Below are 55855 nucleotides of genomic sequence, written 5' to 3' on the forward strand. Positions count from 1 at the left end.
GGACCTCTGTTTGCTTTGCATAATATAATGACAAATTTTCCGGAAGTAGAGTGGTTTTTCGTAATAGCTAGTGATATGCCTTTTATTAATGCAGAATTTGTCCAAACTATGCTTACATTTATCGATGATCGTTATGATGCGATTGTTCCTAAACAAGCTTTAAGAATACAACCTCTTGCTGCTTTATATCGACGCAGCGCTTTACCAAAAGCACAGCAATTAGTCCAACAAAACAAGCGAAGTATGAAAGTCTTGTTGGAGCAACTTCAAGTATGTTATGTCCCATTTGAAGAAGAAAGCTCAACATTTATCAATATCAATTCTCAACAAGATTGGCTACAAACATTTGAAAGGAAGTCTAATAATGAGTAATTTTACACACTGGAATGAAGAAGGTCGTCCCAAAATGGTCGACATTTCAGATAAAACAATCACAAACCGTACAGCGATCGCGCGTAGTACAATCACGTTATCCGATGAAGTCTATCAAGCTATCCAACAGGGAGGCATAAAAAAAGGCGACCCTACGCAAGTGGCACAAATTGCCGGGATTATGGGCGCTAAAAAAACGGCTGATATTATCCCAATGTGCCATCCGATTATGTTACAAGGAACAGATCTGCAATTTGAATATACTAAAGCAGAGGATGGTTACGAACTACACATTCAAGCTACAGTAAAATGTAATGGTAAAACAGGCGTCGAAATGGAAGCATTAACTGCTGCATCCATAGCTGCACTGACTTTTTATGATATGTGTAAAGCCGTCGACAAATCTATGGTGATTAAAGAAACATACCTCGTTCAAAAAACAGGCGGAAAAAGTGGCGACTTTATGCATAAATAAACAGAAAAAATTCGGCATTATTTTGCCGATTTTTTTCTGTTTTTTAACAAAAGTCACCAGCATTAACTAATACCACTCTATTTCGTCTATCCACCGATATGTGACATTTCAATTTTTGAGTTTTTCCTTTTTTCCATTGTCTGTTCATTTCGTTCATCGGAATAGCGATCTTTTCTATTTTCCCAAACATTCGAAATGTGTTGGGTGATGGTTTCATCATCTTCCCCAGACCTTAACAAATCTCGTAGATTCGTTCCCTCTGTTGCAAATAAACAAGTATATAATGTTCCTTCTGCCGAAATACGGGCACGCGAACAAGTGGAGCAGAAAGAATCTGTTACAGATGATATCACGCCAACTTCGCCCTGAGTATCCTCATATTGATAACGTGTAGCCACTTCCCCTTTATAGTTAGGGTCAACAGGATGCAAAGGGGAAAATTGGTTGACCTGGTCAATGATTTCTTTCTTCGACACAACTTCATCCAGCTGCCAACCATTTGAATTACCGACATCCATATATTCAATAAAGCGAAGAATATGCTGTTTCTCTTTAAAATATTCTGCCATCGAAATGATATCTTGCTCATTTTTTCCTTTTTGAACGACCATATTGATCTTCACTTGTAAACCCGCTTCTGCCGCTTTTTCTATACCTTCTAATACCGTTTTCACTTTTCCTCGATGGCCATTCATCTCGAAAAAACGTTCTTCATTTAGAGAATCTAGGCTAACTGCTACTCGTGATAAACCTGCTCTCGCCAATTCATCGGCATATTTTTTCAACAATGTGCCATTAGTCGTTAAGGCAATATCTTCTACTCCGACTATGCGATGTATACGTTCAATTAATTTGGGCAGATCACGACGTAGTAAAGGCTCACCACCAGTAATGCGTACTTTTTTCACACCTAATGAAACGAAAATCTTTACTAATCTTTCGATTTCTTCAAAGCTCAATATTTTTTCGGACGGTAAAAAAGCATAATCTGGACCAAATACTTCTGCAGGCATGCAATATTGACAACGAAAATTACAACGATCTGTCACTGATATCCTTAAATCTCTTAATGGTCTGTGTAGTTGGTCTTGTAGACTAGTAATTTTAATCTCTTCCTTTCATTTTATTGGTAGGTAAGTGAATACGTTCTTTGTGTGTATAAATATTAAGTGTATTTTGACGAATAAAGCCTACCGTCGTAATACCGAGTTGCTCTGCTAATTGCAATGCTAATTCTGTTGGAGCCGATTTGGACAGCACAATTTCACAGCCAATTTTCGATACTTTAAGTAAAATTTCAGATGAAATTCTTCCGCTAAATACGATAATTTTGTCCTGAATGCTAATTTTGTTTTTTAGGCAATAACCATAAATTTTATCTAAGGCATTATGGCGCCCAATATCCATTCTACTTAATAAAACACCATTCGCATCACATAGCGCGGCATTATGAACACCACCAGTTTGTTTGAATGTTTCTGCCAAATCTTGCATATCGCGCATTAAACGAAAACAATCATCTGTTGTAATACGCACATGAATGCCTTCCATTTTTTTAGCTACTAATGCATCATTAGCAAAAACAAACCCTTGGCGACTCATGCCACAACAAGAAGTAATGTAACGTTTATTTTGAATTTGTTGAAAATAAGGATTCACACGCTTTGTTTTAACATGTACAAAACCTTCTTTTTCTTGGTGCCAAATGGCTTCAATATCTTCGTAATCGCGAATAATCCGTTCAGAAGCCAAATAACCAATAACCATATCTTCTACATACTCGGGTGTGCAAACCATCGTCACAAATTCTTGCTCATTAATCTTCACTGTGACCGCGTATTCTGTGACAACGGTATCTTCTATTTCTTTGATTTGATTACCTTCAACACGTATTATTTCTCTAGTTACAGCGCGTTCCATATGGCATCCCCTTTATTCACTAATATTATCTTCAAAAACAAAGACAGAAATAGCAAAATCTTCTTCAATTTTGATATCTGAAAATAAATGGAGTAACTTAGTGCCCATCAATTCTTCCATACCTTCTGGAGGTGATTTTGTATACAAATCTTGAATCATTCTTGTACGTGCAGCATGAACCATTTTTAACCCTTCAGGCGTACTCGCAATAAATTTTTCTGTCGGTGTGATATTACCATATAAAGTTGAGACAGCCATGTTCTCTACGAAAACAGTATGAATACGCTCTGGTCCTTTTCCAAATATATCTTTGCGTAGTTTTCGAATAATGTCGTTGAACTCATGCACTTTTTTTGACATTTTAACGATTCTCCCAACGTAATTAATCTTTTTATCCTATGTTTATGGGGGTCACCCTTACAGTTTGTTAATAATATAGCAACTTAAATAAAAATTAAAGAGAAAATATCCAATGATAATTATTCTCAATAGATAATTTTTATTATTATTATTGTCCATTTTAGCCGAAAAGGCTATAATAATTGGTATTACATATGGAATAAAAGTATTTTGATTCCTATGTCATGGTTTCATACAAATGAGTTTGAACTATAGGCATGGTGGTTTTAATATTTAAATTCTATAGTTATATTGAATAAAAAATAAAAGTTGATTGAATTTTTAGCAAGGCCTGTTAAGAATTTTATCCACCATGAATAAATAGCATGATAATACATGCCTTTTCATGGTGGATTTTTTTATTTTTGAGCAATATCAACATCGACAACTTGTAATAAGTGTTTCTTCATCAAGTTGGTGTAGAAATTGGACAAATTGGGAAATGGCATTATAACAAGACAATTTTTTAAAAATAACAAGACAATCAAAATAAAACTCGTAACTCTATTCCCGATTTATCCTAAGTATTAACCTGTTGTCAAATAAGTCTCAAAGAGCAAAAGGAGGAAAATACCTTGACTACAATTAAAATTAATGGCCAACCGTATGATGTAGCAGAGGGAGCTACAATACTTGATACCATTAATCAAAACGGCATCGCCCACCCACAAATTTGTCATGTACCATCTGTTGATCCTATCGAAACTTGTGATACATGTATCGTCGAAGTGAATGGACAATTAGTTCGCTCTTGTTCAACAAAAGCAGTAAACGGCATGGATATCCAACTTACTTCTGATAAAGCGGAAGCTGCACAAACAGAAGCGATGGATCGTTTACTAGAAAATCATTTACTGTACTGTACAGTTTGTGATAATAACAACGGAAATTGTACATTACACAACACTGCAGAATTAATGGAAATCGAACATCAAAAATATCCTTATCAACCAAAAGTTGAACCACACGAAGTAGACATGTCGCACCCGTTTTATCGATATGATCCAAACCAATGTATCGCATGTGGACAATGTGTAGAGGTTTGTCAAAACCTACAAGTTAATGAAACATTATCTCTTGACTGGGAAGCTGAAAGACCAAAAGTAGTTTGGGATGAAGGCGTTGCCATTAACGATTCTTCATGTGTAGGCTGTGGACAATGTGTTACCGTTTGTCCATGTAACGCATTAATGGAAAAATCAATGCTTGGTGAAGCTGGTTTTATGACTGGACTTAAACAAGAAACATTAGATCCGATGATTAGTTTAATTAAGGAAGTCGAGCCTGGCTATAGCGGTATCTTCGCTGTTTCTGAAGTCGAGGCTGCTATGCGTAGTAAACGTACGAAGAAAACAAAAACAGTTTGTACTTTCTGTGGAGTAGGTTGTTCGTTCGAAGTTTGGACAAAAGACCGCAAAATTTTAAAAGTGCAACCTTCAGACGGTCCTGTAAATGCTATTTCTACTTGTGTAAAAGGAAAATTCGGTTGGGACTTCATCAACTCTGAAGAACGAATTACAAAACCATTAATTCGTAAAAATGATGCATTTGTTGAATCTTCATGGGATGAAGCTCTTGACTTAATTGCTACTAAACTAGGTGGCATTCAAAAAGAACACGGTTCTGGTTCTGTCGGCTTTATTTCTTCTTCAAAAATTACAAACGAAGAAAACTACTTAATTCAAAAAATGGCACGTCAATTATTCGAAACAAACGACGTTGATAACTGCTCACGCTATTGTCAATCTCCAGCTACAGATGGCCTACTACGCACAGTTGGTATAGGTGGCGACGCTGGAACGATCAAAGATATCGCAAAAGCTGGCCTTGTTATTATTGTTGGGGCAAACCCTGCAGAAGGTCACCCTGTTTTAGCTACTCGTGTAAAACGTGCCCATAAGTTACACGGTCAAAAATTAATTGTTGCCGACGTTCGTAAACATGAAATGGCTGAGCGTTCTGATATTTTCATGCGCCCAAAACAAGGAACAGACCAAGTATGGTTAATGGCCGTTACAAAATATATGATCGATCAAGGTTGGCATGATGAAGCCTTCATTAAAGAGAACGTGCACTTCTTTGATGATTTTAAAGATGTACTTGAAACATACACACTAGAATATGCAGAAAAAGAAACGGGCATTTCAAAAGAAACGTTGATAAATGTTGCTGAAATGATTCGTGATGCTGACGGTACATGTGTACTTTGGGGTATGGGTGTTACACAAAATACAGGTGGCTCATATACATCAGCTGCAATTTCTAACCTACTTCTAGCTACTGGTAACTATCGTCGTCCAGGTGCAGGCGCCTACCCTCTTCGTGGTCACAACAATGTTCAAGGTGCTTGTGATATGGGTACACTACCAAATCTATTACCAGGTAATCAAAAAGTAATAGACGACGAAGCACGTAAGAAATTTGAAGATGCATATGGTGTGAAAATCAAACCTGAACCAGGTCGTACGAATATGGCAATGTTAGATGCGATTATGGAAGGTAAAATGAAAGCAATGTATTTAGTTGGGGAAGATATGGCACTTGTAGATTGCGATGCTAACCATGTAGATAAAGTACTTTCACAATTAGACTTCTTTGTTGTACAAGATTGCTTCCTTTCACGTACAGCACAATATGCGGATGTTATTTTACCAGCAGCACCTTCTCTTGAAAAAGAAGGTACTTTCACGAATACAGAGCGTCGTGTACAACGACTATATCAAGTATTACCAACACTTGGTGAATCAAAAGCCGATTGGGAAATCCTTCAATTAGTAGCACGTCGCCTAGGTGCTGACTGGAATTACAGTCACCCAAGTGAAATCTTTGCTGAAATGGCTAGTCTTGCTCCATTCTTCTCGCAAGCGAACTATGATGTATTAGAAAATTGGGGTAGCTTCTGTTGGGGTAGCCATGATGGTAAAGACACACCTTTACTATATGAGGATGGCTTTAACTTCCCTGACAAAAAAGCTCGTTTTGCTTTAAATGATTGGATCAGACCGGTTGAATATGAAGCGCAATATGATTGCCATATTAACAACGGTCGTATGCTTGAACACTTCCATGAAGGTAATATGACAAATAAATCAAAAGGTATTCAATCGAAAGTACCTGAAATTTTTGTTGAAGTATCACCAGAACTAGCAAAAGAACGTGGCATTGAAGATGGAGCTCTTCTTCGTTTAGTGTCTCCTCAGGGCGCATTAAAATTAAATGCCCTAGTGACAGATCGTGTACAAGGAAATGAACTTTTCTTACCAATGAACTCTGTTAGCAAAGACTCAGCGATTAATTTCTTAACGGGCCAGGCTGGAGACATTAATACATCGACACCGGCGTACAAACAAACAAAAGTACGCGTAGAAGTATTGAAACAAAAAGGAAAATCTCCACTTCCTAGAACAAACCCGCGTTATAAAAAACGTCATCCACAAAATGGTGTTGAGGTACAACGTAAATGGAATCGTCCTGGTTACGTTCACTTAACAACTAACGAAAGGGAGTGATTTCATGGCTGCACCAATTACGACAATTCAAAAAGCGCAAGTAACAGAAGAACAACTAAAGGAAGAAAAGTTAGAGAATTTAAAGCAACTTCTTTCTGAGAATGAAGAAATGGTGAATCAGGTCTTTACGATCATGGCAGAATTAAATGATATTGGAGCGCTAGAGGCAGCTACGAAACTACTTGAAGCAAAAGAGGATGTTGCACATATCGCTCTTGGTCAATTAACGCGTAAGCCTGTTACGAATATCATCAATAACTTAATGGGTGTTGCAGGAGCATTAACCGAATTGAATCCAGAAACAACAACAAAGCTTATTGAAGGCTTAAATACCGGCTTAGATGAAGCGAACAAAGCCGTTGAATCGGATGAAAAAGTTAGCGCCTTTAAGTTGTTCAAAATGTTAAACGATCCTGATGTTAATCGTGCTGTAAACTTTGGCGCTCACTTCTTAAAAGGGCTTGGCAAAGGCCTAAAATAGGAAGGTGGTTTCTAACATGCTAACGAACGAACACATTTTAAAAACTTTGCAGAAAATCGATGACCCAGAGCTTCATAAAAGCATCGTTGACTTGAATATGGTACGCAATATTCAAGTCAACGGTACGGATATCTCACTTGATATTATCTTGACTATTCAAGGATGTCCTATGAAAGCCAAAATCCAACAAGATGTTGAAGAAGCGTTGAAAGCAATCGGCGCAACAAATGTCTCCATTACATTTGGTTCTATGACAGATGACGAACGTCGTAGTTTAACAGCTTCTTTAAAATCAGAAAAAGTTACGGATAAAGGTATGCCTAAAATGCTTCTACCCGATTCTGGTGTCAAATTTATAGCAATTACTAGCGGTAAAGGTGGCGTCGGTAAATCTACCGTGACGATTAACTTAGCAGTAGCTCTTGCCCGTCTTGGAAAACGTGTAGGTATTTTAGATGCCGACATATATGGATTCAGTATTCCTGCCATGATGAAGATTCAACAAAAGCCAACAATGATAGACCAAACAGCTATACCAGTAATAAGTCATGGTGTAAAAATCATGTCGATGGGCTTTTTCACAAACGAAAACCAACCTGTCATGTGGCGTGGCCCAATGCTTAACAAATGGATTCGTAATTTCCTTGTTAATACACATTGGGGTGACTTAGATTATCTCCTTATAGATTTACCACCTGGTACAGGAGATGTAGCCATTGATATGGCAGCAATGATTCCACAAGCACAGGAAATTATTGTAACAACACCACACCTTGCAGCTTCACATGTTGCCTCTCGTGCAGGTCTGATGGCTCAACATACGAACCACACGATTCTTGGTGTTGTTGAAAACATGGCTTACTTTGAAAACTCAAATGGCGAAAAGAACTATTTATTCGGTCAAGGTGGCGCAGAAAAATTAGCAGATGAGCTTCAGACAAGTATCATCGCTCAAATTCCATTTGCGCAACCTGAGGAAAATACAGGTTCCTCCGTTTATGACGAAGACTCCATTATCGGTGAGGTATTTACCCACCTTGCAGAAGATATGATGTATCAATAAAGTGAAACTTTCATCAGTGGGGTTTTCTTCATCCCCTACTGATGATTAGTCTTCACCAATCAGGCTTTTACAAGCAGTTATTCTCCTGCCTAAGAGCATGTGAAACACAAAAATCCTTGTCTCGCTTTTACACGAGACAAGGATTTTTTAATGGAGCAATGTTCAAATTTGAAACACTCCCCTACTGTTTAATAGCCAGCCTTTTTTAAAACTTGCATAAAATAAAAGCGGTATGTATTTTTAACGAAAGTATCTAAAGGCAGACCAACATTTAATTGATACTTTGTAAAAATAAAATAAAAACGCTTATCCCATTTTAACCGTAATAACTCCCCAGCATCTTCACCGTATTTCTCCGTAAATTCCTCAATTAAAGGGTCAATCATATAGTAGCAATAGTCTTTTAAGTTTGCGAGGGCCTCTATATCTTTCTCCTTTTGAAAACGTGAAATCCACTCTTCTAATTGTTCATTCATTTTAAAATCCATCTCTCTTTATTGAGTTTCTTCCTATTATATTATAACTTTTTTTATAGGTTTTCGCTTCTTTCGTTTCTTAGATATTTTGTTTTGGGTTGATAAAATAATGAGCTTCAAATCTATTCAACATGTAAGATTCTCACCTAATGAATAGTAACTTGTTGATTAGATTGTATCCCCTTTTTAATCGATCAAATAGTTCTATAAAAAAAGGTAAAGCGCCTCACCCCCTTTATACTAAAGGATTTGAAGCATTTTTCAGTTGGTTTCAACCAGCGTTCCCAACTAAAATCAAGCAGTTATTTTTTGCGGATTTTTTTTACCCATTTTACTTAACCAAATAAATAAAAACACAATGATTAATATAACCGGGGCTAACTCTTTAGGGAAAAATAGCATTAGAGCAATTCCTACTAGTAAAGGTGTCTTTAAAATAGCGATTGAAGCACTACCACCTATAACAGCTACGATAAAGAGCATATCTAGTTGTGGAAAAAAAGTCGCGATCGCGTAACCCTGTAATATAGAAGCGAATATAACTGGTAAAACATTTCCACCAACCCAACCTGACTTAAAACAAAACTCCATAAAAATCAGTTTTAAAACAGAAGCTAAAATTAAAGTAGCCATCGAAAGTGTCGGTACTAAACTAGGTAAAGCTTGCATAGAAAGTTGGCCGGAAAAAAGTAAATTAGGAGCGATTATTGATATTAAACCAATACCAATACCACCGATAACAGCACTTAAAATAATTTTATTGTTAATTTTAGAAAAGAATTTTTTCATTGCTCTTTCCATTAGTTCATAAAGTTTACTAAACAAAATACCAAACAACACAAAAGGAATAAATAGAAACAATTCATCTAATCCCCAATTAGTTTCCCCTAACTTTGTCACAAAAGGAGGTTGATCTGATATTTTAATAAAGAACATAAAGGTTACTATTCCATTAACGATAAATAATATATATAAGGATTTCTTCAATAAAAGCAGTTTTTTCTCTTTAGGAGCCCGATCAGGATTATATGGAATAAGGTAGTTATGAGGTAAAGTTAATTTTTTTAGTTTAATTATCCAAGAATCCTGTTTCCATTCGTTGTAGGAAAAATAAAAGTAACGCATTTTATCTCCCTGCCATACCGATAACGCAATAACAGAACTTAGTATGGCTGCTGCGGGACCAACACTTGCACCAAAAACTAAAATTAAAAAAGCAATTAAAAAATTGAGACCTACATTCGAATAGTCAATTTTTTGAGTTGTTTTTAATTCAACAATAGCTTCATTAGCCGTTTTAGGCAGGCCACCCCACTTGTACTTGCTAACACCTACTAAAATGCCACCAAAAATACATAAAATTAATGTATAAATAGCGGGTATTTTTAAATCATTGGTTACATCATTCCACAAAAAATCTGCCAAGCCATTAACTAAAATTAAAAAAACAGAAGAAATAAAACCGATTATCCCACTTAAAATTAAGCCATAAACAAGTAATCCGCTTATTTTAAAATACTTCTCAGTCAAAATAAAATTCACCAACTTTTTATACGTATATTAAGATTATTCTCTTGTTACATTAAATATAATACCTATATAACTATACTAGACTTTATTCTGAAAGGGCTAGTAATTTCCTATCTAAATCCAATCTAAACATACTAATAAATAGATTGCCTAGTTCATTTTTTTAATGATTATCATCCTTCCCGTTTCTTTGCTACTCATATTCCATAACTAAAATAAACACCTTCGATGCACTTTTACTATTTCACTACCAATCAATAATCAGTAGTGTTACATTTTCTGTATAAAAAATTTTCAATAGTTAAGCAAATAAAACGAGGGAATAATTTGAAAAAAATCTATAAAATTTTTTAGGTGTATTAATCCTATTGATTATTATTTTTGGCTATATTCAATTTAAATTTAATTACGAATAAGGCAGTAATTGATTATTTAATAGGTAGCGAGGGAATTTCAAAGGATTCTCTTAAACATTCATAGTAAATTTAAGAGGTTCAAAAAATGGGATGGTTTCCGTTAAAATCGAAGGTGATTCAAAAACGTATTACTATTACTTAAATCGTGAAAATAAAGTTGTTTTAGAATCTTATATTGAAAATGGTGTAGAAAAATAATGGATCAATATTTTTGAGGACTATTCTCGACTTTTCAACTATAAAAAAATAACCATCATACATCAATCTAAAGGCTTGCGCGTAAAATTCACACAAGTCCTTTTGTTATGCTTCCTCAATCAATCCTGTTGCTCCAGAAGTGGTTAACTTGCTAGTTTTGTTCCAGGTAACTTTTCAATAATGCCTAATTCAACTAATTTTGAAACTAAAGGGATTAAATTTATGAAACAGCTCAATCATTAATGTAATAAATTCTTTTAACTAGTGGATGTTAAAAATGGACATTCAGTTAATTTATGAGCCTTTGGTTATATTCAATCCACTTTTCCATTTCTCTCTCCACGGCTCGATTTTGCCATTCAAACCAAATACCTGAACATTCACTACAATGACTATCTACCCCACTTTTATTATGCATATCTTTACGTGTAAATACAGTTTTTTTACGACAGCTGTAACAGTAAACTTCATTCTCTTTATCAAATTCCATAATTATCAACTCCAACATTTTTACACATATTTCTTTCCGTTTTTTATATAAATTATTCTAATTTACAAAAGAATCTTTACGGAGGGAGAATGAGTTTAGTGAGAACATCATTAATTGTATGTGAATAACCCACTGAGACTAAGTGGTGAAACAAAATACATTTTTCAAAGAGTTGATCTGACCACATTAAGAATGAACAACATGAAAAAAGAAAAGCGCCTCAAATCCTTGATAACAAAGGATTTAAAGCACTTTTCAGTTGATTTTAACTTGGTTCTTTTTGATCCTCACAAAGAGGTCTTTTTATGGTTTATTAAAGCTAATCATTAACTTAATCCTGTTTACAGTATTCAGTCGCGACCTGCCTCGTAAAACTTCTGTGCCACCATAGCTGGCCTTGTACGCGTGTCCGTAAAGTGATCACCGTCGCCTACAATCAGGCGGAACTGTCCAAGCCTGCTAGACATATTCGGATGCCAGCCGTAATTCTCACCTCGTGGCAATGCATTGTCTTGGTAGAAATAGACATAGCTTTTGGGCGTAGATAGCGAGTAGAACTTTTTAAGATCCAGTTTCTCGAAAAGCGGCTTAGCCGGTTCCGGAGTAACGCTTTCATACATCCGTTTAGCTTCCTCTAAAGTTGCCGTATTGACGAACGAATCCCGAAACAGGGAAAACGGCATAAAGATCGTATCGTCATTCGAGCTGGCTCTGAGCTGTTCAAAACCTTGTAACATTTGGGGCGAGAATTCGTCAGCAACTGATTCTCCGTCTTTCAGTACGAACGCGTCCCAGAAGACAAGTCGCTTTATGCGATCCGGAACCTGTTCTGCAACCTTTTGAATGACTGATCCTCCGAAACTGTGCCCGACGAGAACAACATTACGTAGATTCCATTTTATAATAAAATCAACAACGGACTTCGTGATCATCGCATGCGTGACATTTTTATTCGGATCATCGCCATGACCTGCGTATTCAGGTGTATAGACGTCATGCCCTCGACTGCGCAACTCTGCCGCTACTCCATCCCAGAAATGAGCATCAGCCCAAGCACCGTGCACTAGCACGAAAGTAAGCTGTTGCTGTGAAGGTACACGGTGTCTTTCATCAAATTCAAGGGCACCATTGCTCCAGGGCGACCAATAAGGGGCGTAATAAAAACTGTTGGACATAGATCTATAATCGCGATAGGGAAATTGAGGATAAGAAAACATGAACAAGACACCCTTTCAATTCGACATATATTATCAGCTTATGCCCAGTGTATTTGAGAGGTTCCCTCATTTAAATCACTTAAGGGTTGTACAGCTACATTCATGGCAGCTATCATTGCCACTCGATTGCTGTATGTCCTATTCTGGATTTGAACTTTTTTAGCTCTTTATCAATTTCTAGATATTCGATGTACTATAGAATTTGGATAGAAACTTTTCTTTTTCTACCCTTTTCTAACGTATTCCTAAAAAAGAAAAAGCGCTTCATATCCTTAATGTTAAAGGATTTGAAGCGCTTTTTCAGTTGGTTCAAACTTACTCTATCTGAACCTTTAGACGTCCCAGGAGGACATACTATAACGCTGATATATCAGCCATTTACACCTTAAATGTTTACCTTTTGTTTACCATGATTTATTTCGACATATAACTAATACGAAGCTCTCTCCATTATCTACGTACAATATTCACCCTTACATGAGACCCTATATACTTCTTTTTATCAACAGCTCTATTAACATCTGTGGAGGGCAATCGGTCCACATTTAGCTTATGGTCCGATTCCTGGACCGAAAGAAAATCAAATATATTTAACTGCCCCTGTTGCTGCATGTATTCAAAATGAGTCAATTGTATTTCCTCCTTACGTATAAAATAATAATTTTGGAACAACATAAAGCATGTATTCTCCCTCAACCGTTATAAATTGCTCATCGACTAAACCTCACATAACTCCGAGCAATTTATAGCGGTTATTTTTTACCATTCAAGCCAGTTCTCTAACGATGGTTCACCATGCACCATTAATTGTGGATGGCTATCACGTTCATTTAACCAGTTATAGAAAGGCACAGGACGTTCTCTGTGTGCCTTGTCCTCCACAGATGATGATTTAGTAGGCTTATTACTTAATCGCTCTACAGCCTTGCTATATGCCCCTACAAATACGGCCCTTAACGTACTAGCAATTGTTAATGTACCGTTCGCAATATCACGGATGATATTAGCTAAAACGTCTTTAGCGTTCACAAAATCACGTATATTGTTCATTTCTGTTGCTAAGATGCACTTATGCAATTGATTTTTTAAATCATCACGTACAGGTAGCGAGTGCATGAAATCGAACAGCATCACCTGGTACTCATTCATGTATTCCTTACAAGCTTCTTTTTCAGCGTGAGCGTTATTATATATAGATTCTAAATTGCTTGTTTTTAAAAGATTAAAAGAGTTTAAAGATAGGTTTTCTGATTGTTGCACTTCATCATTACTCTCACAAGGCTTTTCAGCATTTCCACGCTCGGACATTGACGCTGGGACATTGTAAGGCAAAATGATATAAATGCTTGCACCTTGTCCACCTTTGTTTTTTACAGTCGTTTCTTTCTTGATGATTCCTAGTGATTCAAGTTTAATTATCGCGCGGTAAACAGTCTTTGTGCTGATCTCTAAAGATGCAGCAATCGTACTTGCTTTAAGGTGACACACTCCTGGATGCTCCAATGAATGAGAAGCGAGTTTAAAAACGATAGCTCGTTCTGATTCTGTTAGTTCGTAGTAATGAACCGCCATATGGTCCTCCACACTCTTATCCATATCTGCTACTGAATTAAATGTTGTGTATTGTGCTAGGTATTCAAATGCCATCGTTTTCTCACATCCTTCTTCAGTTCCTATACCAATTTCTTATACTCTTCTTCTACAGCTGCTAATCCTTCATCGATGATACCCAATAGTTTAGTTGCAAACTCTACAACCTCACTGGATTCGTTGTACTTGATAGTGCCTTTCAAATGTCCTTTTACTGTAGATAACACAAGTGTTTGCTCTAATAAATATCTAGAACGTTCTTGCTCGAGTTTGAAATAATTGTTCATTCCAATTCCGCCTTTCGTTATTTTATTTACTAATAGAATAACCAAATTACTTTACAAATAACTTTGTTACCCAAATAGTAAATTACTTTATTCGTAATGTCAATTACTAATTGCGTAATTTTATTTATTGATTTATAATTTAGTTATGGAATATGAAACGAAAGAAGGTGTATTGCGTGTATTTGAAATCGAGGTTAAAAATATTGCTTGCGGAACGAGACATGAACCAAAAGGATTTAGCGGAGAAAACAGGGCTTACTACACGCTTGATTAGTGAGATCACCAATAACAAAGTCAAGATGTATCCGAAGGAAGCATTGGAGAAAATCATGGTCGCTTTAGAAGTAAATAATGTCGGAGAATTATTCCAAACAGTAGATGAAGCAGATAACTAAATTAGGTTGTCTGTTTTTTTATATGTACTTTCGATACCAAATTTCCTAAAATGGAAATATAGAGGGAGGAATTTTGAAATGAAAAAATTATTCTACATAGGAGCCATGTCTGTATTATTACTTACTGCTTGTGGCGTAGAAAAAGCTGAAGAACCAGATAAGACTCAGGAAGAATCAGATAAAGCAAAAGAGAAAGAGGCTGAACAAGCTAAAAAAGAAGCAGAGAAAGAAGCTAAGCTAAAGGCTAAGGAAGAAGAAAAAAAGGCTAAAGAAGAAGAGAAAAAAGCCAAACAAGAAGCTAAAGAAGCCGAAAAAGAGGAAAAACACAAAGCTAAAGAAGAAGAAAAAAATATTAAAAAGGTAACAACAATTACACCAGAAGAATTTAAAAAGTTAAAAAAAGGTATGAGTTTAGAAGAAGTAAAGAAAACAGTAGGCGGTAAAGCTAAATCTGATAGCACTAATCAGGTCAATGAAAAATTAGTTACTTATGAATACGACGGAGAAAATGGCATAGACAAAGATTCAAAAATAACACTACTATTCAACAATGGAAAATTAGATACAATTATGGAATTTGGTTTATTAGAACAACAAGTTACTAAGCCTAAATCAGAAGTTGTAGAAACAGATAAAAAAGAAGATATAAAGAAAATAGTTGAAAAAATAGTCTCTACAGATATAAAGAAAACAAAAATTAACGAACTATCAGTGAACAACTATAAAACTGAGGAAAAACAGTATATTGTGTTACCGCATTTAACTTGGGAAGTAAAGAATAGCGAAAAGACAACAGTTGAAATGCTTGAAATGTACAGTGATAATATTGCAGCTAAACTTGCAGAAGAAAAAGGTATACAGGAAATAACAGTATTTTGGGAAGTACCTTATCACTTAGAAGGCGAAAATATTGCTAAATTTAATTATACGCGTGCAGCAAATGGTATGGCTAAAACCGATAAATGGTTAGCGCCTGTCTTACAATAAGAAATCTTAGTCACTCAAACTGAGTGGCTTTTTTCCATTGCATAAAAAATAGGCACTATACTAATTAGCGCCTTTGTTTGTATGGCTTAAAAGTAGTTTCTCTACCTGAGTTTTCAATGCCATATTAGCATACGTCAATACTAAGTCTTCGCCAGCTGTGGCAATAGTCAAATCACTAAAGTATTCATCTACTTTTTCCCACTTCACGACTCTAATTTTATCTTTGGCCAACAGCCTTTTTGAGTTGTAACACTCTTGAGATATATCGTCTAAAAGCTTATCAAGTATCGGCAAATAGACTTTGCTCATTTTAAGGTTTTCAATAACCTTATAATCACGCTGCAATGATTGGACAGCCATATCATATACCACATATTTGTGCATTAGTCGCCTTTGCTCAAAACTTATCATACAACCTCTCGCTCCTTGTGGAAGACTGGAACAACCGCCAATGCACTATCAATCATAAATGTACGTTTTGCCTGTCTATTGAAGCAATAGGCTTGAAATGAATCACCGACAATTTTAATGACTTTGATACGTCTTTTTGATACTTGACCGTCTTTAGCCATATACATCATATTCACCAATTGATTACGTTGCATTGCTTTAACTAATTGATCTCGCATCTCGATTTCCTCCCATTACTACACGTAATTTTTGTAATTGATTAATCACCACGTCTAAACTTTCAACTTGATTAAAAATAAATGTTACTGGAGCATCATCCATTTTCACCTTTTCGTCAGTGTTAATTTCTATGGTTGTGTTAATTGGTAATGGGTCTACTTCCACAAATTGAACAATACCTGGACTTTTAAATTTGTCATATCCAATTTGAATTGAAATATCCCCTACTCCAAATATTAGTTGTGTATTATCGTTAATTATTATTGGCATGATGAGCTCCTTTTTTTCTCCATAAGCAAGAACGTCTGTTTGTATACATATTAGAACAGATGTTTGTATTTTGGCAAGAAAAAATTTTTGGCAATAAAAAAATGCCCAGGCTCAAAATTAATTGAGTACCTGGGCATTTGTGTTAGTTACTACGCTGTGCAATGATAAGCTTCAAACCTTCATAATCACCAGTTGTCATAGTTCCATTGTCGAATTTATCTAACCATGACTTATCTATCAGCCCTTTATTTACTACTTGTTTAATGTGGTCACGTACTGCTTCTTTTATAGTTTCGTTTGTAAATTGCATTTTATCATCATCCTTTTCAGTTTCTTTCGACTTATTGTCTTCCACAATTAATTGCACTTTTATTGCGCTACTAATTGGAACGATTACTTGTCCTTCAAGCTTGTAACCTTTAGGGATAACCCAATTTGGTTTAACCTCAAAATGAGGTCGGTCAATACTTCCTATCCAATCACCGCCCCATGTAATGCCTAGCTTACGTGCAATCGCACCAATTCGACTAAGTGTTGCTACATCATATAAAGATTGTGGAGGGCCAACAGCAACGTCCCACGCTAGTCGTGATTTGTGATTGCTGTCTAGTGTCCAAGTAACAATTTGTCCTGGTCTAGTACGACCCTGTTCATATAGATATTTCTGCCGTTCTTGCGAGCGATATGTTTCGGTGATGAAGATATTTCTAATACCTGCCTTGTAGCATTCTTGAAATAATAGTTGCACAGCTAATCTAGCTGGCGGTAATAGTTCAGAAATATCTCGGCATGTTGTAGTTACACTTGTGCTCATTTCGCTTCACCCTCTCCTGATTTATCCTTTACAATCGATAAAATATTTTTAATAAAGTCAGGCATTGGTAAGCCCATCTTTGTACCGTTTTCTGTGATAGAAATAAATTCGAGTACGCAAAATGCAATAGCCGCCCCATCCCCTGCGTACTCTATACCAGGTATCACTAATGAAAGCATGTACACTGAACCAACTAGCAATAAGTAATAAATTTTTCGCATAGCGCCGTTGAAACCTACTCGGCTATTTAAGTTTTGATTAACGATTCCACTCATAATTCCTGTTATATAATCAATTGCCATAAAACCGATTAAAACAGTCACAGCCATTCCTAAGCCATCCACAGCATAGGACACTATAGCGCCAATTAATCCGCTAATTGCCCCTATCCATTTCTCCATTACAACACTTCCTTTTCTGCATAATAAAAGCCCTCCACAAGGATCTGTGGAAGGCATAAAAAATAACGCTAGCTTATGCTGCGTTTACTTGTTTTCGATATCTTTTATTAAATGCTCGGATTTTTTCTTTTGTAGTGATACATCTATACCTTCTTTCAAGTCAGGACGTTTTATAACTGCATACTCATAATCTAGAGCTCCTGAAATGATTCGATATGCTAAGAAGTCAATAAATACTTGATTATCCATATTACATCATACCCTCTTTCTCTAAGATAAGTGTTTGTAGCATTGTTTCTAGTTGGGTAATGCGTTCCGTATCGGATTGTAGTGGACGACTAGCTTCAATCTCCGCTTTGAATGCGTCGTATTCCTCTTTTGTTACGATTGTAATATTTGGGTCGTTTGGAATGGCGAAGTCAGTAATATTATAAATCATATAGCAAACCTTTACATCTCCAGCATTATATAATGGCGAGCCTGGAATCACACTACCATAAGTCGAGATATCTAATCCATGATAATCCATATCTCCGTATTCGTTTCTAATATTATCAATTCGTAAATAAACTGCTTCAAATTCTTTTGTCATTTTATATCTTCCTCCCTAAAGTCATTAACATCGCTAATGCAGTACTTAATCTTGCAGATGCGTCATATGCCGTTGAGAAAGTTATTGGTTTTATTGTCTGCCAATCTCGTCCGTTAATCATCAGACATACAGACGCTCCTTGACCACTTATAAGCATTGCGTTATCAGCCAATTGTCTACTCATTCCTGACCCATTATCCACATACTCCATCAAACTTATTGAATTAAGTAATGTTGCATTTAGATCGTATACCCCAACGTAATTATGATTATTGCCGACACCCACTATCCATCGGTTGTTTGTATCTACAGGTGTTTTGAATGTTACGTATGGAATGCCCATATTGGCGACTCTCGTTTGATTAGTTAACGCACCAGTATTCCAATCGTATGCGTTGATGTATTCGGATTGCCGCGCAAGTTGTACTTCCCCGTTTTTAACGATTTCCCACCAGTGTGACTCCCATGGGAAGTTTGCTAGCTTAACAGTTTGAACGACTACTCCAGCGGCATTATACTTATTAACAGTATGATCAGTTCCCCAAGATGTAAGTTCGTATTTCTCCCCATCATCTACTGGGAATATTTTCTTATTGTGTCGGTTATTAACGTACTCATAATGTGTACCAGCTAACCTAGCATCTGCCTCATTATTTATTCGACCATGTGCCTTATCAATGCCGCCAGACACACCATCAATCGTAATACCCCGTAATAGATTCTCTGGTTTAAGGTTGCTTAAATCCAAAGTACCAGTCTTCAACCCATCGACAGTTCCAAATATTTTCCCTTTTCTTACATCGTTAGTTGCTACATCTCCATATTCGCCCCCTTCATCAGTTAGTGTAAAAACCGAACCATCATATGAAATGTTGTAGATGCCCCCGGCTTTAATTCCACCTACTGGTAGTGGTAAATTACCATTTCTACGTAGATTTTTAACACCTAAGCCGTCGATGTTAACTGTCATAGTCCCACTAGTGTTTGTAGTGGTGTTTTTGAACTTGTATGACATACCCTCGGCATATGCTGTAATAGGTTTGGAGTTACCAGCAGATGTGATAATTAACGCGTTAGTTCCTGTAGCTCGTCCGTAGTTATTATGACGAATTGCGTCTTTATTGTGATTGCCGAAGTCCACCTCAAGCTGAGCGATACGAGCCGCTAAGTTACCAGCGACATCTCCATTAAGAATGTCTTTAATGCTATCGAACCATATGTTGAAATCATCTTCCGTATGCTGTTTCCATATATCTAAGTCAGTAGCTACGCTATTAGTAGTTTGAGTAAACCAAGCTTGATATTGATTAAATATTGTAGTTGTATCTACTTGATCCACTGTCCCATGTACGATACCACACACCGTTTTGTTTAGTCGTTGGTCAGTAATATTCGATTGAGTAATTTGAGTAGCACCATTGTTAATCAGTACATCAGCAAGGGCTAGTTCTACATAATCCGTATCACGTTGCAACATTGGTGCTACTGGACTGCTTGCAAATGTTCCCTTTTTAACAACCAAATCAATTTTTCTAGTTAAATGATTTAGGCGCATAACAATACGGTCAATGCGCTTTAATACGCCATCAGCAACATCTAATTGAAGTACATGGTCACCATCGCTATATAAAAAATAGCCGTCAATCCATCCGCTACCTGGTTTGACGACTACCTTCATATTTTGATATGCAGTTACTTGAAGATTTGTGGATGGATTCGGAAATACGCCATTACCGATAAATGTTGCAAAATACTTAGCGAACCACCAAGCATTATATTTACGGTCACCGTTGACGCTGTTAAAAATACCACTATATATAGTCATTACTTATTCACCTTCTTTATTATCTTTTCGAGGATTGTTGGTATGTTGCTACCAAAATTAATACCAAGCGTTACTCCTTCTTTGTTGCTTGTTAAAGTGGCTGAAATAACACGTGGATGCATAATGCGTTGAATCTCATCATTCCGAACACTTACACGATCACCGAGTTTGTAATCAATGCCGTAAGTGAATTGACTATACATATCTACTTCGCTTTCAAACGTTTCGATAATTTGATAGTCTGACAATTTTTCATCGCCTCGTATTTTAAGTGCATCTTCATATTCAGCTGGAGTCATCGTTTTTTTGTTATCATCATCATCCGAGTACTCACTTTGGAGGTCACGTGCATCTACATATAATTCGCGTCGATTAAATCCACTTAGGTGGTCATTAGTAACCACTTGTTTACGTTCAATTCCCTCGCCTTCTCCTGCGACGATTGCCGTATTCCTATAATCAACTTTGTTATGAATGTACTTTTGGTTAATGATGTTGTCGTACTCTTTACTGAAAATAACGTGTGGATTGATTGTTTGTTGAGTGCAACGATCAACACCTTGCCAAGTATAAACATCAAATTTTTTATCCTTATGATTTAGCAAAATATCAATACTCATCTCGTGTTTATTACATATCTCGAAGACATGTCCAATCACTTCACCGCCTGTTTTTGTCGACTCATCCTCAATGTTAATTCCACTGTTTGCAGCAAGCCTTAAATTTGGAAGAATACGATTAGGGTTATCAGGAGTGATTACATTCATCAAGATGAAGTATTTGATAAGGTCCTCCACATTACCGCTATATCGTCGTTGTATATCAATCGATCTCCAAGACAACATGTAATTAAGTGAATAAGCATGTATTTCTATTTCTGTTTCATCCTCATCTGTATAATCAAAGTGCTCAATTATATAGCCATAATTCGGGTTATCTTGCGTCGTTAAAATATTGTCATGTTTCAACAATTCATTCACTTCTGATGAGCTTGCAATACGTAAAATTAACTTGCTTACCTTGTCATAATTACGTTCAATCTCAAGGGACTTATATGCACTTATTTCACCAACAGGTTCGAACTGCAAATTAAAAACATATAATTCTATCATCATTAAACTCCTATTCTTTTTGGTGTAAATTCAATTGATACTTCCAAAAAATCTAAGCCACTCTTTGCATCATATCGCAATAAATTGTCACCTGGCTCCAACTGTAAGAATGTGGAGGTATCGAAATCTAGAGCATTAAAAATACTTGATACCACGTTATTTCGAATAAGCAAAATTGATCGTTTTCCTCGATAAGTTGATACTTCGATAACATCACCTGGGAGCATCCTATAATTAAGATTAAATGCTTCATAGGTGTTTACATTTAGAAGCTTTGGATTGACCACTTCAGATAATGCCGAGAAGCGAATTTTCATCCCTGATGATTCGCTACCTTCATTCAGCACATTCACAATAAGAGATGGACTTCGATAGCCAACCTCGATACCTTCCTCCACAACTTCTAGAGGAAATTCAAGATTTGATACCCACAATGCGATATCTACTTTTATTGACTTTGCTTCATAGATAAATGGATCAGTAGCGATAAATTGTATTAGACCTGTAGACCATCTGTTATTGTCGTTTTCAAAGCCTTTCGGAAAAAATGGTGCTGCTGTTAAATTCGCTGTAACATAAAGTGCCTCGTCAGATTTGGTTACAAAATCAATCCTCATCGGGTTGTATTTCGGGTTACATACCCTATAGGCTTCTTGTCTCTTTTCTTCAATCCACCATGGTTCAGTGTTAGATTTTAAAATATAAAACGGTACTTCAATATCACGTGTAGACAGCGTTGTCGATTGGTAATGAGCACCGTCCGAAGTCGATTCAGACATATTGACATTTGCTTCTAATCCACTTATCTCAAAATCCTCTTTAATAAAAAAGTGACGACCGAAAACTATCGATTCGCCACGATTATTAGTAATAGTCATGTCTTTAATTATCAAGTCGTCACCTCCTAAAATCCGAATTGCATACGGCGTAATTCGCGTTTCATAACCTGTTCTGGGCTTTCTGTTGTATATACATTAACTATTGGTGCAAAGCTCTTTTGATTATTATGATTTATTGTATTAGGAGCATTAAGCGCATTTGCAGTAGCAGTGGTTGGACTGAATTGCATACTGCCTTCCACAGATGATGCTAGACGGCTAGAAGCTGCCGCAACTTTATTAATCATTTCATCCATGCCGACAATTAGGCCTTGACCAATATTGACCCCAAATCCTCGCATAACACGTGAAGGACTGTGGATGTCTAAGGCTTGTTGTATTGTAGATGAAATAGCATTTGCGATTTGTCGAGCTTTTGAAATTAAAGGTCCTTCCATGCTTGCTAAACCATTAAGTAGCCCTTGTCCAGCATCCACACCAATCTGTTGAAGTGAAGATAACTCGTCAGCTGTAGTCGTTGTGAGCTCCTTAATTTTCGAACTCCATTCGTTTTTCAAAGCATTGAGTTGTTTTGTAGCAACTTTACGAAGTTCTATGATTTGATTATCTGTGTTTTCACGCATGAGAACCAATTCTTTTTCGGTTTGTTCACGCGCTAATTGCGATTTCTCGCGATACAACTCGCTGTATTGAGTTAATTGTTCATCAGTCATACTATTAAGTGCGGCTAACTCTGGTAAGGCTTTAACACCTAAATCAGATAGCTCTTTTAATAAACCATCATCGATATTGCGCCCAGAAAGCTTTGCAAATTCCTCTTGCCACTTTTTAAAACCATCAACCTGACCTTGCAAATTATCCAATAATTCCTGCCCTGTACGATTGAGCTCAACTTTAAATGCATCAAACGTGCCAGCGTATGACATAAGTGTTTTTACGCGATTGTCAAATACAGTTTGGTACTCTTTATTTAATCTTTCTTCTTCCTTTAGTAGATCATCATTTATTTTTTGCATCTGCTGTTGGTAGTCTTTATTAATTGCTAGGACTTCTTTGTTTACAGTATCGACTGCTTTTTTATATTCTTTTTGCGCTAGGATACGTTCTTTTGAGCCTTCCTTAAAGAGTTCAATCGATTGCTCCCATATCGCGACTTCTTCTATTAAAGACAATTCGTCTAAAGACTTTTTATCAGCAATAAAATTCTTGATAACTTCCAGATATTCTTTTTCAGATTTTTCTACGAGTGCTTTGTATTTCTTTTGAAATTCTTTTTCTGATTTCAGCTTTTGATCTTTATATTGGGCTTCTAATAATGCAATGTCCTGTAATTCTTTTTGTGTTAACTTTCGTTTTTTCTTTGCTGCGTTATTTTGGATTTTATAAATCTTCTCTAAGGTCTTATCGTTTTTGTCCTCATTCTTATTATTAAATTCATCGACCAGATTGGAATATTCTTTTTGGAATTCTTCAGAAACGGACAAGATACCATCACCGATATCTGACATCGCCTTGTTAACCCGTGGACTTGATTGATCTAAACCAATGGCCATACCTTCACCTGTCCATAAACCAATCTGTTTGAACACTCTCGAAGGCGATTTAATACCTAATAGATTTTTTGCTTTACTAATAACGCCATCCACAACACCAGTAATCGCCTCTATAGCATCACTTGCCATACCTGTTATACCTTTGATCAAACCGCTCACTAAATCTTTACCAACGTTAATCATATCAGTGGCCTTACTGAGTACACCATCTATTAAATTACCTACTAGATCTTTACCAGCTGATAATATGTTACTTACAAAACTTAAAATTTTATCAATGAGGCCAGTGATAAGTTTTGCTCCAGCACCTATAACATTACCTATTAAAGATGATATTCCGGACACTAACTTTCCTATTAGAGTGCCACCGGCGGATAATAATTGACCAGCAAAACTTAGAATTTTACCTAATAAGCCAAGTATTAATTGGCCACCTGCTGATAACAGTTGTCCTAAAACTGATAACACACCTTTTGTTAAAGCGACAATCAGTTGTACACCTGCACTTAATAGTTGAGGTAATAAACCAATAATAGCTTTTAATAAGGCTGTGATTAATGTGATACCAGCTTGTATTAATTGCGGTAAAACTTGTATTAGTCCATTTATAAGTGCCATAAGGATTTGAATTCCTGCATCGATTAATTGAGGCAACAATGATATTATAGCTCCTACTAAAGCTGTGATTAATGTTAACACTGCTTCTAAAATAGCTGGTAGTGCTGTTATTAAACCGTCAACTAGTGCTGTGATAATTTGTATACCTGCCTCGATGATTTGAGGTAAAAGTAAAATTAATGCTCCTACCAGAGCAGCGATAATAGTTAATGCTGCCTCGATTATCGTTGGTAATGCTCCAACTATTCCTTCAAGTAACGTAGTAAGAACTGATATTCCTACTTCAATTAGTTGTGGTAAGGCTGTTGTTATGCCGTCCACAAGTGACATGATTATACCTAGTGAACTTTCTATGATTAATGGTAATGCTGTTACAATTCCATTTAACAAAGTCTGTATAATCAAAAGACCTGATTCTATTAATAAAGGTAGTGTTGTAATCAAAGTACTTATTAAAGTATCTATTAATTGAACAACCACTTCTATAATCACTGGTAAAGCTGTGACGATGCCCTCTATAAGAGTTGATAATACAGATACTCCTACCTCTATAAGTTGAGGAATTAAAGTTGTGAATGTTGTTGTAATTGACTCCATCAAACTAGTAATCGTTTTTACTATAAGTGGTAAATTGGTTGTTATACCATTAGCTAAATTTGTTATAATGTCTGCCGCCAAAAGTATGATTTGAGGGAGTATCATAACAAGTGTGTTAATGATAGTAGGCACAATCTCTGCAAATGTAGTAGATAAATTCCCAATATTATTGCTTACACCATTGATTAAATTAACAATCATCTCAGCACCTAACGGAATAAAACGCGTTGCTAGTTCGGCTATATTACTGATGATATCGCTAATTGAAGTAGCAAAGTTGCTAGCTACCTCATCAAATGACATCTCACCTTTGAGCATTGCAAAAATATCTTGCAGTAACGTCGTATGGTTGTAAGCTTTAATAAATAAACTTATAAGTAGTCCCCATGGACCTAATAACATTAGTACCACAGATGCAATTGACTCTAGTGCTAATTTCAATGCATCCATTGCGTTACCTATATTTAATACTTCAGTAACAAACGACAATTTTTCTTTTAGATTTCCGAGTAATCCTGTAATCGCACCTAAAGCTCCAGACCAAGCTGACATCATCATACTAGGTATTTCGCCAATTTTTTCTGCGAACTTAGATATTGTTGTTTTTATATCGTCGAACGTTTTAGATATTGATGTACCTAATTCTTTAAATAAACCAACAAAATCATTCGTGAATACTTGCCATTTAGATAAAATCTCTCCTGATGACCAATCTATTTCATTTACGTGGTCTTTAGCTTGTGCTTTAGCTTCTTTAATGACGTTTTGATGCATATCTTCCGCATGCTTAACTGATTCATCACGTTGACGCTTTGCATCTTTTATTAATCTGTCAGCTTGATCTGCAGTAATTGTCCCCATTTCATCTCGTTGCTTGATGATTTCTCCAACTGATTCATTGTATTGTCCATTAGCTTCCTTAACTACAGCATCACGTTGTTTAATAGAGTTTTTAACTACTTCAGCAGCCTGAATAGCTGTTATGTTCGATGCATCATTTTTTAAGGTTTCAAGAATTACCTTTTGTTCGCGTTCATTCTTAGTAAGATTTTGAATAGCATTATCTGTCATTGTTTGTTGAATCTTATTGATTTCTTGCTGTTCAGCTTGAGTGATAGAACGTTTTTCATTTTTAGCTTTCTCAAGTATTGCAGTTATTCTTTCTTGTCCTTTTGTTATAACTGCCTGTTGTTCAGCTTGTTTAACTTGCATGTTCTTTATAATATCTGCTTCTTCTTTAGCAGTTAAAGCTGATGAACTTTTAAAGAATGATTGCATAGTTGCTAATTGATTTTCATGATTATTTTTCATTGCTGATAATACTTGTTCACCCATTTGATTGTACATATCAGTCATCTTGGTAGCCATTTCGCTAGTTACGACTTCTCCTGACCAAGCCAATTTATTGAGTGCAACTGTCGCTTCATCTGATAATTTTAAGAATCCGTCAACGGCTTTCGATGTAGATTCAGAAACCTTATTTCCGAATCCTTCAACTTCTAAAGATGATTTACTCATTTTTCCCGCAACTACAGCAGTACCTATTCCGATTGCCGCTATAGCTGCTACCGCAATTCCTATCGGACCTGTTAAAGCTGCGAATACACTTGCTAATGCTCCGATTGCTGGCGTCGCAGCAGTTGCACCTGTCGTAACTACAGCGATAGCACTAGAAACAGTACCGAATGCTGTAAAAATTGTACCTAACGATGAAACTAAGACGCCGCTAATAACTAATAAAGGACCAATAGCTGCAACAATTCCACCAATAATAACAATCGTGCGCATCATTTCAGGAGATAAGGTGTTAAACCAATCGGCAAGTTTTTGAATCATAGCTACTAACGATTCTAAAGCCGGTTGCAAAGCTTTGAAAATAGATATAGCTGCTTCTTCAAGTGCTGATTTCATTGCTTTTAATCGACCTTGTAGATTGTCATTCATAACTTTAGCCATGTTCTCAGCTGATCCTGCTGAGTTGTCGATAGCTCCAGCAAGTTTGTTATAATCTGCTTCTGACGCATTGATAATAGCTAAAGCACCTGCCATCGCTTCTTTCCCGAATATAGTTGAAGCATAAGCCGCTTGAGTATCTGCATCTAGTCCTGTTAAAGATGTACGCATTTCGTCCAGTACTTGCTTAAGTGGCTTCATCTGACCTTCATTATCAGTAAGAGATAATCCTAAATCATTCATAGCGTCGTTCATTGCCTTAGTGGGAGCTGCCATATTAGTCAAGATTGAACGTAATGCTGTACCAGAGTTAGAAGCTTTAATGCCTGCGTTAGCCATAAGACCTAATGCTAAAGCTGTATCGTCAGCTGAGTATCCTAATGCCCCTGCAACTGGAGCTACATACTTAAATGATTCACCGAGCATAGCGACGTTAGTGTTGGCATTGGATGACGCCGCCGCTATAACGTCAACAAATTTTCCTGTGTCACTTGCCTTCATTCCAAACGCTGTTAAAGCGTCAGTTACAATGTCTGAAACTAATCCTAAATTCTCACCAGATGCTGCTGCTAAGTTCATGACACCACCGATACCAGCCAACATATCATTGGTTTTCCATCCGGCCATAGCCATGTATCCTAACGCATCAGCAGCCTCAGATGCGCTGAATTGAGTAGTCGCACCCATTTCACGAGCCTTCGCTTCAAGTGATGCTAAATCGCCTCCTGTTGCTCCTGAAATAGCTGCGACCTTGCTCATACCAGCTTCAAAGTCAGAACCTACCTTTGCGGCTATAGCTCCTACTCCAACTAGCGGCGCTGTAACTTTCATCGATAACTCTTGACCGATACTTTTCATCTTATCGCCAACAGCTTTTAACTTTTCGCCAGCTTGCATAGCAGCTTCACCGAACTTATTCCAACTTGATTGGGATTTTGCTAGTTCAGCTTCTGCCTTTTTTAATTCGGCTGAAATTGCTTTTAGTTCAGTTTCGGTACGGGTCATTTCAGCTGTTGCACGATTATATTGCTCTGCTAATTTTTGCGTCTTGTCAGCATGTTCGCCTTGTTCCGCCTTTGCTTTTTGATATTCTTCAGCAAGCTTTTTAACTTTGGTTTGTTGTCCCTCTAATAGTCGACTATAAGCATCTTGCTTTTGCTTTAGACCATCAATCGAGGAACCCCATTCCTTACCTTTGTTTTGAAGCCCTCGTATCTCTTGACCCATCGCTTTTAGAGTTGTATTCATACTTTTAACCGAGCGGTCAAACTGTGCATTATCCAAGGATAACTTGACTTTTAAATCACCGATTTCTGACATATTCTCACCATCTTTCTACCACTGGACTTGATCTGCATAAGCACGTGGTACTTGCTCTTGCTCTCCTTTTTCTTTCCAACCTTTGAAGATGCAGTGTCTATCCCATAGAGCTAGTAACTTCCGTGGTGATGTCCTCCACACTCTCTCTTCATCCATGTTCAAATGAACAGTTCCGATGTATATAAAAAAATCCGCTGGCAACTCTTTGTCGCCTTGCGGATCGCTTACTTTCCCTCACCATCTGTGGACGGCATTGCATTGTTAAATGCTGTAGTTAATGCATCTACAATTTGATGAATATTTTTCAAATCAATCAATGCACCAACTTCTTTTTCTGTAATGTCTTCGTTCTCACCATTCGCTAAAGCGATATGCAACAATGTACGGATTTTTTTCAAATCTTGCATATCGATGCTATCAAATGCTTTTGTTAAATCACCGAACTTATCTTGTAATTCGCATAGTGCATTTAAATCAAATTTTGCTTCAAACTTGCGACCTTTTAACTCAACTTTTACGCCTTCATCTTTCATTACCTGTGCTGTTTTTGTCATATAGAACTCTCCTTTTTTTTTAGAAAATTGCATTTAAAAAGAGAGCGAAAGTATCGCCCTCTTAAACTTTTTTGTATTAAGGTGTAGGTGTTGTTGAACCTGTGTAAACTTTTTTAAACCAATTTTCAATAACGGATGCATCTACACCCTTGTCGTCTTCATCCACAAACATACGTTTAATGCCTTCGCCTTTAGAGTTTTTAACGACGTCAGAGTTTACAAACACACCCTTTACAGAAGGTGTATTATACTCAACACTTTCACCCTTAGTTTTATAGTTTTCCTCTGGTAATTGGAAGTTGCCTTTGTAGTACCAGAAATAACGGTACTTACCGTTTGATTTCAGGCTTCGGAATGCCAGTGCAATGTTAGGTGCTACATCACCAGATGCGTCAATAACAACGCCATCCTCATTGATTTCTTTACCTAAAATATCTGCGTAGACTGCATTAGCGAGCGCATCAATTTTAAATTCCATTTCTGTTTCGCCTTCTGCTGAAGTGGACTCTGCCGCACCATCATCAGCGTATAAAACAGCATTTGAAGTTTTTGGCGTAACTTTAGCCTCGATTGCTTTAGCTAATTTTTGAATTGGATTAGCAAATGCTGTTTTAGTATCTGTGGCACCAGCTGCGATCTTTGTATAATGAATATCCGATAAACCGATTAATACTCCTGCCATAATTAAATAGCCTCCTTATTTTTTAATATTAGTTGCGAGCAATTGATGCATTAGCCCACATAACAGCGTTCTCTAAATATTTCATAGCATCTGATTTTTCACCGCTGTTAGGACATATTCCGTCAATTAGATATGCTAGTTCTTTCGCCTTTTCGCGAATTGCTTCATATTTTTGTGGTTGTCCTTCTTTTGGTGAATGGTATTTGAAATTGTTTTCGATGGTCGGATTTAATTTAGGTTTATATACACCTCCATTCATCAAGCAATCTGGACAAAATTCAGTTTCTGGTTCGTTTGGACAACCGATAGCAAAACATTTGTTTTTCAATTTACAACCTCCTTATTTGTCATAATAAAAACGATAGGCTTTGTGATATATCTTGGTATCCTTCTCGTAATCTTCGAAAAAGGAATTCCTCACAAATCCTATCGCTTGTAATTGGTCTTTTACGCTTTCTGTGAGCGCTTCTATATCTCCCTTACCCCAAATATCAACTTGAACTGAATGGCGTGTCATTTGCTCTGTATCATCAGCCTGTAACGCTCCTCGTTCGTTGTATCTAAAGAAGGTAATATAAGTTGTTTCAGTACCTGTATAAGTCATATACATAACAGGCACACCTAAAGGCAACAAGGCATCACGTATAATTTTATTAATACTCATAGCCTCATCCTCATTTTTAATTCTTTTTTCATAATCTCGATAATACGATTCATTTCACGTTCAAAAGTTGGTCGTAACCAAGGTCTAGCTCGCATTTTGCTCGTTCCCCATTCGTGGAAGTAGAGGTAGAAGGCATCAGTTGATTGGTTACTAACACCAATATCTATAGTTCCATCCACTTTTTTCTCAGCGATAATCATAGAATCTTGTGACCTACCAGTACGTCTTTTAAATCCGAAATTATAAACAGTTTCTTCTAATTGATCACGTAAATGTTCAGCACCTTTTTGTAATGCTGGTTCAACAATGTTTTCTGGATTTAAACGACTTGCTAATTCACGTTGTAATTCTTCGAACCCTAGCATTTCAATATTCATGGCTCCACCTTCTCACCAGTTGAAGTAGCCACAATCGTATAAGTTACCTCTTCTTCATCGTCTTCTAATATCGCTTGAATATCGTAGATAATTCCTTTGTGGATGATACGTTGTTTTTCGTGTAACCCATCAGTTGGACGGATGATAAAACGTTTAACTTTCGTATTTACTTCTGCAGCTCCAGAAATAGTTTCATAGCCTTTTACTGTTTTAATCTTGGCCCATGGTTTTTTCACTGTTTTCCATTCTGGAACTGGATAACCATTTTCATTTACTGCATCAGGATCAAATTCTTCGATTATTATTTGATTACGCATATCACCTGTATTTGACCTTTTTGCTCCATGCATTGGCTTTGGAATACGCTTCATTCGTCTTTTCCCTCCAATGCTTTAGCGAGTGATAATTTCAAAATTTGTGATAAAAAATTTTCATCGAAATACTCTAATACATCATTGTAAGCATATCGCGAGCGTTCAAATACAAGCTCTTTAAAGCGTTCGCTAGTGTTTATATCATAATCACCGCAATCATCTTGTAAAGCCTCTACAGACGCTTTTAAGATACGAGTTAAATTGTCGTCCTCATCATCACCAAGTTTCATGCGTCCTTTAAATTCAGATAAAAGTACTGGTGTGATTTCATTCATTTAACTCACCTACTTTTCTTTTGGTGCTTCATTTTTCTTAATAAAAATCTGGCCATACGAATTATTTGTGGACGACAAAACTTTAAGGCGTGTAGCTGTTTGTTTTCTCGCGTCAGGTGCAGGGAAAACGTCACCCTCGCGATAAAATCGACCATCTTTATCCTTGAAATCTCGGACTACTTTATACACTGTTATCCCTCCTAAAAGTGGAAACCCCTTAAGATTAAGGAGTTACCGGTAATGTGTAAATCGCTGCTACTTTGTTATCGCGCGGCTTACCAAAGGCGAATGTTTTAGCGATGTGTAAATTGCAATCTTCCATAGCTAACGTTTCTTTGTATTCTGTAACCTCGATGCCGCCACCACGGTACGCGTCGTACCGATCGCTTACAAATGCAACTAACTCACCTTTTGTAGCAAATTCTGATTCGATAAGAATGAAATTGTAAGGAAGTTTTGTAATGTAATCACCTAGTGAGTTTTGGATAGTAAAGTCACCTTTTAAATCCCAAGCGTCAGCAGGGTTAATCACTAGTGCGACCTTTCCGCTAACGTTTAAAGGCTTACCATTTTCTTTCTCAGATAATTCTTTACCGATTCCCGAAAATTCTTTGATGATTGTTTTTGGATCAGCTAATGTCAATGCACCTACTGCAGCCTTTTTAGTATGACCTTTTGTTGGGTCTACCGCTGCTGCTAAATCACGAATTAAACCAATCGGTTCTTCTTTTGTAGGACCAGCACCGTTGATAATCGCATTTTCCAATGCTACTGCATACGTTTCTGTGATTTGAGTTTGTACATAAGCCGCTACCCATTTAGGACCGAATTTTGCTAAATCTTTCGGTAGTACAACAAACGCTGTTAATTTAGATTGTGCGATTTTTTCTTGCTTGAATGCCGCGTTCAATTGACCTTTGATGTCTCCAAAAATTGGACCCCATACAGCCGCGCCTTCGTATTCCGATGTAATTGTTGTTAATGTAATCGTTCCTAAGTTGCGGAAGTTGATTACAGATAACAGCGGATGGTCGCTTGTTAGGTCATCGTAAATACGTTCTTCAATCGTATATGGGAGAACAATTTCATCATGGAACCCGTCAGATACAACAACATTGAAGAATTTTGTTTCTTCTGCAGTCATTACATCTGCTCCACGATTCGATAGAATCACTTGATCCATCGTGTTGTTAGCTACTTCATTTGTAATTTGAGTCGTTAAAGAATTCACTAATGCATCTTGCATATTCACCCAAGCTTCTTCAACTTGCTCTGGTGTGGATTCTTCATTTTTTACAACAGCAGCATAATTTAATTTTGCTTCCTCGTAATTTTCAGTGTGCTTGTTTAATTTAATAACCATATATGATTACCTCCAAATTTTTGTATTAAAAAAGGAACCCTTTACGCTTGTTAGTCGGTTGTACCGGCTCTGGCGTTGGTTCCTGTTTTTGTTGATTTGTTAAATTTTCAATTTGATTCTTCATGTCTTGCATTTGATTTTTTAAGTTAGCGATTTCCTCGTCTTTGTTGTCCTCCACAGATGATGAGGAAGCAGTGGCAAAACCGATTTCAACTGCTTTACTTGCACTAAACCATGTTTCAGCATCGACTTTCGTACGAATCTCTTCGCGGTCAACATTCGCTTTAGTCATATAAATATCAATGATGCCATCTTCCAATTCTTCTAGTACATCTGCCTCTTTTCGGAAGGCTCCTTTTGTCCCCCACACGATGTTGCTAGCCTCATGTATCATAAACATGGAACCTAGACCCATAATTAATTCATCAGCAGCCATAGCGATTACAGATGCCGCTGAACATGCCCATCCATCAACGTAAATCGTGATTTTGGCACGGTGTTCCTTCTTGTAGCTCATTAAACGGTTATAAATTGCTATACCATCAAACGCTGAGCCACCAGGCGAATTCAAGCGAATGGTAACATTATTGCCATTAGCTTCTTGTAGTGCATTATCTACATCAACAGCTGATGTGTATTTATCGCTCCAATAACTTTCTCCGATGATTCCATAAATCGTCATTTCTGTGACTGAATTATTTTCATTATGTTTTACAGAGAAATTATGCGGAATTGACATTAATTGTTCATCATATTGCGTATTTTTGTAGTTAAACAGTCGTTTCACTTTCATTATTGTTCTCACCTCCCTTCGAATGCTTTGCTTCAGCGTAGTTCTTAGTAATGTAATGTTTGTCCATTGCTGGGTCGTCAGATGGCTCTAAATTCAAGAACTCTACTCGCCCTTCGTTTGGTGTAATAGCTCCGCTTGCGATACCTTTATCAACTTTATCAAGTCGTTCTAACGGATCATCGATAACGATTCCGCGCACTTTAATTTTGCGGCCATTTTGATAATCTTTTTTCTTGATTGTCTTGTTGTTCAATTCATCAGAAATTTTCTTAAGAAAGGGACCATAACAAAACTTGTCATACGCTTTTAAAGCTGTTTCGTATTCAGACATATCACCACGAACTAAAGCGACTGGTATACCTAAAAGCTGAGCTACATGTTCAACCGCTTTGTCAGATATTTTTGTAATATCTTCGATGGAACGACCACCGTTTGTACCGTCTGTTAACTCTTCATAATCGAAACCTTTTAATTTCGGCACAATCGCAAACACTTTCGTTTTAAAAGCGTTAAACATTTTGTTGATAAAGTTTTCTAAGTCAGTTAAATTTTCATCATCAAGACTTTGGTTTGCATCGATACTAGCTGTTGCACGAATTTGATTCGAAAACATCGATGTTTGAATCATACGGCTGAATAATTCGGTGTAATCCGCAAATAGACCCTTCATGAATTTTGTTAATTTTTCATTGTTATAAGTAATATAAATAACTTCATCCATTTTAAAGGTGCGTTGGAACGTAAATTCCTTTACCGTTACATTAGAAAACGTATCAGGCAATACAGCGTACTCTTTACGAGTGAATGAATCAGCAATTAACAAATCCCCATTATCACTCACTACCACCAACACTTCATTATTGTGAATTGCACGATAAGCAAAGTCTTGCCAGAATTCTGCTGCCGATTGGTCTGTATTTGGTCTAACGTTGAGTGAATAATCCCAATTATCATAAACGCGTTTGTTATTCTGGGAAATACGAAATGTAGCCATTGCAACTGTGCGAGCGATAAAGCCGATGCAAACCTCTAAAGCCATAGTTTTCAGGTAAGCACGTTGTTCAACTTCCAAGCCCTCAAAATTAAATTCATACGACGACTTTAAGTTTTGATTACGTTGAAAGATGTTTGATAAAAACCCCATTTTAAATATCTCACCTCCTTTTGTACGCCTTCCGCAGTTGAGAATATAGACGTTAGAAATTAATCGAATTCAATGCTTTCAATGTTGTTCCGACATCCATTTCTGTTACTTCATCTGCTCGATAGATAGCATGCACAAATGCCTGGAAGCCGTCTGTTTTTCTTCGTATAGGCTCTTTTTTCTGATACTCTTTGTTACCATCCTTTTTGATAACAACTAGCACATTATTGGTGTACCAACGCATTAGAGGATTGTCACCGAATATTATTTGACGGTTGGCAAAAGCAAGCTCAATTCGTGGAGCTAATAAACTGTGGATGGCCCTTGGATTTCGAATAATCTCAACTTCAAATCCTTCTGCTTCAAATAAAGGCTTTAAAACTTCCATACGGAAATTATCACCGATAATTTTTTTAATCACGTAGTAATTTCGCATTTCTACAAACCAGGCAACTATTAACTTAGGATCAATCGTTTCGCCTTTCACAACTGATAGTAGTCCTTGTTCTTCCCATTCTCTAATAGGTGCAAATTTACGTTTCCCAGCCATTTCTGCATCTTGCTTTTTAGAATAGCTATAAAATTTGTCTACAAACTCTTTACGAGCGTAAGAATGTGTTTTAAAAAGATAATCACCTTGATCGCGGAACAACAAGCCACATGCTGCAAAATCTCGAATACTAGCAAAGTCAATGGAACCTATAGCCTCTCTGCCGCGTAAATCAGGCATTTCACGGTCAGTAGCTTTGATTTCCTCCCACTTAGCAACAGAACGCTCTAAATCGGTCACAGGACAGTTCATACGCTTTGTCATGAATTCTTCGCGGTTCGTTGGATCATCCTCTAAATCCTCGTACTCTTCAAAAATCGTATCGAAAAGTCCTTGAGCATACTCGCTACGAGGATGACAAAGCATTGGATTGGCCTTTTCCCAACTTTCAATTTCATCAACTTCTTTTTCCTCATCCAGTTTACAGATGAAAGGGAAAAGAGCATTCGGCCTTGCTTCACCATTCAATACTTTCATAGCTTTTTCTTTTTGCTTGTCTAAGAAGCCGTCACGAACATAACCATCTGTACCAATGTAAAACTCACGTGGATTTTTCTTTTTACCGAGCCCGGAAATATGAACTCGAACATCTTTATTGCTCTCAAATTGATGTATTTCATCGAATACAACAGCACCATCACGCAAACCGTCTTTTGTTTCGCCATTGGAAGTACGGAACTTTAATATCGAATCAGTTTTGTTACTTGTGATCTTTTCTTTTGTTCGATAAAACATTGATTTTAAAATACTGTTTCGTCCAATGACGTTGTAAGTTTCATCAAATGAAGTCTTGGCTTGCTCTTCGCTATTAGCGACAATTGAGACGTTGTATTCTCTAATCCCATGATGTGGTCCAATTAAGAAATGGGTAACTACAGAAATCAAACCATTCTTACCACCACCACGACCAAGCATCCATAAATGCTTTCGATAAAACACACGGCCATTCTTTTTGAAAAATAAAAAGACGAATGCGATTAAAAACTTCTGAAACGGTTGTAAAGGGAAATACCACTTCTCACCGAATCGGATACATTTTTCAATCATATCGTCATCAAAAAATAAATCATCTCGACTCAATACATGCTCTAGCAAATATTCAATCAACATGATCCGTTCTTTATTCAGTTTGATTTGTCCAGATTCATAAAGTTGGATGTATTCATCCACGTATTTATTACTAATCAAATTAGATCATCTTCCGAAAATTCTTCTTTGCCTTTACCTTCCACAGTTGATGCAGCAGGGGGCAATCCTTCATCGACAAAGTTGAATGACTTCTCTATAGCTATCAGTTGAGTGTTTATTTTTGTTTTATCAGTCATGGCCGGATGACTTTTAACAAATCGTTGTTTTCCATTTTCAATAGTGACGGTTGAACCATCACGATCCAGCACTTCATCACATTGCGAATCGAGTTTAAGCAATTCGATGTACCGCTCCACTTTTTTCACTTCGAGTAAATCGTCTGTATCAATTCGGCTCATAAGCTGTGCTTTCAATTTTTCTAAATCCATAATTTAACCCCCTCCCCCCTCTCGCGTGGAAATAGCTATATTAAAAAAATCTGGACAGAACACCCCACGCCGGTCCCTAGGGCATCACATACCACAAAACCTTTTACCCGGGGGTACTATACTTTTATCTCTCTACCACATTTCATCATTCCATTTATTCTCTTTACCATCAAAACGGTTGTGACGTTTATTGTGACACGCTTTGCATAATGTTCGTAGGTTATCTAATTCGAGAGCGAACTCTGGATGATATTCAATCTCCTGAATATGATCAATTTCTAAAACTGCATCATGTTGTGTTGTGACTTTACCTTCTTTAGCGCACCATACGCATTCATGATTGTCGCGTTCGAGTGCTTCAAGTCGTAGCTTTTGCCATGCTGATGATTTGTAGAATGTGATTTGTTCTTGCTTTGTTTTGTATTGCATTAAGTATCACCTTCAAGCTCCATCAGCTCATTGTTAAATCGTTCTCTTACTTCTCGCATCATCATTAGTAACTTATTCAAGCGATGCTTACGTTTCGTATGTTTACATATTGGTAAGGCTATTTCAGCACGTGTAATACGTTCATCAAGCATAACTAATGCTTGTCTTACGATGTAATCTCTTGTGAATGTTACATGATAATATAATGCGTCCGTCTTATTATGACGAGCGAATTCGATTGTCATTCCATCTGGTAATGTTGCCATTGTATATCCTCCTTATTATTCATACAACTCCAACACCTGTGCTTTAAGCTCATCCATTCGAACCTTTAGCTTTTGTTTCATACCATTCATTACTGCATACTGCTCATCAATCTTAGCCTTGTACTCTTCTTCTGTAAGTCCTGAATAATCACGTTTCATAATTTGCTGATGGTACTGTCTTATTTCCTTTTGCATTTCCCTTGATTGTTTATCTGTAATGAAAGCAATGTATTTCTTTTGGCAATGCGGACACTTGAAATATGTTTCAATAACATAGCCTTTGAACTTATGATCTGGATGCTCGTATTCTTGTAAGTTGATTGTTATTTCATTTTGGCATTCATCACAAACAGTTACATTTGTCATCGTCATCCCTCTTTCACATTTTGATGGAATAGCTTTGATACTACATGTTCTTGTTCATTGATTGACAATTTGTTAAATATCAAACGAATATCATCGACAACCTCAATGAATGTTCTATCTTCACCTCGATTGTTAGTAAGACCTATCCCTAAATTTTTAAGGAGTTCTTGTGTATCATTCTTCATACGCTTATCCCTCCACAGTTTATATTTGATAAAAAGCCACACCTTGTTAGATGTGACTTTCTTTTTCAATTATATCCATATTCAATACACCATAAGAAATTTCTTTTCCGTCATAATCCATATGACAAATTTCCAATAATTCATTTGTTTCTTTTATTATTAATCTAACCATCTTACCTATTAGCTGTAATTCTTCATCTTGAAATTGATTCAGTAAATTTTTATCATCGATACTTTTTTGATAATTGTCTTCACAGTATCTATGAGCTATTGCTAATTTCAATAATTCCCCTGAAGCAAATTGACATTTGTCAATAATGGTTGAATCAATTTTTTTCTTATTAAATTCAGTAATACCATCTTTAACAATTGTATTATTAACTTCAACACTTTGATTAAGAAAATCCGTTTTTATATTTTTAGTTTTTTTACTCATTTCAAAAAACGGGAATTCATATATTGATATTTTTGTATCTGATTTCTTTTCAAAAAAATATCTAAAATACTCTGATTGAATTACCACACCATATAATTCTAGATATAAATTTGTGAGTTGCTTATATGCGTGTTCCCTTTTAAATTTTTTCTTATCAACAAACCAATCGAAATTGTTTTTCAATAAGTGGAAAATCACATTAAATGCTAATGTTATAAGTGCTGTTACTATAGGAATCCATATAACCTTGTCTATATCCATGTTTATTACCTCCATATGCTTTTATAACCAATATCTATAATAGTGCATATGGAATAGATTGTCATTATAAAAAGAGACTACCAATTTAGTAGCCTCACATGCTTGTTTGCGAAACACACGTACAAGCGAACGTGCTTATATTTGTAATGAAATTAATTTATTGCGCATTTCCGTGCGCTTTTGTTATTACTTCACAATATCAATTTACTACACTTTTTCGCGAACTTCCCTGGTGTTAACAAGTTCACTTTCTTTCTAATAGTCACTTAATGATTCTAAATCGTTTACCCATAGGCTTTTTGTGTATGCTTCAACCTCTTTGTCGTTCATTGTTTTAACTTCAATATAACCGCATTTTCTACACTTATATTCAGCTTTGTGAGGATACTTATTTAGTAGTTTAGGTAGCATAAAACTATGATTACATTTATGTTGAGCTATTTTATTCATAAATGCATTAATCACACCCAACCAATCCTTTCAGCTGTTTTATCTATAAGAATGTTACGTTTACGTAGTACCTTGTGACGTGAAATGTACAACTTGTCGGCTATATCTTCCCACTCATAACAGCCGTCTTTATCCCAATAACGCATGTCTACAATGGTACGCATATCCTCATCCAATTCACTGTATAGGTCTTCCACAGTGTTGATGATGCGCTTTAAGTTTTGATAATAGGCATCGTTAGCAAGTACCATAGCTTTCTTAGCTGTTGTATCCGAAATCGTATTACTACGACCACCAACCATTTCACCTCCTTGATTATGTGGATGCAACAACTCCCACTCACGGTATTGTAATTTCTTCTTATATTGTTCGTATTCAATCCAATATTTCTCGATGTTCTGTATTTCACTACGCGATAACGTAGGCATGTGCAGCACCTACCTTGTTTGTTTTTTTCTTATTCCGTTATAGGTGTTTTCGTTACAATTTCTATTGCTTGTTGCTCTGAAAATCCTGCTGCAAGTAAAGAATCATATTTTGATTTTCTTAATTTAGCAGTCGTTACATAGTGTTCCATTAGTAAAGGTGACCAGTTTTTTATATTGTCGATTGCCATTTGAATTTCAAGTGACAACATTGCACTATTTTTCATTTCACCAGACATAATTAATTCACTCCCATCTCAGTGTCTACACGCTTTTTACTATCCTCAACATTGAATGATTCTGGATAACGCATTTTCAATTTATCAATGTTCATTTCACAAATTTCTTCAAGTGATGAATCGTACATTTCAGCCAACACAATCAAATTTTTGATTAACATTTTTAATGCTATTTTGACTTTACTTGAATTTAATTCATGGCGATGAAACACGAATTTTTTAACTTGTTCAGAAATCTCGCCTGATAAGATGATGATATCTACAATTAGTTCTCCTTGTGTGCCGTCCACAACATAATTATCAAGTGATTTGTACGTTTCATTTAAGAAGGTTAATAGCCCAAATGCATAATGCGCTACATCACCAATTTCTTTAAGAATCGCTTCACGATCATTAGCAGCACTTAATACTTCAGCACATTCACCAATCAATCCCATAGCGTAATTTGTTACGCCGTTTTCATATTCAATGTTGTTTTTAGGTTCACCTTTAAACGGCATTGTACGCTTTGATAAATCTTGAAATTTATTTAGTTCCATTTTGTGATTCCTCCAGTAGTTCAGGATTTTCGTAGATGTTTCCGATAACCGTTGAGTATTTACTAGGTATAGCGTTATGGAAATAACAATCGTAACCATACCCATACTCGACTTGATTTTCGTAATCTTCATTTACATAAAGTACTAACGGAACAAAACAGTAAGCGCCGTATTTTTCTAAATAACAAACAACGCTTAAATTACCGTTTTCGTCTGATTCAATATCCCCCTCATAAATCTCCTTGTCGTTCTTGTCCTTTAAGCCTGTGTATTGCATTAAAGTAACATCAGGTGTTGTAGCCCCATCTGTAACCCTTCCACTAAGTGGTCGGATAACTAATTGCGCTGTTCGCCAACCTTCTAAGAATACTTTTTCGGTATTGTCCCAAACCCGAAATTTAATCTCTCGCATTCTACATTTCCTCCATTTTCTGTTTTAAAACTGTCAAATAAACAAGTTCGTCCATTAACTCTTGTCTTGCGTGTTCAATCCATTCAATAGTTGTATAGTCCATTGGATTGACCGTTGTACCATATTTCGCAAGACCTTTTGCAGTCTGTAATTCTAGTAAATTTTGCATATCTCGTAATACTGGATTTGCTAATATTTGTTCATCTATTGTCATTTCGTTTTATAACTCCTTCTTATAACACGTTCGGTTACAATGTTATTTACTATTTTCCAATTTTTAATTGTTCCTGGAGATACACCACATATTTCAGCAATTTCCTTATCTGTTTTATCAGCACTTTTTAATTTAAGATATTTTTGTTTTGTCAATTGAACCTTTGAGTTTTTAACTGGAATGAAATCTAATTCAACGATATTGTTAGACTTTCGTTCATTAACTAGCTTGAGTAATGATTGACCGTATTTAGTAATCTCTTTACAATTCGGACAGCTATTAAATTCAGTAGCTGTTTGACAATTACACTTGTACGAAAGTACATTGATTTTCTTCGATATTTCAATACGTTTCTTAAGCATATCTGCGTTCATCTACATCCCACACTCCTCTCTCAATCCAACCCTCATTTATATACTGCTGAACATATTCAAAATCGTAAGGTATGGAAATACTCACTTCGCATCCATCGACCGTCATAAACATCTCGATGTACTTTGTAAATGGATTGGGTATGGCCGTCCACAATCTACCCTGTGGTTTCTTACTTTTCACCGACTGAACAATAGGAATCCCATTGCGCATGTTCACGATGGTTAGAACGCCCCTCTCTCAATCGCTTTTAAAATAATTTCGTTAGACTCTGCAATTTGTTTTAAGTAGCTTTCAATGCTTTTCACAGCGTTTTTATCAATCAACAGCTCTTTGCTTATGATTCGCTTTAGAGCGTTTGAAATGCTATCTGAATATCCCTTAAATCGCCACTTGCTAGAAACATCTTTCGTTGTTGGATTAACGACTTCTTCTAATCGTTCTATAACTACGTTCAGCGAATCATATTCTTTAATTCGTACATTCCCAAGGTCAATGAGTACAGATTTTTCTTTCGATTCAGCCATTAAAACACCCCGTTTTTTAATAAGTCCTTTGCTTGATAATAAAAGTGGTAATAGATAAAATTTCCGCTATATTTTTTATCCAAATATACAATTTCGAAATTGTAACGATATTTGAAACTATTAAGCATTCCTAGTAAAGATAATGGCTTGTACTGACTTCGATATTCACCACGAATCATTTTTCCGTAGCCATCTGCATCTTCGCATAAAAGAGTGAAAGGAATATCCTTCGCGCGTATCAATTCATTTTCAAAAGCCGTTTTCGTATCTTTTTGTAAGTTTCCAGTAATTTCATCCATATGTGCTTTGCGTTCAATTCGACTAGATAGCCAAATATCGCGCTTGATACCAAGTTCCTCATTGGCTGGAATCATTGCAGCGTAATCACCTGTTTTAATTGCACGGTTAACGAATGGAATTTCGTGTTTACGTAAATATTTCAATATATGGTCATTGACCTGTTCGCGCGTATCGATAATGATTGTTAATGTTTTTAATATGCTATCAATCTCTTTATCTGTGTATTTATAGTGAATCAATCGTCACCCTCCTTTTTTCGCAAAAGCGACCGCCCTTGCATGTATTTCTTTTTTTAACTTTGCTGATTCATCATTTTCGTACTGGCGCCAATCTGCGTAAATATCCTTCCAGCCATTGACCGCCAATTTTGATTGATAATCCACAAATAAATTCAATGCCGTTTCATCATGATTTAAAAAGTTACTTATCAATTCATTTTTTTGCCAACCGCATAACGCAACGATCATTTTCCATAAAGTCATATCTGCACCTTTCATGCCCTCTACAGATTTGAGGTATGCATCTATTTCATCAAAAATTGGCTCGGATGCTTTTAAAACTTCTTCTGGAATATCTTTAGAATTTTTTAATTCAAGGCTGCCGTCCATTTCATCTCGTTCAATGACACCACCGAATTTCCAAATTTGCGACAAAATATATAAAACCATTTATTTACATAACCACCTTTACATTTGGTTACTGAAAAACATCTTAAATAACTAAATAACTCTAAATAATTACCGAAAGTTACTTTAGTAACTCCTTGCTCATCCCTACAGCCACAATGGATTGAACGATTTCACACCTCGAAAAGTTAAATTAGTTACTCGTAAATGGGTATTACGCTCTTATATATACTTATATATTTATTTTTTATTTTTTTATTTAACTGATATCCCAATAACAAAAATAACTAAATAACTATAAAAAGTACTCTAAACCCTTGGTATGACTGACTTTTTGAAGGTTAGCTAAAATAGTTACTAAAGTAACTGCGAGGTACTAAACGAGCTTAAAACCTACTTTTCCGGCTTCCTCAGTAACGTTTTCGTGCTGTTGAGTAACTCCTTCCGGCGCTCTCTCAAGTAATGTAATTCCATAAACATACAATTTATTTCCGGCGCCACGTTCCTTTTTGTAACCCTTAGTTTCCAACATTCTGTAAAAGCTTCGATTACCTAAAGTACGCTCACCCGATTTGTAACAAAAGCTGTCATATACGTTATAAAGCTCTTTTGCTTCGATTCTAATTTGGTCATTGTCTTTATCTTGGTAGCAGCACTCAATTAAGAATGGGTCTAAAATATCCATATCTGCTTTGTATAACCCTGTCGCTTTCGTAACGATGGTAGGCTCTTGTAAACCATCCTTCTGCCACTTTAAGCAACCTTCAATTGCCCAATTTAAAATACCAGACATTTCGAGCGATAACTTTTCTGGTAACTTTTTATCACGTTGATGAGCTGGTAAATTTAAATCAAATGGTATTAATTTAACGCGGCGCCAAATACCTTCATCAAGTCCACCGATGATTGGCTTATGATTTGTTGTGAAGAACACTTTAAATTCAGGAATATATTCGAAATATTCTTGTCGTAAGAAACGGGCTAATACCGGCTCACCGCCTGTGATTTGCTTAACGAATGATTCTGAAAGTTTTTCTCCTTCTTCCGATTCAATTGCACTTACAAAACGTGATCCAACAAGTCGAGCAATGTCATTATTAGCTCCTGTATCTTTTTTCTTTATGAACGTGTCTGACTTCGCTTGTTTACCATATTCGCCTATCAAATCCTTTATTGTATTGATAAATGTTGATTTACCGTTACTGCCACCGCCGACAAGGAACATCATAATTTGCTCAGAAATATCACCAGTCAAGCTGTAACCAATTAAACGCTGCATATACTCAGCTAAATCCTTGTCCCCTAAAAATATTTGGTCAATGAACGCAAGCCACGTTGGGCATTTTGCGCCTTCCACATATTCAACATTCGCCATTTTCGTTAATCGCTTTTCGCGGTCATGCGGTTGTAACTGGCCTGTTTGCAAATCAACAATACCGTTCGATACGTTAAATAAAAATTTGTGCATATCAAATTCACTCCTATCTCCTGGCACTAAAATTTTTAAATCCTTGATAGCTGATTCACGTACATTATGCTTTTCACAGTGACGCGCCCATTTTTTTTCGATTTCGTCCTCTGATTCACCTAGCTTGCGAACAACCTTTGCAACTAAACGGTGCAGCTTACCTTTATCATCGAACTCCCAATACTTACCGTTCCATACATACCAACCGACCGATGGAATATAACGAATGATGTGACCGTATTCGTATGCAATGCGCTCGGCGTTTCCTAAATCGGTCAATTTGAATTTACGTGCTGGCTTTTGCTCAACTTCTTCCACCACATCATCACTGTGGATGGCAAATGAAAATTCACTGTCGTTTTTATGATCCAATATGGTTGTGGTAGTAGAAGCGATAGCCTTTGCAATAGTACGTTCACCGTACGCTTCACCTGTATCTCCGTATGTGATTCTGTCCCATTTATCACGCATTAGTGAAGTCTCACGGAACATACTATCCATACGTGTAGCGCTTTTCCCCGTCCAAAAGGCTAAATGGTTTGCTAATGCCATATCAGATGATGAATGGTCGTCATCGATTAAATAACCGTTGTATAATGCGCGAATTTCATCACCGTTACGACTATTGAACATCTTCTGCCATAGCTGCTCATTCGATAATTTAATTTCATCGTTTTCGTATTCAGAAATATTTACAACACGCCCTCGCAAATCGCTATCATCAAAATATTTTTCAAGTAATTCGACAAGTTCGTCTGTGCGATCAAAAATTTCATTCGAATTTTCGCGGTTGCCAGTCATTGTGAAGTAACGTCCGTGCTGATAAATCTCTAAGCCTAATTTGGCATTTTTACGTCCAGTACCACAGATTGATTGCGGTAGGCTACCGCGCACGATGATGTGAATGCCTGTACCACTGACACTAAATTCTGTGTAACTATCAAGCATTCCGATAACATCTTTAGCAAAATCACTAATGATTGGATTTTCGTGCTTTTCATCATCGCTGGCATAGGTAACGCATTTATCTATATCGATACCAACAAAATTATCGCGACGACTGAATACAAAGCCAATTCCATCTGCATTAGAATCTCGATAAAATTTTGCTGCAGTAGGAAAAGTTGACCATGTACGCGCATCGTTTGACCGAGCTTCATTACCGTCAATTTGATATGGAATTTTAGTGATCTTACCGTTATCTTTTTGTTCTGCTTTCCACAATATCCAGTTCGGCATATTGCGAAGTTCTGCAGGAATGTCGTTAAAGTTGTATGGGATTACTTTCATGTTGTCACCGACTTCCGTTTGATGCCTGGAATAGCTTGTGTATAGCCCGCTTTTTCTAATTGACGAGGCGCTTTCCTAAATACATAGTCAATATTTTCGCTCGGCCTGATGGTGCCATCGTCCATTAAATGTTTATTCGGGATCCAAACGTTTTGGTTAGTACCATTTAGAATAAAACGCTTTGCATGACCTTTCGCTTTTGAAGGGCGATGATAAGAACGTTTTATAAGATTTAGCTTGATACCTTTGTAATACTGATCCTCATAGTTGTATTGGATTACCATGCTTTCACCTTCATTCATTTTTAGGTATAAGAAAAGAGAGCCCCAGAAAAGAGCTCTCTATTTAGTTTTATTTATCAAAATGGTACGTCATCTTCACTTACCGTAATTGGACCACTACCTTGCGGCGCGCCCGCTGTCGATTCTTTAAAACCAGTTACTTCCGGATATGTTTTGCCGTTATGCTCACGATGGCCAACTGTTACAACTAGGTGTTTACCAACTAACGTGTCTGCCCACTCTTTGTATGATTTGAAATCCATACCATCTGGGAATTGTGCTGCTTTTGAAATTGCCTGTAAACGCCACATTGCTTTTTCCGTAACTGTGAAGTTGTCGAATAAGATTTTTTGACCTTGATGTGGCTGATTAACGTCACTGCGAATTTCGTAATCTACAACAATACGGTTATTGCCTGTTGATTCGGCTTTCTTTAATTCGTAATTATGGACCGTAACTTCGTAATCACCTTTAGCGATTAATTCAAATCCACCTTTTGCTTCTTCATGATTAATTTTGAACATATTAATTTCCTCCAATTAAATTAATGATTTTATCGACCATAGGTACGGTCATATTTTCTAGTTGTAGATTTGCTTTAAATTCACAGTCCGAAACGATTTTCGCTACTTTATCATCTGTGGAAGACAACTCACGAATTTTAGCTACATTGCTCATACGGTTCGCTTCTTCCTCTTCACGTCTAGCACGTTCCTCAGCTTGTACATCAATACCTAGTTCAAGATAGCGATAAAGCTTCGAACCGATTTCGGGTGTGATTATAAATTCATCACCTTCGAATAAATTTGTGATGTCCTTACTTACTCTGGCCATGTGGTCCATTCCAATTGAAAATACTGTGTCAAACTCATATTCCATATCATCTTTTTGGACTGGCTTCATACCAACCTTTTTAGGTACGTTTTTTCCATCGACTTGCTCAATAACGTAATCACTTTTAACTCGTAAAGTAGTTATCATGTGAATGGCTGCTGTAGTTAAACCTTTTACTAACTTGCTAGATTCAGGAGCAAGCTTACCCCAGTTTTGAAACGAGTTACCTTGCATACCACCATGAGTTTCAACAACTCCACCTTCGCCTTGCCATTGATGCGAAAGGCTGTCCACAATAATGACCTCTACACCTTGTTGCATTAATAAATTAATTGCCATGTTGTAGCGATCTGTATTAAATGGCGGTTCAAAATCGATATATTTGAATGAACCAATTGTGATATCCCCATGTGTTTGTCCAACATAGTTGAGTAATCGTTTGTGCTCGGTATCTGCAGCACCGATTTTCTTCCACACTTCTTCATCAGGTAAATCAGGATGTGCTTCTTTAACAATCCCAAAGGCTAGAAGTAAAGCCGATAAGGATTTACCACTACCTGATGGACCAGCCAAGCCGATTAAGGCTTTCTGTTTCTCACGTCTTGCATCAGCTACTTGCATGCCTTCCACACCTCTATTCTTTTTCTTCTAGCTTTTTGAAATATACAGATTCCGAATAATAACCATTAGATTCGCCTAACCAACGTAATGTTACATAACCTTTATTTGTAGCAAATTTATAGAAAGTCCAAGTTTGTGAGCCCCATTCTGATTCACCTTGTTGCGTCACTTCTTCAGCCATAGTAATTGGTGAACCGACTAAATCCTTTAAGTCACCAATTACCTCTTCTATTTCCACAGACTCGCAACAATCTTGTTCATGGTACATAAGGTAAGATTCACCTGATTCTGTAACAAAAAGAATTTCGTCATCACATTGTTGCTCAACAGAAGTTAAAGTTTTACCAAGTAAAACTGATACATCTTCATGCATATTTCCTACACTCCTTTTCTATTAAAATGGCACATCTTCATCATTGACATCTTTTTTCACTTCTACATTTGCGAATGGATCTTCGAATTCTGGTAAGTCTTCATCAGTATTTTCCACTTTCACGCTGCCATCTGGATTGACTGTATATGGTACACCTTCATGAACTTCATCCATGTTCATTTGACCGTCTGGAGCATCATTCTTCGGTTTACCTTCCATAACCTCTTTAGGAGTACCGTATTGATACGTTAGGTCTACCAAGAAGTACTGACCGTATTTGTTATACTTTTCGCTGATTTTATTCATAACAAGTGCTTCATTTTCTTTCGCTTCTGTTACGATTTCCTCAGCTTCTTCACGAGTATCTGCATACCATTGTTCTTTTTGATTGAGTAATTTTTTCAATGCAATTTCTCCTATCGAATAACTTTCTTTTGTTTGAAATCCACGAATATCACATTGTGGAAGGCCTGTGCATATGCCTGTTGAAGTTGTTTGAGCATGTTTGCCCTCCTAAGTTGTGATTTTAAATGTGGTACCACCTTCTGAAATCGGTACACTTGAAACTATTTGACCGTTGCTATCAACTACAACCTGTTTGCCATCTAACTCTTTGAGTTGTAGTTCCTTCTTAAAGTCGGTCCATTTCAAATCCTTTTTGACCTCCACACATTCATCAAAACCGTTTTGTTCTGCATACTCAATAATCTGTGGAAGGCTATCTTTTTCCGGCTTAACGATTGCTGGCTTACGAGTAGTAGATTGGATTTTACCGTTTGGTGTGCTAATCGATTTTTGTTTTGGATTTTCAGCTAAAACACGTACATGATAATCCGTTAGTAAATGTTCAAAGAAGCTATTATCACGTTCTGTTTTAGCACGTTCTGCTTTAATCCATTGTTCATACTTAGCGAAAAGTTCTTCCTTTTCTTGTAGTGCTTTATTGTTAATGGCAATTTTACGTAATGCCCAATCCGCTGAATCTAAACCATCGATTTTAAATTGCTCAACTACTTCTTCTTTTGTTAATTCAACCGAGCTGTCTTGTAACCGCTCATCTAATTGTTCAAGTTTGTTTGCTAACATTATTCAACACCTCCATAGATAGTGTTAGTGTCGTTAATGATTGTTCCGTATCTAGCAAATTCAGAATCAAAATCACAAGTTTCACCTAAAACACGAGGGGTAGCAATTACACGTGTTATGCCTCGATACTCTATTACCATGCCGTCAGTTCTACGATTTGGTTGCACAGCCTGTTCAAACTCACTCACATCAAGTTTTAGTGCTCGTCCTAGTGCAATGGCTTTGCCGATGTGTTCGTTGAATACGTCAGATGGATTGCATTTTGCGATACCTTTTTCAAAAATCTTGCCTGAGTCTTCACCTTTTACTAATACGACTATTGTTCGTTTTTCATTGTTAATAATAAATTCATTAACTGTGCATTTTTGTTGGTAAGTTTCGTTGCCAATTTCATTAACAGCCCAAGAAGATTGACGAGAACTCACTTTTTCAACAAACTTCTTCGCCTTCTCAATAATTGCAGCACGTTGTTGATTTGGTGTTAGTGGTTTTGTTTTGATTAGTTCGTAGACTGTTGTAACTTTTGGTGTTCTTTCCACTAGTGAGTTGTACAGACTAAATAAGTTAACGTTAAGACTGCCTGTACTTCCTTTTTTCACTTCGTATGGAATGTCTGAAAAAATATGATTACTGTCCGATTTACTAAAAATAACCACATCACCTTCTCGTGCTTCACGATCAACCTTGCGATATTGCTTACCTTCAAATTCGATAACGTCCTCCACAGTATTAGTTGTGGAAGGCTCACTAAGCGATGACAAATCTATATCTCGATGTCCACGTAATTCATGAACGATTAGCTTTAATTCAGCTACTTCTTGCTTTAATGGACGTAGTTCAGCCACTTCATTTTCTAGTGCTGTGATACGTTGGTTTTTTGTTTGTTTCGTTTCAACTAATTCAATATATTTGTATTCCCAATCGCAAATTGTGAAAGGATTAGAAAAGTTACCAGCAACTTTAATATGCTCTACTTCTAATTCAGACTTTTCATGAAAGGAAATAACTTCGTATTCTTTACCTGTTGTAATGCTATAATTACCGTTCTCAACTAATTTTCCACCATTTAAAATTCGAACCTTATCCCCAACATTAAACTTTGTCATTTCGCATCCTCCTGTGGTACAATACCATTGTCATTTTTAGTTTTTTCTTGCTCGCCATCGGTTGCCGCCTTTGACGAGTTTTTTTGTGCCTCTAATTGGGCATTCTGCGCTTCTTCGATGTCCTGCCAGTAATCTGATTCTCTGTCATATACATCAGCATGAGTGTATCCTGTACGGTTGTGCATTATTAACGCCCCCGTTTCTTATGCAATTGACGCTCAGCATAATCAAGTTGTCTCTGTAATTGCTTCATAGATGACTTAACACGACTCGCATAATTCATTTGATCTTTCCACTTCACTTTTGCAGCATCACGTTCTTGTTTTGTACGATGTAATGAAGTACTTAAATGTTTACATTTCGTTTCGGATTTTTCCAAAGCTTCACGCAACTGCTCATTTTCTTTTCGAGTTTCTATTAACAATTCATTAGCTTTAAATGCTGCTTTTTCAATAATTCCATAGCATTTATCGGTTTTTGTTAGTTCTATTTGTAACCTTTCAATCTCCTCTAAAAGAGCTGGTACACCTTCTATTACCACGGTGTTGTAAATATCGATTTCTCGCGTTATTAAGTCACCTGCATTTTCTCTGAAATCTTCCCAATTCATGTTGCTATATTCCTCTTTAATAGAATCAATCTGTTTTTGCCTCATCATTCATTCACCTCCCCTCAATTATCAGCAGCACGTTTAAGCGCCAATGTTTTTAGTAAAGTTGTATACATTGCATCCTCCAACGGTTGTCCTTCAACACTGTGGATGCCAAGTTTATTCAGTTGCTGTATTACTGCTTTGCGTTTCAATTGTTTCTGCATCGACATTTGCGTAATAGCCCTCCGTGTATGCTTTGACTTCTTCTACTGCGTCAATCCATCCTAATACACGTTGTTGTTGAAGCTTGTACTCTCGTTGCTTTTTTGATAGATGACTATCAAATGGTAGATCCGGCTCGCTTTCCATAGCATCAATCGCTATATTTGTTAGTTCAATATTTTCATGCTCAAGCATTTGTTCAAGATGCTCAATAAGTCTGTTGTTGCCTTCCACAATTCTTGCTTCAAGCTCTGGATATTCCAACGCTCCATCTAAGTCTTCTATTGCAAGATGTGGTGTTGTATCGTATTGGTTTTGTGATTTATCCACAAATCGAGTTTCATGACCATTTTCGTCTTTTGCATAAACTGATAGAACTTTACCTGTTTCACGATAATGAATTGATAGAACTGATAACTTCGTACCTTTTACGTTTAATACTGCTTTCATTTATATTCCTCCTTATATTTCCTTTCTGTTACAATATTGGTAGAAAGGTGGTGTTGAAATGGCTATAGAAACACATGAAAATAAATACTTAAAAAATTGTTTGAGATGCAATCATGAAATTACCGATTTAACTGAAGATCATATTTATTGCACTCAATGTGGTTCACCTATTCGCAATGAATGTACTGGAACTTCTGCATTTGCTACTGACATTAATGAACCTGTAGAGCATGACTTTAAAGAAGAAGAAGTATTCATTCTCGAACCTGACGCTGCATATTGTCCAAAATGCGCTTCACCATCACTCTTCAATCAAGAACAATTAATTGAAGTGAGGTTTGCAAAGCTTGAATTAGTTAAACAAACTGGATTTAAGATTAGTGATGAAATTCCGTTTTAATAACAGCATTTTTCAATTCGAGTTTTGACCCACAACGTGTGCAATATAGAGCATCTTCTATATGAAGTTCTTTACTGCACACGTTGCATTTACATTGCATTGATTCTACTGGCATTAGTTTTCGTTTTGTGTCATCCACACTTTTCACTCTCCCTTCATAGTTTGATAGATTTACTTTTGACGTGCTGCTGATGATTTCTCAAATGCCTTACGAATTTTAGCTGCTTTAACCTCAACCGGTAATGCCAGCCACTCTGCTACTTTGATTTTCATTTTGTTCACCTACCCTTTAAATATTTTGTAAAAGTTATCTTCCAAAAACTGAGACATCTTAGAAGCTAAGAAGCTCCATTTTTCGCCTTTCGCTTTCGGATAATAAACAAATCCACCTTGTGAAACATCCAACTGTCTTTTGAAATTTTGTGGGTATAATATATTTTCTTTAATCCATACTTGCTTTTTGCCAATTTGATTTTCCAAATCACTCATTGTCCAATAGACACCTTGTAATGAATTGGATTGCAATTCCTCGTATTCAACTTTAGAAATTAATATTTGATCTGTTGGAATGTTGATAAATATTTCTGCTTTAATAGCTTGTTGCATTCAATTCACTCCAATCGCAAAGCTAGTTGCCCATCATGTAAGAATTTATTAATAAAGAACATCAATCCTTTACCTGTAACAACTACTTGCCTATTAACTTTTAACTCGCCTTCTGAATCGAAATACTGTTGAGCGTGTATTTTCATCAACCCTTGATTCAGTGATTTTTGAGTAGGTAAGTTGTACTCTCTACCATTACGGCTGACTAAATAACCTTGTCCGCGTAACCATTTGAATAATCTGTCACGACCAATATTTACACCGTTTTGTCGCATGTACTTTGCAGCACCTTCAATTAAAAGTCCTTCATCACTTGTGGTGATTGCATTAGCTAGAACAACTTTTTCACGATCGTTTTCTATTTGCTGTTTGAGTTGTTCATTTTCTTCCACATATCCAGCAAGGTGTTGCAATGCTTCTTTGTAATTCGCCGGTAATCCGAACTGTTTAATAAGTTGCTCTTTTGTTAGTGCTGATGATAAACGGTAATATTCGTCAACAAGTAACTCATACGCTTCCCATGCTCTATCTGTGTTTAATGATTTAGCATGAAGCCATGCACCTTTTTCTGTCCACAAATAGAGTTTGTTAATATTTTGCGAAAGGCCAATTTGTCCTTTTGCCCTAAAGTCTCGTAATTCCTGACCTTCTAATAAAATGAAATGCTTTCCTTCTGTATAACGTCCTTTGTTTCGATTAAAATTTTTCACAATACGTTCTGTATCTGCACCATAATTTTCAGCAAGTTGTGCTGTTGTTAAAACTCGATTACCACGAAGTTCTATAACTACTAAATTCATTTGCTACATCTCCTCAAAGAGTTCATTCCACGGAACCCCTAATTCTTCACCTAATAACTTTGCTTCCGAAATAGTAAAATCCATTTCTTGTCTTTCCTTCAACCCGTATGTGACACGATGAATATTTAGCTTTTTTGCTAATTCACTTTGGGTTATTTTTTCTTTTTTTCGAATAGCCATTAGACGGCAGTACATATTATCCACCTCATTCCGATTCTAAACACAATATTTTTTATCAACAGACATATTGATTGATAAATATTTTATCAAAAATGATAAAAAAAATTGACATTAGACAATTTATCTTTTATATTGTTTATAGATAAAAAAATTATCAACCAAGTTTTGTAAGTGGTCAGGAAATAATTCTTCTACTGGTTTTATAGTAAATACTAATTTTGAACATTTAGTCCCTGCCAGGTAAAAATGTTTCATTTTCAATAATTCTAAAATAAACAGTAGAGATTCAAAAATCTTGTGATACATCCTTTAGTGTTCATTTAGACTTTCTGCATGCAGAAAGAACACTTCTTTTGTTTTAAATATGTGTCACCTCTCTTATGTATCTCCGATTATATATGATAATTTTTTTATCGTCAACAAAAATATTGATAAAATTTTTATCAAAGGAGTTTTTTATATGACATTAAGCGAAAGATTAGTATCTTTACGCGAAAGCAAAGGTCTTACTCAAGTAGATGTTTCAGAGAAATTAGGAATAAAAAGAGCTAGATATAATGCATGGGAGCAAGGTTTATCTCAACCAAATATTGAAATGCTTAAATCTATCGCTGGACTTTATAATATATCAACTGATTATTTAGTAGGAAAAAGTGAAATGGTTAATGCAGAAATTGAACGCATGTCTATAGATTCTGACATTAGAGTTATTCAACGTGCTGCATTAGAAATGACACCTGAACAAAGAGAGAAAGCAATAGAAATGTGGGATGTTCTATTTAAAGACGTTATTTCAAACGCTAAGAAGCAAGAAGGTGTAAATAACTTTGACAAAAACAGAGAAGAAGATTGATTTTGAAAAGGCAAAAAGAACCGCAACTAATCTCTTAGAAATTCATGAAGTTTATGAATTCCCGATTAACCTTTTTTCGGTATTTGATGAATACGATAATCTTACTGTAGTTACTTATAAGGAAATTATGGATAATTGCGGATTAACTAGGCAACAAGTTATTGATAATTGTAAAAGTGCAGAAGGAGCACTTAGCTATAATGTAAAGTTGGACGAGTATATACTCGCCTATAATGAACAAATAACTAATACAAGACCAAGAGAGATGATTTATTGGACCTTGTGCCATGAGTTTGGACACTACATTCTGCAGCATAATAAAGAAAAAGGTGTTGAAATGATAAGCAGAAGGGTATTAGAATCCACTGATAGAGACCCTTATGAAACAGAAGCTAATTTTTTTGCACGTTTTTTCCTTACACCTCCATCAATTATTGCTGCAACCAACATGAATGATGCTAATAAGATTTCTTCATATTTCGGTGTTTCATATACTTCTGCAAATATTACAAGAAAATATATCGCTGACAGTATGAAAAAAGGAATAATATTCAATATCCCGGACATTTTAAAGTCATGTTACACAAAATTCATCCAACGCATTAATTTCGGAAAAACTTGTATTAAATGTAATAGTTATTTTGAAATCAAAAATATCAAAAATTGTTCAATTTGTAATGGAACAGTCTTCAATAAATATAAAAAAGGGGATAATCCAATGACTAAATATATTGGAATTGAAGTAGATCATACTGGGAGAGCTAAAATTTGTCCATGTTGTCAAAATGAAGATTTAGATTATGATGGAAATTTTTGCAATGTTTGTTCTACATATTTAGTTAATGAATGTACAGATATATATGACGATGACCCATTTGGAAATCAAGAAATTCTAGTAGAATCTTGTGGAACAAAATTATCAGGAAATGCCCGTTATTGTCATAAATGTGGGAATCCTTCTAGGTTTATGAATGCTGGTCATTTAAGAGCATGGAATTACACCCCGATAGAGATAGACGAATTAGACGAATTACCATTCTAAATACATAGAGGGCAGGCTATTTTGCTTGCTCTTTTCTTTTACAAAAGAAAGGAGAATTTATTTGGCTAGTATCACAAAACGCGGTAGCACATGGCAGTATATGATTAATCACTACGTGGATGGCAAAAGAAAGCCTATTTCAAAAGGTGGTTTTGCTACTAAAAAAGAAGCGCAAATAGCTGCTGCGGAAATAGAATTGTTATTAAAAAAGGGCAATCAAGTAATTGTAAAAGAAAAATCATTTGCTGAATACTTTAATGAATGGGTTGAGTTGTATAAATCCAACAAACACATTAATACCTATAACCGTTATTCAAATTCTGTTGAACGTGTTAAGGAATATTTCAAAGATAAACCTATTCAAAAAATATCTCGGGCAGATTACCAAATGTTTTTAAATGAATATGGTAAAGGTAAATCAAAGGAGACTGTTAGAAAGCTTAATACACACATAAGAGCGTGTGTAAGGGATGCAATTGAGGAAGGATATATAACAATAGACTTCACTCGCAAGGTGGAATTAAACGCTACAAATAACGCTAAAAAGAGTGAAGATAAGCACTTGAATTATCAAGATAGTGTTAAATTGTACGATGAATTATTTAATCGGTTATCGCCCTCCACAAGTACTTATCATTTAATTTTATTAGGTCTTGTATCAGGACTACGGTTTGGGGAGTTAACTGGACTAACAACAGATTGCTTTGATTTTAAAAAGAATGAACTAAAAGTATACAGGGCATGGGATTATAAAAGAGGGACTGGATTTGGTCCATTAAAAAACGAACAATCTGAAAGAAAAATTTCTGTTGATAAGAAAGTTATGAATGAATTCAAGAAATTAATATTAGCTGTACCTGAAAATGAAAATAACTTAGTTTTCTATAGACAATCAGTCATTAAAACAGTAACAAATGAAGGGGCTAATAAATTATTACGAAAAACATTGGACGCATTGGAAGTAGAACATATTTCAATACAT

Annotated in this window: 72 protein-coding genes (2 of these 72 only partly in view); 11 read left to right on the forward strand and 61 right to left on the reverse strand. The window is 36.2% G+C overall.

The features are described 5' to 3' along the window. Positions 1-372 carry the 3' portion of a molybdenum cofactor guanylyltransferase gene (locus tag AC1DCY_RS07945; protein ID WP_477348997.1) on the forward strand. Its footprint begins 219 nt before the window's first position, so only the last 372 of its 591 coding nucleotides appear in the window; its start codon lies beyond the left edge, outside the window; the stop codon is at positions 370-372. Beyond that, entirely contained in the window at positions 365-847 is a 483-nt protein-coding gene (gene moaC, locus AC1DCY_RS07950) for a cyclic pyranopterin monophosphate synthase MoaC (protein WP_477348999.1), read from the forward strand. Before AC1DCY_RS07945 ends, moaC begins: the two co-directional genes overlap by 8 nt. An 86-nt stretch (positions 848-933) precedes the next feature. On the opposite strand, the gene moaA is transcribed toward moaC, so the two are convergent. The 3 genes from moaA to AC1DCY_RS07965 are packed head-to-tail and all read right to left on the reverse strand — an operon-like array spanning position 934 to position 3127. Next, a complete protein-coding gene (moaA, locus tag AC1DCY_RS07955) occupies positions 934-1956 on the reverse strand; it encodes a GTP 3',8-cyclase MoaA (RefSeq protein ID WP_477349130.1) in 1023 nt (340 codons plus the stop codon). Continuing rightward, positions 1952-2767, reverse strand: coding sequence for a formate dehydrogenase accessory sulfurtransferase FdhD (gene fdhD, locus AC1DCY_RS07960; protein ID WP_477349001.1), 816 nt, complete (start codon positions 2765-2767; stop codon positions 1952-1954). Before fdhD ends, moaA begins: the two co-directional genes overlap by 5 nt. Before the next feature lie 12 nt (positions 2768-2779). Next, the gene (locus tag AC1DCY_RS07965; protein WP_049667590.1) at positions 2780-3127 is read right to left on the reverse strand and encodes a Na-translocating system protein MpsC family protein; all 348 of its coding nucleotides are present in this window, start codon (positions 3125-3127) and stop codon (positions 2780-2782) included. A 614-nt stretch (positions 3128-3741) separates the two neighbouring features. Between AC1DCY_RS07965 and fdhF the strand changes: the two genes are divergently transcribed. The 3 genes from fdhF to AC1DCY_RS07980 are packed head-to-tail and all read left to right on the forward strand — an operon-like array spanning position 3742 to position 8219. Then, on the forward strand, positions 3742-6675 hold the full coding sequence (gene fdhF, locus AC1DCY_RS07970) for a formate dehydrogenase subunit alpha (RefSeq protein WP_477349003.1): 2934 nt from the start codon (positions 3742-3744) through the stop codon (positions 6673-6675). A 4-nt stretch (positions 6676-6679) separates the two neighbouring features. Beyond that, positions 6680-7156, forward strand: coding sequence for a helical membrane plugin domain-containing protein (locus tag AC1DCY_RS07975; protein WP_477349005.1), 477 nt, complete (start codon positions 6680-6682; stop codon positions 7154-7156). A gap of 16 nt (positions 7157-7172) precedes the next feature. Then, positions 7173-8219 (forward strand): Mrp/NBP35 family ATP-binding protein, encoded by a 1047-nt coding sequence (locus AC1DCY_RS07980; protein ID WP_477349007.1) that lies wholly within the window; start codon positions 7173-7175, stop codon positions 8217-8219. 188 nt (positions 8220-8407) lie between these two features. Here AC1DCY_RS07980 and AC1DCY_RS07985 read toward each other — a convergent pair whose 3' ends face one another. The 6 genes from AC1DCY_RS07985 to AC1DCY_RS08010 form a co-directional block, all read right to left on the reverse strand. Beyond that, on the reverse strand, positions 8408-8695 hold the full coding sequence (locus AC1DCY_RS07985; protein WP_477349008.1) for a hypothetical protein: 288 nt from the start codon (positions 8693-8695) through the stop codon (positions 8408-8410). 294 nt (positions 8696-8989) lie between these two features. Beyond that, positions 8990-10225 (reverse strand): chloride channel protein, encoded by a 1236-nt coding sequence (locus tag AC1DCY_RS07990; protein ID WP_477349010.1) that lies wholly within the window; start codon positions 10223-10225, stop codon positions 8990-8992. A gap of 903 nt (positions 10226-11128) precedes the next feature. Beyond that, entirely contained in the window at positions 11129-11329 is a 201-nt protein-coding gene (locus tag AC1DCY_RS07995) for a hypothetical protein (protein ID WP_477349012.1), read from the reverse strand. Positions 11330-11679: 350 nt separating this feature from the next. Then, on the reverse strand, positions 11680-12546 hold the full coding sequence (locus AC1DCY_RS08000; RefSeq protein ID WP_477349014.1) for an alpha/beta hydrolase: 867 nt from the start codon (positions 12544-12546) through the stop codon (positions 11680-11682). A 759-nt stretch (positions 12547-13305) separates the two neighbouring features. After that, positions 13306-14193 (reverse strand): helix-turn-helix domain-containing protein, encoded by an 888-nt coding sequence (locus tag AC1DCY_RS08005; RefSeq protein ID WP_477349016.1) that lies wholly within the window; start codon positions 14191-14193, stop codon positions 13306-13308. A 26-nt stretch (positions 14194-14219) separates the two neighbouring features. Further along, a complete protein-coding gene (locus tag AC1DCY_RS08010; RefSeq protein WP_477349018.1) occupies positions 14220-14423 on the reverse strand; it encodes a hypothetical protein in 204 nt (67 codons plus the stop codon). A 176-nt stretch (positions 14424-14599) separates the two neighbouring features. On the opposite strand from AC1DCY_RS08010, the gene AC1DCY_RS08015 reads away from it, so the two are divergent. Next, positions 14600-14818: a helix-turn-helix domain-containing protein gene (locus AC1DCY_RS08015; protein WP_477349020.1), complete on the forward strand. Its 219-nt coding sequence runs from the start codon at positions 14600-14602 to the stop codon at positions 14816-14818. A gap of 78 nt (positions 14819-14896) precedes the next feature. Continuing rightward, the gene (locus AC1DCY_RS08020) at positions 14897-15805 is read left to right on the forward strand and encodes a hypothetical protein (protein ID WP_477349022.1); all 909 of its coding nucleotides are present in this window, start codon (positions 14897-14899) and stop codon (positions 15803-15805) included. 60 nt (positions 15806-15865) lie between these two features. Here the strand turns inward: AC1DCY_RS08020 and AC1DCY_RS08025 are convergent, their stop codons facing one another. The 49 genes from AC1DCY_RS08025 to AC1DCY_RS08265 all read right to left on the reverse strand — a co-directional run bounded on the left by AC1DCY_RS08025 (position 15866) and on the right by AC1DCY_RS08265 (position 50992). After that, positions 15866-16216, reverse strand: a complete 351-nt coding sequence (locus AC1DCY_RS08025) for a YhjD family protein (protein ID WP_477349024.1) — start codon at positions 16214-16216, stop codon at positions 15866-15868. Next, entirely contained in the window at positions 16213-16434 is a 222-nt protein-coding gene (locus AC1DCY_RS08030) for a transcriptional regulator (RefSeq protein ID WP_477349026.1), read from the reverse strand. The genes AC1DCY_RS08025 and AC1DCY_RS08030 overlap by 4 nt, the downstream gene beginning before the upstream one ends. Continuing rightward, on the reverse strand, positions 16415-16705 hold the full coding sequence (locus AC1DCY_RS08035) for a hypothetical protein (RefSeq protein WP_477349027.1): 291 nt from the start codon (positions 16703-16705) through the stop codon (positions 16415-16417). Before AC1DCY_RS08035 ends, AC1DCY_RS08030 begins: the two co-directional genes overlap by 20 nt. Positions 16706-16847: 142 nt before the next feature. After that, a complete protein-coding gene (locus tag AC1DCY_RS08040; protein ID WP_477349029.1) occupies positions 16848-17519 on the reverse strand; it encodes a M15 family metallopeptidase in 672 nt (223 codons plus the stop codon). Beyond that, positions 17516-17920, reverse strand: coding sequence for a phage holin family protein (locus AC1DCY_RS08045; protein WP_477349031.1), 405 nt, complete (start codon positions 17918-17920; stop codon positions 17516-17518). The genes AC1DCY_RS08040 and AC1DCY_RS08045 overlap by 4 nt, the downstream gene beginning before the upstream one ends. Before the next feature lie 84 nt (positions 17921-18004). Next, on the reverse strand, positions 18005-18169 hold the full coding sequence (locus AC1DCY_RS08050; protein WP_477349032.1) for a hypothetical protein: 165 nt from the start codon (positions 18167-18169) through the stop codon (positions 18005-18007). A gap of 1 nt (position 18170) precedes the next feature. Further along, positions 18171-18512: a hypothetical protein gene (locus tag AC1DCY_RS08055; protein ID WP_477349034.1), complete on the reverse strand. Its 342-nt coding sequence runs from the start codon at positions 18510-18512 to the stop codon at positions 18171-18173. Between the two features lies 1 nt (position 18513). Further along, positions 18514-20337: a hypothetical protein gene (locus AC1DCY_RS08060; RefSeq protein ID WP_477349036.1), complete on the reverse strand. Its 1824-nt coding sequence runs from the start codon at positions 20335-20337 to the stop codon at positions 18514-18516. Then, a complete protein-coding gene (locus AC1DCY_RS08065) occupies positions 20337-21449 on the reverse strand; it encodes a siphovirus ReqiPepy6 Gp37-like family protein (RefSeq protein WP_477349038.1) in 1113 nt (370 codons plus the stop codon). Before AC1DCY_RS08065 ends, AC1DCY_RS08060 begins: the two co-directional genes overlap by 1 nt. A gap of 2 nt (positions 21450-21451) precedes the next feature. Then, positions 21452-22342 (reverse strand): phage distal tail protein, encoded by an 891-nt coding sequence (locus AC1DCY_RS08070; RefSeq protein WP_477349040.1) that lies wholly within the window; start codon positions 22340-22342, stop codon positions 21452-21454. Between the two features lie 11 nt (positions 22343-22353). After that, positions 22354-28329 carry a phage tail tape measure protein gene (locus AC1DCY_RS08075; protein WP_477349042.1) on the reverse strand — a complete coding sequence of 1992 codons (5976 nt, stop codon included), beginning with the start codon at positions 28327-28329 and terminating at the stop codon, positions 22354-22356. 224 nt (positions 28330-28553) lie between these two features. Continuing rightward, positions 28554-28883, reverse strand: a complete 330-nt coding sequence (locus tag AC1DCY_RS08080; protein WP_477349044.1) for a hypothetical protein — start codon at positions 28881-28883, stop codon at positions 28554-28556. A 76-nt stretch (positions 28884-28959) separates the two neighbouring features. Then, a complete protein-coding gene (locus AC1DCY_RS08085) occupies positions 28960-29565 on the reverse strand; it encodes a major tail protein (RefSeq protein ID WP_477349046.1) in 606 nt (201 codons plus the stop codon). A gap of 28 nt (positions 29566-29593) precedes the next feature. Continuing rightward, the gene (locus tag AC1DCY_RS08090; RefSeq protein ID WP_477349048.1) at positions 29594-29893 is read right to left on the reverse strand and encodes an Acb2/Tad1 domain-containing protein; all 300 of its coding nucleotides are present in this window, start codon (positions 29891-29893) and stop codon (positions 29594-29596) included. A gap of 12 nt (positions 29894-29905) precedes the next feature. Beyond that, complete coding sequence (locus AC1DCY_RS08095; RefSeq protein ID WP_477349050.1) at positions 29906-30229, reverse strand: hypothetical protein; 324 nt, start codon at positions 30227-30229, stop codon at positions 29906-29908. Next, a complete protein-coding gene (locus tag AC1DCY_RS08100) occupies positions 30226-30606 on the reverse strand; it encodes an HK97-gp10 family putative phage morphogenesis protein (RefSeq protein WP_477349052.1) in 381 nt (126 codons plus the stop codon). The genes AC1DCY_RS08095 and AC1DCY_RS08100 overlap by 4 nt, the downstream gene beginning before the upstream one ends. Beyond that, a complete protein-coding gene (locus AC1DCY_RS08105; protein WP_477349053.1) occupies positions 30603-30977 on the reverse strand; it encodes a phage head closure protein in 375 nt (124 codons plus the stop codon). The genes AC1DCY_RS08100 and AC1DCY_RS08105 overlap by 4 nt, the downstream gene beginning before the upstream one ends. Next, complete coding sequence (locus AC1DCY_RS08110; protein WP_477349055.1) at positions 30974-31255, reverse strand: hypothetical protein; 282 nt, start codon at positions 31253-31255, stop codon at positions 30974-30976. The genes AC1DCY_RS08105 and AC1DCY_RS08110 overlap by 4 nt, the downstream gene beginning before the upstream one ends. Positions 31256-31264: 9 nt before the next feature. Further along, positions 31265-31444, reverse strand: a complete 180-nt coding sequence (locus tag AC1DCY_RS08115) for a termination factor Rho (RefSeq protein WP_477349057.1) — start codon at positions 31442-31444, stop codon at positions 31265-31267. 34 nt (positions 31445-31478) lie between these two features. Beyond that, complete coding sequence (locus AC1DCY_RS08120; protein ID WP_477349059.1) at positions 31479-32618, reverse strand: phage major capsid protein; 1140 nt, start codon at positions 32616-32618, stop codon at positions 31479-31481. A gap of 25 nt (positions 32619-32643) precedes the next feature. Then, positions 32644-33411, reverse strand: coding sequence for a head maturation protease, ClpP-related (locus AC1DCY_RS08125; RefSeq protein WP_477349061.1), 768 nt, complete (start codon positions 33409-33411; stop codon positions 32644-32646). Beyond that, the gene (locus tag AC1DCY_RS08130; protein WP_477349063.1) at positions 33389-34555 is read right to left on the reverse strand and encodes a phage portal protein; all 1167 of its coding nucleotides are present in this window, start codon (positions 34553-34555) and stop codon (positions 33389-33391) included. The genes AC1DCY_RS08125 and AC1DCY_RS08130 overlap by 23 nt, the downstream gene beginning before the upstream one ends. Before the next feature lie 52 nt (positions 34556-34607). Continuing rightward, entirely contained in the window at positions 34608-36293 is a 1686-nt protein-coding gene (locus AC1DCY_RS08135; protein ID WP_477349064.1) for a terminase TerL endonuclease subunit, read from the reverse strand. Next, on the reverse strand, positions 36290-36622 hold the full coding sequence (locus AC1DCY_RS08140) for a hypothetical protein (protein ID WP_477349066.1): 333 nt from the start codon (positions 36620-36622) through the stop codon (positions 36290-36292). Before AC1DCY_RS08140 ends, AC1DCY_RS08135 begins: the two co-directional genes overlap by 4 nt. 132 nt (positions 36623-36754) lie before the next feature. Continuing rightward, a complete protein-coding gene (locus tag AC1DCY_RS08145) occupies positions 36755-37051 on the reverse strand; it encodes an HNH endonuclease (RefSeq protein WP_477349068.1) in 297 nt (98 codons plus the stop codon). Continuing rightward, positions 37051-37317 (reverse strand): hypothetical protein, encoded by a 267-nt coding sequence (locus AC1DCY_RS08150; protein WP_477349070.1) that lies wholly within the window; start codon positions 37315-37317, stop codon positions 37051-37053. The genes AC1DCY_RS08145 and AC1DCY_RS08150 overlap by 1 nt, the downstream gene beginning before the upstream one ends. A 15-nt stretch (positions 37318-37332) precedes the next feature. Further along, positions 37333-37683, reverse strand: coding sequence for a hypothetical protein (locus tag AC1DCY_RS08155; RefSeq protein ID WP_477349072.1), 351 nt, complete (start codon positions 37681-37683; stop codon positions 37333-37335). A gap of 2 nt (positions 37684-37685) precedes the next feature. After that, on the reverse strand, positions 37686-37868 hold the full coding sequence (locus tag AC1DCY_RS08160; protein ID WP_477349075.1) for a hypothetical protein: 183 nt from the start codon (positions 37866-37868) through the stop codon (positions 37686-37688). A 46-nt stretch (positions 37869-37914) separates the two neighbouring features. Then, positions 37915-38565: a hypothetical protein gene (locus AC1DCY_RS08165; protein ID WP_477349076.1), complete on the reverse strand. Its 651-nt coding sequence runs from the start codon at positions 38563-38565 to the stop codon at positions 37915-37917. A gap of 461 nt (positions 38566-39026) precedes the next feature. Further along, positions 39027-39443: a transcriptional regulator gene (locus AC1DCY_RS08170; RefSeq protein WP_477349078.1), complete on the reverse strand. Its 417-nt coding sequence runs from the start codon at positions 39441-39443 to the stop codon at positions 39027-39029. A gap of 29 nt (positions 39444-39472) precedes the next feature. Continuing rightward, the gene (locus AC1DCY_RS08175; protein WP_477349080.1) at positions 39473-39679 is read right to left on the reverse strand and encodes a hypothetical protein; all 207 of its coding nucleotides are present in this window, start codon (positions 39677-39679) and stop codon (positions 39473-39475) included. A 2-nt stretch (positions 39680-39681) separates the two neighbouring features. Further along, positions 39682-40218: a nucleoside triphosphate pyrophosphohydrolase family protein gene (locus AC1DCY_RS08180; protein WP_477349082.1), complete on the reverse strand. Its 537-nt coding sequence runs from the start codon at positions 40216-40218 to the stop codon at positions 39682-39684. Continuing rightward, positions 40205-40630, reverse strand: coding sequence for a YopX family protein (locus AC1DCY_RS08185; protein ID WP_477349084.1), 426 nt, complete (start codon positions 40628-40630; stop codon positions 40205-40207). The genes AC1DCY_RS08180 and AC1DCY_RS08185 overlap by 14 nt, the downstream gene beginning before the upstream one ends. 1 nt (position 40631) lies before the next feature. Next, positions 40632-40844, reverse strand: a complete 213-nt coding sequence (locus tag AC1DCY_RS08190) for a hypothetical protein (protein ID WP_477349086.1) — start codon at positions 40842-40844, stop codon at positions 40632-40634. Continuing rightward, entirely contained in the window at positions 40841-41218 is a 378-nt protein-coding gene (locus AC1DCY_RS08195; RefSeq protein WP_477349088.1) for a helix-turn-helix transcriptional regulator, read from the reverse strand. The genes AC1DCY_RS08190 and AC1DCY_RS08195 overlap by 4 nt, the downstream gene beginning before the upstream one ends. Positions 41219-41440: 222 nt before the next feature. Beyond that, positions 41441-41743, reverse strand: a complete 303-nt coding sequence (locus AC1DCY_RS08200) for a hypothetical protein (protein ID WP_477349090.1) — start codon at positions 41741-41743, stop codon at positions 41441-41443. Continuing rightward, complete coding sequence (locus AC1DCY_RS08205; RefSeq protein WP_477349092.1) at positions 41743-42282, reverse strand: ERCC4 domain-containing protein; 540 nt, start codon at positions 42280-42282, stop codon at positions 41743-41745. The genes AC1DCY_RS08200 and AC1DCY_RS08205 overlap by 1 nt, the downstream gene beginning before the upstream one ends. Positions 42283-42285: 3 nt before the next feature. Continuing rightward, entirely contained in the window at positions 42286-42711 is a 426-nt protein-coding gene (locus tag AC1DCY_RS08210) for a hypothetical protein (RefSeq protein ID WP_477349094.1), read from the reverse strand. Positions 42712-43045: 334 nt separating this feature from the next. Further along, positions 43046-45427: a phage/plasmid primase, P4 family gene (locus AC1DCY_RS08215; RefSeq protein ID WP_477349096.1), complete on the reverse strand. Its 2382-nt coding sequence runs from the start codon at positions 45425-45427 to the stop codon at positions 43046-43048. Next, complete coding sequence (locus tag AC1DCY_RS08220; RefSeq protein WP_477349098.1) at positions 45424-45711, reverse strand: hypothetical protein; 288 nt, start codon at positions 45709-45711, stop codon at positions 45424-45426. The genes AC1DCY_RS08215 and AC1DCY_RS08220 overlap by 4 nt, the downstream gene beginning before the upstream one ends. 74 nt (positions 45712-45785) lie before the next feature. Further along, on the reverse strand, positions 45786-46232 hold the full coding sequence (locus tag AC1DCY_RS08225; protein WP_477349100.1) for a DUF669 domain-containing protein: 447 nt from the start codon (positions 46230-46232) through the stop codon (positions 45786-45788). A gap of 1 nt (position 46233) precedes the next feature. Then, positions 46234-47163 (reverse strand): DEAD/DEAH box helicase family protein, encoded by a 930-nt coding sequence (locus tag AC1DCY_RS08230; RefSeq protein ID WP_477349102.1) that lies wholly within the window; start codon positions 47161-47163, stop codon positions 46234-46236. A gap of 13 nt (positions 47164-47176) precedes the next feature. Beyond that, on the reverse strand, positions 47177-47536 hold the full coding sequence (locus AC1DCY_RS08235) for a DUF7448 domain-containing protein (protein ID WP_477349103.1): 360 nt from the start codon (positions 47534-47536) through the stop codon (positions 47177-47179). A gap of 21 nt (positions 47537-47557) precedes the next feature. Then, the gene (locus AC1DCY_RS08240; protein WP_477349105.1) at positions 47558-47941 is read right to left on the reverse strand and encodes an organic solvent tolerance protein OstA; all 384 of its coding nucleotides are present in this window, start codon (positions 47939-47941) and stop codon (positions 47558-47560) included. A gap of 108 nt (positions 47942-48049) precedes the next feature. Beyond that, positions 48050-48622, reverse strand: coding sequence for a host-nuclease inhibitor Gam family protein (locus AC1DCY_RS08245; protein ID WP_477349107.1), 573 nt, complete (start codon positions 48620-48622; stop codon positions 48050-48052). Then, a complete protein-coding gene (locus AC1DCY_RS08250; protein ID WP_477349108.1) occupies positions 48622-49728 on the reverse strand; it encodes a hypothetical protein in 1107 nt (368 codons plus the stop codon). The genes AC1DCY_RS08245 and AC1DCY_RS08250 overlap by 1 nt, the downstream gene beginning before the upstream one ends. Next, positions 49725-49913 (reverse strand): hypothetical protein, encoded by a 189-nt coding sequence (locus tag AC1DCY_RS08255; protein ID WP_477349110.1) that lies wholly within the window; start codon positions 49911-49913, stop codon positions 49725-49727. Before AC1DCY_RS08255 ends, AC1DCY_RS08250 begins: the two co-directional genes overlap by 4 nt. A 2-nt stretch (positions 49914-49915) precedes the next feature. Then, the gene (locus AC1DCY_RS08260; RefSeq protein WP_477349112.1) at positions 49916-50386 is read right to left on the reverse strand and encodes a hypothetical protein; all 471 of its coding nucleotides are present in this window, start codon (positions 50384-50386) and stop codon (positions 49916-49918) included. A 111-nt stretch (positions 50387-50497) separates the two neighbouring features. Then, the gene (locus AC1DCY_RS08265; protein ID WP_477349114.1) at positions 50498-50992 is read right to left on the reverse strand and encodes a hypothetical protein; all 495 of its coding nucleotides are present in this window, start codon (positions 50990-50992) and stop codon (positions 50498-50500) included. 58 nt (positions 50993-51050) lie between these two features. On the opposite strand from AC1DCY_RS08265, the gene AC1DCY_RS08270 reads away from it, so the two are divergent. After that, the gene (locus AC1DCY_RS08270) at positions 51051-51392 is read left to right on the forward strand and encodes a hypothetical protein (RefSeq protein ID WP_477349116.1); all 342 of its coding nucleotides are present in this window, start codon (positions 51051-51053) and stop codon (positions 51390-51392) included. A 282-nt stretch (positions 51393-51674) separates the two neighbouring features. On the opposite strand, the gene AC1DCY_RS08275 is transcribed toward AC1DCY_RS08270, so the two are convergent. The 3 genes from AC1DCY_RS08275 to AC1DCY_RS08285 are packed head-to-tail and all read right to left on the reverse strand — an operon-like array spanning position 51675 to position 52993. Then, a complete protein-coding gene (locus tag AC1DCY_RS08275; protein ID WP_477349118.1) occupies positions 51675-51998 on the reverse strand; it encodes a DUF771 domain-containing protein in 324 nt (107 codons plus the stop codon). 5 nt (positions 51999-52003) lie between these two features. Then, positions 52004-52798, reverse strand: a complete 795-nt coding sequence (locus AC1DCY_RS08280; RefSeq protein ID WP_477349120.1) for a phage antirepressor KilAC domain-containing protein — start codon at positions 52796-52798, stop codon at positions 52004-52006. A 3-nt stretch (positions 52799-52801) separates the two neighbouring features. Further along, a complete protein-coding gene (locus AC1DCY_RS08285; RefSeq protein WP_477349122.1) occupies positions 52802-52993 on the reverse strand; it encodes a helix-turn-helix transcriptional regulator in 192 nt (63 codons plus the stop codon). A 445-nt stretch (positions 52994-53438) separates the two neighbouring features. Here AC1DCY_RS08285 and AC1DCY_RS08290 point away from each other — a divergent pair, with 445 nt between their 5' ends. The 3 genes from AC1DCY_RS08290 to AC1DCY_RS08300 all read left to right on the forward strand — a co-directional run. After that, entirely contained in the window at positions 53439-53831 is a 393-nt protein-coding gene (locus AC1DCY_RS08290) for a helix-turn-helix domain-containing protein (protein WP_432702647.1), read from the forward strand. Further along, on the forward strand, positions 53806-54873 hold the full coding sequence (locus AC1DCY_RS08295; protein WP_477349124.1) for an ImmA/IrrE family metallo-endopeptidase: 1068 nt from the start codon (positions 53806-53808) through the stop codon (positions 54871-54873). The genes AC1DCY_RS08290 and AC1DCY_RS08295 overlap by 26 nt, the downstream gene beginning before the upstream one ends. A gap of 61 nt (positions 54874-54934) precedes the next feature. Beyond that, positions 54935-55855, forward strand: partial view of a site-specific integrase gene (locus tag AC1DCY_RS08300; protein ID WP_477349126.1) — the 5' portion only. The gene runs 174 nt beyond the window's last position; the window shows 921 of its 1095 coding nt (coding positions 1-921); it begins with the start codon at positions 54935-54937; the stop codon falls past the right edge of the window.

It is taken from the genome of Lysinibacillus sp. 10T31, from assembly GCF_056394365.1.

Bases quoted from the DNA above. Each gene is read 5' to 3' on its own strand.
- AC1DCY_RS08055 (WP_477349034.1), bottom strand. From the start codon at position 18,512: ATGACAAAAGAATTTGAAGCAGTTTATTTACGAATTGATAATATTAGA.
- AC1DCY_RS08185 (WP_477349084.1), bottom strand. From the start codon at position 40,630: ATGCGAGAGATTAAATTTCGGGTTTGGGACAATACCGAAAAAGTATTC.
- AC1DCY_RS08265 (WP_477349114.1), bottom strand. From the start codon at position 50,992: ATGAAAGCAGTATTAAACGTAAAAGGTACGAAGTTATCAGTTCTATCA.
- AC1DCY_RS08125 (WP_477349061.1), bottom strand. From the start codon at position 33,411: ATGAAAGTGAAACGACTGTTTAACTACAAAAATACGCAATATGATGAA.
- AC1DCY_RS08250 (WP_477349108.1), bottom strand. From the start codon at position 49,728: ATGACAAAGTTTAATGTTGGGGATAAGGTTCGAATTTTAAATGGTGGA.
- AC1DCY_RS08285 (WP_477349122.1), bottom strand. From the start codon at position 52,993: ATGTACTGCCGTCTAATGGCTATTCGAAAAAAAGAAAAAATAACCCAA.
- AC1DCY_RS08160 (WP_477349075.1), bottom strand. From the start codon at position 37,868: ATGAAGAATGATACACAAGAACTCCTTAAAAATTTAGGGATAGGTCTT.
- AC1DCY_RS08225 (WP_477349100.1), bottom strand. From the start codon at position 46,232: ATGTTCAAAATTAATCATGAAGAAGCAAAAGGTGGATTTGAATTAATC.
- AC1DCY_RS07965 (WP_049667590.1), bottom strand. From the start codon at position 3,127: ATGTCAAAAAAAGTGCATGAGTTCAACGACATTATTCGAAAACTACGC.
- fdhD (WP_477349001.1), bottom strand. From the start codon at position 2,767: ATGGAACGCGCTGTAACTAGAGAAATAATACGTGTTGAAGGTAATCAA.
- AC1DCY_RS08045 (WP_477349031.1), bottom strand. From the start codon at position 17,920: ATGGAGAAATGGATAGGGGCAATTAGCGGATTAATTGGCGCTATAGTG.
- AC1DCY_RS08040 (WP_477349029.1), bottom strand. From the start codon at position 17,519: ATGAGCACAAGTGTAACTACAACATGCCGAGATATTTCTGAACTATTA.
- AC1DCY_RS08190 (WP_477349086.1), bottom strand. From the start codon at position 40,844: ATGACAATAGATGAACAAATATTAGCAAATCCAGTATTACGAGATATG.
- AC1DCY_RS08175 (WP_477349080.1), bottom strand. From the start codon at position 39,679: ATGTCTGGTGAAATGAAAAATAGTGCAATGTTGTCACTTGAAATTCAA.
- AC1DCY_RS08200 (WP_477349090.1), bottom strand. From the start codon at position 41,743: ATGGCTGAATCGAAAGAAAAATCTGTACTCATTGACCTTGGGAATGTA.
- AC1DCY_RS08065 (WP_477349038.1), bottom strand. From the start codon at position 21,449: ATGATAGAATTATATGTTTTTAATTTGCAGTTCGAACCTGTTGGTGAA.
- AC1DCY_RS08000 (WP_477349014.1), bottom strand. From the start codon at position 12,546: ATGTTTTCTTATCCTCAATTTCCCTATCGCGATTATAGATCTATGTCC.
- AC1DCY_RS08170 (WP_477349078.1), bottom strand. From the start codon at position 39,443: ATGCCTACGTTATCGCGTAGTGAAATACAGAACATCGAGAAATATTGG.
- AC1DCY_RS08050 (WP_477349032.1), bottom strand. From the start codon at position 18,169: ATGGATAATCAAGTATTTATTGACTTCTTAGCATATCGAATCATTTCA.
- AC1DCY_RS08060 (WP_477349036.1), bottom strand. From the start codon at position 20,337: ATGACTATATATAGTGGTATTTTTAACAGCGTCAACGGTGACCGTAAA.
- AC1DCY_RS07975 (WP_477349005.1), top strand. From the start codon at position 6,680: ATGGCTGCACCAATTACGACAATTCAAAAAGCGCAAGTAACAGAAGAA.
- AC1DCY_RS07995 (WP_477349012.1), bottom strand. From the start codon at position 11,329: ATGGAATTTGATAAAGAGAATGAAGTTTACTGTTACAGCTGTCGTAAA.
- AC1DCY_RS07980 (WP_477349007.1), top strand. From the start codon at position 7,173: ATGCTAACGAACGAACACATTTTAAAAACTTTGCAGAAAATCGATGAC.
- AC1DCY_RS08215 (WP_477349096.1), bottom strand. From the start codon at position 45,427: ATGAAAGTAATCCCATACAACTTTAACGACATTCCTGCAGAACTTCGC.
- AC1DCY_RS08210 (WP_477349094.1), bottom strand. From the start codon at position 42,711: ATGGTTTTATATATTTTGTCGCAAATTTGGAAATTCGGTGGTGTCATT.
- AC1DCY_RS08075 (WP_477349042.1), bottom strand. From the start codon at position 28,329: ATGTCAGAAATCGGTGATTTAAAAGTCAAGTTATCCTTGGATAATGCA.
- AC1DCY_RS08270 (WP_477349116.1), top strand. From the start codon at position 51,051: ATGGCTATAGAAACACATGAAAATAAATACTTAAAAAATTGTTTGAGA.
- AC1DCY_RS08235 (WP_477349103.1), bottom strand. From the start codon at position 47,536: ATGCATGAAGATGTATCAGTTTTACTTGGTAAAACTTTAACTTCTGTT.
- AC1DCY_RS08165 (WP_477349076.1), bottom strand. From the start codon at position 38,565: ATGGATATAGACAAGGTTATATGGATTCCTATAGTAACAGCACTTATA.
- AC1DCY_RS08080 (WP_477349044.1), bottom strand. From the start codon at position 28,883: ATGACAAAAACAGCACAGGTAATGAAAGATGAAGGCGTAAAAGTTGAG.
- AC1DCY_RS08275 (WP_477349118.1), bottom strand. From the start codon at position 51,998: ATGCAACAAGCTATTAAAGCAGAAATATTTATCAACATTCCAACAGAT.
- AC1DCY_RS08020 (WP_477349022.1), top strand. From the start codon at position 14,897: ATGAAAAAATTATTCTACATAGGAGCCATGTCTGTATTATTACTTACT.
- AC1DCY_RS08290 (WP_432702647.1), top strand. From the start codon at position 53,439: ATGACATTAAGCGAAAGATTAGTATCTTTACGCGAAAGCAAAGGTCTT.
- AC1DCY_RS08155 (WP_477349072.1), bottom strand. From the start codon at position 37,683: ATGACAAATGTAACTGTTTGTGATGAATGCCAAAATGAAATAACAATC.
- AC1DCY_RS08140 (WP_477349066.1), bottom strand. From the start codon at position 36,622: ATGGATTTAGAAAAATTGAAAGCACAGCTTATGAGCCGAATTGATACA.
- AC1DCY_RS08025 (WP_477349024.1), bottom strand. From the start codon at position 16,216: ATGATAAGTTTTGAGCAAAGGCGACTAATGCACAAATATGTGGTATAT.
- AC1DCY_RS08230 (WP_477349102.1), bottom strand. From the start codon at position 47,163: ATGCAAGTAGCTGATGCAAGACGTGAGAAACAGAAAGCCTTAATCGGC.
- AC1DCY_RS08245 (WP_477349107.1), bottom strand. From the start codon at position 48,622: ATGTTAGCAAACAAACTTGAACAATTAGATGAGCGGTTACAAGACAGC.
- moaC (WP_477348999.1), top strand. From the start codon at position 365: ATGAGTAATTTTACACACTGGAATGAAGAAGGTCGTCCCAAAATGGTC.
- AC1DCY_RS07985 (WP_477349008.1), bottom strand. From the start codon at position 8,695: ATGAATGAACAATTAGAAGAGTGGATTTCACGTTTTCAAAAGGAGAAA.
- AC1DCY_RS08255 (WP_477349110.1), bottom strand. From the start codon at position 49,913: ATGCACAACCGTACAGGATACACTCATGCTGATGTATATGACAGAGAA.
- AC1DCY_RS08030 (WP_477349026.1), bottom strand. From the start codon at position 16,434: ATGCGAGATCAATTAGTTAAAGCAATGCAACGTAATCAATTGGTGAAT.
- AC1DCY_RS08220 (WP_477349098.1), bottom strand. From the start codon at position 45,711: ATGGTAATCCAATACAACTATGAGGATCAGTATTACAAAGGTATCAAG.
- AC1DCY_RS08180 (WP_477349082.1), bottom strand. From the start codon at position 40,218: ATGGAACTAAATAAATTTCAAGATTTATCAAAGCGTACAATGCCGTTT.
- AC1DCY_RS08120 (WP_477349059.1), bottom strand. From the start codon at position 32,618: ATGGTTATTAAATTAAACAAGCACACTGAAAATTACGAGGAAGCAAAA.
- AC1DCY_RS08010 (WP_477349018.1), bottom strand. From the start codon at position 14,423: ATGAACAATTATTTCAAACTCGAGCAAGAACGTTCTAGATATTTATTA.
- AC1DCY_RS08100 (WP_477349052.1), bottom strand. From the start codon at position 30,606: ATGAATATTGAAATGCTAGGGTTCGAAGAATTACAACGTGAATTAGCA.
- AC1DCY_RS08085 (WP_477349046.1), bottom strand. From the start codon at position 29,565: ATGGCAGGAGTATTAATCGGTTTATCGGATATTCATTATACAAAGATC.
- AC1DCY_RS08280 (WP_477349120.1), bottom strand. From the start codon at position 52,798: ATGAATTTAGTAGTTATAGAACTTCGTGGTAATCGAGTTTTAACAACA.
- AC1DCY_RS08260 (WP_477349112.1), bottom strand. From the start codon at position 50,386: ATGATGAGGCAAAAACAGATTGATTCTATTAAAGAGGAATATAGCAAC.
- AC1DCY_RS08150 (WP_477349070.1), bottom strand. From the start codon at position 37,317: ATGGCAACATTACCAGATGGAATGACAATCGAATTCGCTCGTCATAAT.
- AC1DCY_RS08145 (WP_477349068.1), bottom strand. From the start codon at position 37,051: ATGCAATACAAAACAAAGCAAGAACAAATCACATTCTACAAATCATCA.
- AC1DCY_RS08195 (WP_477349088.1), bottom strand. From the start codon at position 41,218: ATGAACGCAGATATGCTTAAGAAACGTATTGAAATATCGAAGAAAATC.
- AC1DCY_RS08130 (WP_477349063.1), bottom strand. From the start codon at position 34,555: ATGGGGTTTTTATCAAACATCTTTCAACGTAATCAAAACTTAAAGTCG.
- AC1DCY_RS08005 (WP_477349016.1), bottom strand. From the start codon at position 14,193: ATGGCATTTGAATACCTAGCACAATACACAACATTTAATTCAGTAGCA.
- AC1DCY_RS08035 (WP_477349027.1), bottom strand. From the start codon at position 16,705: ATGCCAATAATAATTAACGATAATACACAACTAATATTTGGAGTAGGG.
- AC1DCY_RS08095 (WP_477349050.1), bottom strand. From the start codon at position 30,229: ATGAGTATTAATAAAATTATACGTGATGCCTTGTTGCCTTTAGGTGTG.
- AC1DCY_RS08110 (WP_477349055.1), bottom strand. From the start codon at position 31,255: ATGAATGAAATCACACCAGTACTTTTATCTGAATTTAAAGGACGCATG.
- AC1DCY_RS08105 (WP_477349053.1), bottom strand. From the start codon at position 30,977: ATGAAGCGTATTCCAAAGCCAATGCATGGAGCAAAAAGGTCAAATACA.